Below are 47,492 nucleotides of genomic sequence, written 5' to 3' on the forward strand. Positions count from 1 at the left end.
GCCGAGCGCGGCCGCGGCCGTGCCGGGCAGCGCGGCCAGGGCGGCGGCCAGCAGCGTCGCGCGGGTGGCGGCGCCGCACTCGCGCGGCGGCGCCGGGCGGGGCGCGGGCGGGCGGCGGGGCACCCGGGCGTACAGCTCCTCGGCGAGCGAGAACAGGTCGGCGTGCCGGCAGCGGGCGGCGGCGTCCGGGCCGAGCCCGGCCTCCTCCAGCCCGGCGGCGATCTCCAGCGGGTCGACGGCGTGCTCGCACAGCTCCCGGTGCTCGGCCATCAGCTCGCGCACCGGGTCCGCGCTGACCGCCGGGTCGGAGCCGGTGCCGGGGCCGGCCCCGGTCGTGGCCCCGGTCGTGGCCCCGGTGGCGGCGCCCGCCCCGGCCGCCGCGCCGCCGGACATCAGCGGGCCTCCGCGAGTTCGCCCGCGTGCTCCCGGGCGGCCCGGTCGCCGCCCTCCTCGGGGTCGTCCTCGCCGCCCCGGCCCGCGCGCGGCCCGTCCGCGAGCCAGTACTCGGCGGGCCGGGCGAACGGCCGCGGCGCCCGGCCTCCCCCGCCGCCCCCGCCACCGGGGAAGGCCGGGTACTGCGAGACCAGCTCCAGGTAGATCTCCCGGAAGGCGCCGACCACCGGCTCGACGGCGAAGCGTTCCTGCGCCCTCAGCCGCCCGGCCAGCCCGAGCCGGGCCCGCCGTTCCTCGTCGCGCAGCAGCGCCAGGCAGGCGCCGGCCAGCGCGCCCGGGTCGCGGGCGGGCACCAGCAGTCCGGTCGGGCCGACGACCTCGCGGGCCACCCCGACGTCGGTGGACACCACGGCCCGGCCGCTGAGCATGGCGTCCGCGAGCAGGCGGGGGCCGCGCTGGGAGAGCGCGGAGAACACCGTCACCGTGCCGCCCTCCCAGGCCTCGGCGAGCGGGCCGGGCCGCCCGGCGAAGTCCACCGCGTCCGCCACCCCCAGGCGCTCGGCGACGGCCCGGCAGTGCGCCAGGTAGCCGGGCGCCGCCTCCTCGCCGTACAGCCTCAGGCGGGTGTCGGGCAGTTCGGCGCGCACCCGGGCGAAGGCGTGCAGCGCCAGCTCCGGGTCCCGCCCGGGCTCCAGGGCGCCGGCCCAGACCAGGGTCGGGTGCGCCGGCTCGGGCCCGGCGGCCGGGCGGTCGACGGCCGGGGTGCCCTCGTACACCACCCGGGTGCGGGCCGGGTCGGCGCCGCAGCGCAGCTGCCACTGCTGGTCGTGGGCGCTGCCGGGGGTGAGCACCGCGGCCTGCCGGTAGGTCTCCTCGGCGAGCGCCCGGAAGAAGGCCAGCAGCAGCGCGCGGACCGGCCAGCGGTAGGGCGCCTCGCGGTAGCCCAGGTACTGCTCGCGCAGGTGCAGGCCGTGCTCGGTGACCACGAACGGCACCCCGTGCAGGTGCCGGGCGACCAGGGCGGGCAGCACGGCCGGCCCGCCGCCGACCACGTGGCACAGGTCCACGCCGCCGAGGCCGCCGGGCCCGGTGCCGTACCAGGGGGCGGACAGCGGCCGCAGGCACTGCTCCAGCAGGTCCCCGGCGACCAGCACGTCGCACACCAGCGGGCTCCCGGCCGAGGTGTCCGCGCCGGGCAGCCGCCAGACCCGCTCCAGGACCCGCCGGGCGTGCGCGGAGGCGAGGAAGGCGGACAGCCTGCCGTCCTCCCGGGCGAGCTCGGCCAGCCGGTACAGCCCGGCGCCGAACCCGGCCCGCTCGCGGGGCAGCACCAGGGCGCGCACCAGGTCCTCGTACGCCCCGGCGTACTGGCGTCTGCGCAGGGCGCCCGGGCGGCGGCCGCGCGGGGGGCGCCCCCACAGCGCCAGGTCGTGCGCCCCCCGCCAGACCGGCGAGAGGTGTTCGAGGGCGGGCAGGCCCCCGGGGCCGGTGAGCAGGTACAGCTCGAACTCGTGCTCCGGCAGGCCCTCGGCCAGCCGGTCGCACCAGCCGCCGGCGCCACGCCGGGCATGCGGACGGGCACCCTCGGTGAGCAGGGCAACGCGCACGGGAGACCTCCTGTTTGCCACCGTTGAATTCGCCCCTGGGCGGGGTCACGGGAGTCGCGGGGCCGTGCACCGGGACCCGGCCGCCGGCCGACTGCTCCGGCGTCGGCGGCCCTCCCCCACACCTGTTCGGTCCGGCAGCAGAAAGGTAGGACCGGCCCACGGCCCGCGATCGGTCACCTGCCTGGTTGCCACCTGAACGAGTGAACCGGCGTGACTTCGCGCCGAACCGGGCCGTTACCGGGCGGTATCCGGGCCCGCACGGTCGGCGGGGCGGGCGGCGGGGCGGGCGGCGGGGCGGGCGGGGTCAGCGCGCGGTGTGCGCGATCAGCTCCCGCACCGCGCGGGCGACCTCGTCCGGGTGCTCCATCATCGCCACGTGCCCCGAATCCGGCAGCACCAGCAGCCGGGCGTCCGCGAAGGCCGCGCAGGCCCGCCGGGCCGAGCGGTAGCCGACCAGCTTGTCGCGCAGCCCGTACACCAGCAGCACCGGCGCCGCCACCTGCTCGGCCTGCCGCCACAGCGCCTGCTCGCCGCGCTCGGTGTACGCGGAGACGATGCCGCGCGCCGAGCCGACCAGGGCCCGCATCGCGTGCGGCGCCTCCAGCCGGAGCCGGTACTGGTCGACCGCCTCGGCCCGGGCGGCCGGGCTCAGCCGGCCCGGGTCGCCGTAGACCAGCCGCAGCAGCTCCTCGGTCGCCGCCTCGGCGTCGAGCCGGCCCGCCTGCAGCCGGCGCAGCAGGGCGGGCACCCCCGGGACGGCGAGCACGGCGGTGGGCCAGGCGGTGCGCTGCGGCGGCAGCTCGGGCAGGGCCGGCGAGACCAGGGTGAGGCTGCGGACGAGGTCCGGGCGCAGCGCGGCGAGCCGGACGGCGACGGCGCCGCCGAGCGAGTTGCCGAACAGGTGGACGGGCCCGCGCCCGGCGGCCTCCAGGTAGCCGATGACGGCGCGGACGTGGCCGGAGAGGCTGAGGTTGCCGTCGCTGGGCGGGGCGGAGCGGCCGAAGCCGGGCAGGTCCACGGCCTCGCCGTCGAGCAGGCCGGCCAGGCGGTCCATGAGCGCCGTCCAGTTGGCGGCCGAGCCGCCGAGGCCGTGCACGAAGAGGGCGGGCTCGCGCCCGTCCGCGCCCTGGTCGGCGAGGCCGCGGTGCACCGCGAGCACCGCCCCGGGGACCTCGACGGTTCGGACCTGCTGCTCCGTGCTGCTCATGATGGACGATGGTAGTGAGCGCGGGCCGGGGGCGCCCGGGGCGGGCGGCGGTCCGATCCCTCGTCCCGGGCACTGCCGACGCCGAGGTCAGCGCCGTATTGTGGGCACCTGACAAGCGGGGCGCTCGGCTTTTCTCGCCTTCGCCGAACACGAACGCGGTTACCGAAAAGTAGAATCAGCCATCTTGTCGGCCCCGAAGAACCCCGAAGTGAGGAGCGCCGTGACGGCCATCCAGGAGGCGCAGGAGCGCCCGCGCGGTGCCCGCCTGCCGCGAAGCGCCCGCCGTGAACAACTGCTCGGTGCCGCCCAGGAGGTGTTCGTCGCGCAGGGTTACCACGCGGCCGCCATGGACGACATCGCCGACCGTGCCGGGGTGAGCAAGCCGGTGCTGTACCAGCACTTCCCCGGGAAGCTGGAGCTGTACCTGGCGCTGCTGGACAAGCACTGCGACGCCCTGGTCGAGTCGACCCGCGAGGCGCTGTCGACGACCAGCGACAACAAGCAGCGCGTGGCCAACACCATGGAGGCGTACTTCAACTACGTCTCCAGCGAGTCCGGCGCGTTCCGCCTGGTCTTCGAGTCGGACCTGACCAACGAGCCGGCCGTGCGCGAGCGGGTCGAGCGGGCCTCCGAGGCGAGCGCGACGCTGGTCAGCAAGGTGATCCAGGAGGACACCGACCTGCCGGAGGCGGAGTCGAAGCTGCTCGCCGCCGGGGTGTGCGGGCTGGCCCAGATCACCGCCCGGTACTGGCTGTCGCAGGGCCTGGAGATCCCGCGGGACGAGGCGGTCCGGCTGGTGGCCAGCCTGTCCTGGCGCGGCCTGAAGGGCTTCCCGATGCACGCCGGCGAGCCGGGCTCCGAGGGCTCTGCCCAGGACTGACGATCCGCTGGGGTTCGCCTGGGCGGTGATCCCGTGCTCTATGGTGAAGCCGTACGGCGCGGTCGCCGTGGACGCTTGTCCCAGGCGGTCCGGTGTCCGCGCGTGGAGGCTGCAACCCCGGAGGGACGGAAGCCGTGGAGGTCAAGATCGGCGTGCAGAACGCGCCGCGCGAGATCGTGATCGAGAGCTCGCAGACTGCCGATGAGGTCGAGAGCGCGGTCGCGAAGGCGCTGGAGGGCTCCTCGAAGCTCTTCTCGCTGACCGACGAGCACGGCCGCCGGATCCTCGTTCCGGCCGAGCGCCTGGCGTACGTGGAGATCGGCGAGCAGGCCGTCCGCAAGGTCGGCTTCGGCGCTCTCTGAGACGCCGCCCGAGCAGCTCGGCCCGGTGCCCCGTTCCCGTGAGGGAGCGGGGCACCGGCGCGTGTACGACCGGGTGGGTCGGGGTACGGCGAGAGGAGCGGCAGCGTTGCCGCACACCCGTTCCCCGGGGAGGCAGCCTTGCTGGTCGAGTCGATCGCCTTCGTCCTCGTCGGCCTGGTCACGGGCGGCGCCGCGCTGCTGGCCCTGCCCTCGTACTTCCGGGCGGCCCGGGCGCTGACGCTCGGCACGGCCCTGGCGGGGGCGCTGCTCGGCGGGGCGGTCGCGCACTTCTGTGCGGACGGGCGCTACCCGGCGGTGGCGGTCGCGGCCTCGGCGCTGGCCTCGGGGGTACTCACCTCGCTGCTGGCCCGGCCGGACCTCGCGGCCGGGCGGGCCCCGGCGCACCGGCACCACCCGCACCGGGCGGGCGCCCACCGGCGGCACCGGCCGGCGTGACGCCCGTCAGGAGGCGAGGCCGAGGGCGGCCATCCGCTTGGTGTGCGCCTCGGTGATCCGGTTGAACATCTTGCCGACCTCGACCAGGTCGAAGCCCTGCACCTGGACGCCGCCGACCAGCAGGTTGGACAGCGCGTCGCGCTCGGCGACCACGCGCTGGGCCTGGCTGAGCGCCTCGCCCATCAGGCGCCGGCCCCACAGGGCGAGGCGGCCGCCGGCCCGCGGGTCGGCCTCGATGGCCTGGCGGACCTTGTCGACGGCGAACTGGGCGTGGCCGGTGTCGGACATGACGCCGAGCACGAGGTCCCGGGTGTCGTCGTCGAGCCGGACGGCCACCTCGCGGTAGAAGTCCGTCGCGATGGCGTCGCCGACGTAGGCCTTGACCAGGCCCTCCAGCCAGTCCGAGGGGGCCGTCATCCGGTGGAACAGCTCCAGCGGCTCGACGAACGGCCGCATCGCCTCCTGCGGGTCGGCGCCGATCTCGGCGAGCCGGTCGTGCAGCCGCTGGTAGTGCTGGAACTCGGCGGAGGCCATCCGGGCCAGCGCGGCCTTGTCGGCGAGGTCGGGCGCCAGCTTGGCGTCCTCGGCGAGCCGCTCGAAGGCGCTCAGCTCGCCGTACGCGAGCGCGCCGAGCAGGTCCAGCACCGCCGCCCGGTAGCCGGGGTCCGCCGAGCGCTCCGCCCAGTCGCCGATCGAGCCGGCCGCGCCGTCCTGCGTCTCACCAGAGGTCTCCATGACCCGCCACCTTAGTCCCGCCCGGCCGCCCGCCCCACCACCCGGGCGCACCCGGGTGACCGGCCGGATCGCCCGGTCGCGGGCCGGTCACCGGGGGCGATGTCAGACGCATCACGTGTTCGAGTCGTCGCCTGACTGTATGGTGGTACGGAGCCCCGTCGTGCTCGCACGGTGTCACCGCCTTCCCGGTGCCCCGCGTGAGCCGCCCCGTACCGGCACCGTCCCCTCGGACGTGTCCGCACCGGAGGCACGGGTACTCACGTACGCGGATGCCCGGTCGGAGAGCCGATCGGCTCCGACCATGGCTTGGACTTCAAGCCTTGGCACCGCATCAGTGGCCGAGCGAGGGCCGCCGAGACCACGCCCCCTGGCGGAGGTCCCGCGCAGGTCCCTCACGGGAATCCTCCCCGACGCCGCCGGCGACGCGCCCCGCAACAGGGCCGCGCGCACCGGCCGGCCGCAGGGACCGGCGCGGTTGTGCGTCCGCGCAGCTGTTATCGGGGCCGCACAGGCCCGTACGCAGCCGCGCGGCTGCCCGCCCGCCGCTCGCTCTCGGCCCCTCCGAAAACGGAAGAGGCAGCACCCTGTCCACCACCGCTGAACCCATCAAGACGACGTTCCGGGACCTCGGGATCCTCCCGGAGACCGCCGAGGCCCTGGAGTCCGTCGGCATCGTCCATCCCTTCCCCATCCAGGAGATGACCCTCCCGGTCGCGCTGACCGGCCACGACGTCATCGGCCAGGCCAAGACCGGCACCGGCAAGACCCTCGGCTTCGGCCTCCCGCTGATCGAGCGGGCCGTCGTGCGCGCCGACGTGGACGCCGGCCGCGCCACCGAGGAGCAGCTCTCCGACTTCCCGCAGGCGCTCATCGTCGTCCCGACGCGCGAGCTGTGCACCCAGGTCACCAACGACCTGCAGACCGCCGGCAAGGTCCGCAACGTGCGGGTCCTGGCCGTCTACGGCGGCCGGGCGTACGAGCCGCAGGTCGAGGCGCTGACCAAGGGCGTCGACATCGTGGTCGGCACCCCGGGCCGTCTGCTGGACCTCGCCGGGCAGAAGAAGCTGAACCTGTCCAAGGTCCGCGCGCTCGTCCTGGACGAGGCGGACGAGATGCTCGACCTGGGCTTCCTGCCCGACGTCGAGAAGATCATCACCATGCTGCCCGCCAAGCGGCAGACGCTGCTGTTCTCGGCCACCATGCCGGGCCAGGTCATCAGCCTCGCCCGCCGGTACATGAGCCAGCCGACGCACATCCGGGCCGCCGCCCCGGACGACACCGGCGCGACCGTCGCCAACATCGAGCAGCACATCTTCCGCGCGCACTCGCTGGACAAGGTCGAGATGGTCTCGCGCATCCTGCAGGCCGAGGGCCGCGGGCTGGCGATGATCTTCTGCCGCACCAAGCGCACCGCCGCCGACGTCTCCGACCAGCTGACCCAGCGCGGCTTCGCGGCCGGCGCCGTCCACGGCGACCTCGGCCAGGGCGCCCGCGAGCAGGCCCTGCGGGCCTTCCGCAACGGCAAGGTCGACGTGCTGGTCTGCACCGACGTCGCGGCCCGCGGCATCGACGTCGAGGGCGTCACGCACGTCATCAACTACCAGTGCCCCGAGGACGAGAAGACCTACCTGCACCGGATCGGCCGCACCGGCCGCGCCGGCGCCTCCGGTACGGCCGTCACCCTGGTCGACTGGGACGACATCCCGCGCTGGCAGCTGATCAACAAGGCGCTGGACCTGCCGTTCAACGAGCCGGAGGAGACCTACTCCACCTCGCCGCACCTCTACGAGCTGCTGAAGATCGCGCCGGGCACCAAGGGCGTCCTGCCGCGCTCCGAGCGCACCCGGGCCGGGCTCGGCGCCGAGGAGATCGAGGACCTCGGCGAGACCGGCGGGCGGGGCGCGCGCTCCGGCCGCGGCGGCCGCGGCGGGCAGGGCGGCTCGGGCCGTCCCGGCGCCGCCGCCGAGACGCCGGCCGAGGAGAAGCCGCGCCGCACCCGCGAGCGCCGCCGCACCCGCCGCGGCACGGCGGTCGACGGCGAGGCCGTCGAGACGGCCGCCGCGACGGTGACGGCCGCTCCGGCCGTCGAGGGCGCCGAGGGCGAGGCCGCGCCGCGCCGCCGTCGCCGCCGTTCGCGCGGTGGCGCCGCGGGCGAGGCCGCGGTGGTCGAGACCGCCGTCGTCGAGGCCGCCGTCGTCGAGGCTCCGGCCGCCGTGGACGCTCCGGTCGAGGAGAAGCCCGCCGCCCGGACCCGTACGCGGACCCGCAAGCCGAAGGCGGAGACCGTGGTGGAGGCCGTCGAGGCCGCCGCCGTGGTCGAGGCCCCGGCCGAGGCGAAGCCGGCCACCCGGACCCGCACCCGCAAGCCCAAGGCGGAGACCGTGGTGGAGGCCGTCGAGGCCGCCGCCGCGGTGGAGGCCCCGGCCGAGGCGAAGCCGGCCACCCGCACGCGGACCCGCAAGCCGAAGGCGGAGACCGTGGTGGAGGCCGTCGAGGCCGCCGCCGCGGTGGAGGCCCCGGCCGAGGCGAAGCCGGCCACCCGCACGCGCACCCGCAAGCCGAAGGCCACGGCCGAGGCCGCCCCGGAGGCTCCGGCCACCGAGGCCCCCGCCGCCGAGGTCCCGGCCCCGCGCAAGCGCACCCGCACCCGCAAGGCGGCGGCCACCCCGGAGACCACCCCGGAGAGCTGACGCAGCACCGTCCCCGAGGGGGCGGGTCGGGCCCCAGCGGCCCGGCCCGCCCCCTCGGGCGTTCCGGCACCACCGGCCCGGGCGGCAACCGGCCCCCAGCGGGCCGGGCCGGCGCGCGCCGCGGGCGCGGGGCAATAGGCTCGGGGGTTGGTGGCCGGGTGGGCCGAGGAGAGCGGGAGGCAGCTCGTGAGCGCGTGGTGCGGGGTCGTCGTCGGGGGGCACCTGTGAGTACGCCGCCGTTCCTGACGCTGCCCGGGTGCGCGCGGGCCGAGCGGGTCGCCACCGCGCGCGGGGCCTTCGCGGCGCTGCGGGCGGAGCCGGACGGACCGGTGCGCGGGTCGGCGCTGCTGGTGCCGGGGTTCACCGGCAGCAAGGAGGACTTCATCGGGCTGCTGGAGCCGTTGGCGGCGGCCGGGTACCGGGTGACCTGCGTCGACCAGCGCGGGCAGTTCGAGACCGGCGGGCCGGACGATCCGGCCGCGTACGGCGTCGCGGAGCTGGGCGCGGACGTCCGGGCGCTGACGGCGGCGGTGGCGGCGGAGAGCGGCGGCCCGGTGCACCTGCTGGGGCACTCCTTCGGCGGGCAGGTCGTCCGCGAGGCGGTGCTCGCGGCGGCCGCGCGGGGCCCGCTGCCGTGGCGCTCGCTGAGCCTGGTGTCGACCGGGCCGGGCCCGATCGACCCGGCCGAGGCGGCCCGCACCAAGCTGCTGCTGGACGCGCTCCCGGTGATGGGCCTGGAGGAGATCTGGCAGGTGATGCGGCAGCTGGAGGCGCGGAGCGGGCAGCCGGCGCGGGTGCCGGAGCCGGCCGTCGCGGAGTTCCTGCACCGCCGCTGGCTGGCCAACGTGCCGACCGCGCTGGGCGTCACCGGCGCCCACCTGGTGGCCGCGCCGGACCGGGTGGACGAGCTGGCCGCGGCCACCGCCGGGGTGCTGCCGGTGCTGGTGCTGTCCGGGGTGCGGGACTACGCGTGGCCGGTGCCGGAGCAGAGCCTGATGGCCGAGCGGCTGGGTGCCCGGCGGGTGGTGGTCGAGGACGCCGGCCACTCCCCCGCCGCCGAGTTCCCGGCCGAGACGGCCGCGGCGCTGGCCTCGTTCTGGGGCTGACCCGACCGGGCCGCGTGCCGCCCCGTCCGTAGTGGTCTGAACCACTTTTCCGGTTCGACCGTTATCGGCACGCGACAAAAGTCGTTAGTTACGGTAATCTTTGATTCTGTCCGGGAATCATCGCCGGCCCCCACGAGGGCGCCGATCAGCCGAAACCTGGACTTCACGGAGGGGCAACGGCCCGGTAGCACCGCCACGCCACCGTGGTTCACGAGGCAGTAGACGCACCAGGCAAGCCCAGGGGGAGCCCTTGCCGCAGCAGACCGCCGCACGCACGACCCGCCCGGCCCGGCCGTTCCGCCGGACCCGCAGCATCCCGAGAGGGCTGACCACGACTCAGCCGCCGACGCCCCGCCCGACCGGGGCAGAGAAGGAGACGCCCATGACCAAGGCCATGCGCTTCGAGATCGTCCGCCTGGACGACACAGACGGCTCCGCCACCGACCGCGTGATCGCCGACGCCGACACCGTCCGCGAGCTCGTCCAGGCCGCCGCCCGCACCGGCGAGCGCCTGCTCATCCGCCCGTGCCCGACCGTCTGAACCGGCGCGGCGCCCCCGACCGCGAGGTCGCACCCGCCGCCGACGAGCCGGGATCGTCCGATCCGGACGTTCCGATACCCGACTGACGCCCCGTCACCGCGATCGCCGATGACGGGGCGTCAGTGCGTCCGGCCCCGGAACCCGGAACGTTTGCCGCCGTCCGCGACGGGACATCCACCAACGGGAACCGCCCGCGCCACGCCCAACCCGCGCCGGCCGGGCGTCCGCCACCGACAGGTGCCGCCGAGCCCTCCGTACGGGTGACCGTCCTTGACGCGGCGGTCCGGAGGGAGGAGCGTTGTCGGCTATGAGGGGCGAGCCCAGCTGCCCGAGGTGCGCCGGTCGGGTCCGCGCCCCCGGTCTGTTCTCAGACACCTGGCAGTGCGACCGGCACGGAGCCGTGCACCCGATGCAGCCCGTGCTGCCCCCGAGCGTGGAGGCCCTCGGCGTCGCCGTGGCCCGCTCACAGGTCCCCGTCTGGCTGCCCTGGCCGCTCCCGGTCGGCTGGCTCTACACCGGCATCGCGCACGCCGGGGACGACGTCTCCGGCGCCCGGGCGACCGCCGTGGCCTGCTCCGGGCCGGCGCCGCTGGGCGGCTTCGGCGAACTGGTGCTGGTCGCGGAGGAGTTGGGCGTCGGGCTCGGCGCCCGCTACGCCGGGCTTCCGGGGCCGGACCCGGGCGACTCGGTCGGCCTGTACAAGCCGGCCGACGCCAAGCTGATGGCCGCCGGGCGGCCCACCCCGATGTTCCACGTCGCGGACGCCCCGGCCGACCGCGCGGTGTTCGTCGGCGAGGCCCGCGGGCTGTGGCTGTGGGCGATCGCCTGGCCCGAGCAGTCCGCCCTGGTGATGTACGACGAACTGGTGCTCACCGACCTGCGCGAGGCCGGCGCCGAGCTGGGTCTGCTGCCCTGCGGGGCGCTCTCCCCCCGGCTGCTGGGCTGACCTCCACCAGGCCTGACGGCCTATCCTGGGCGGCACCGCGGCACCCCCGAGCCTCCCAGGAGCCCGCCCCGTGCGCATCGACCTGCACGCCCACAGCAACGCCTCCGACGGCACCGACACCCCGGCCGAGCTGGTCGCGGCCGCGGTCGCCGCGGGCCTCGACGTCGTCGCGCTGACCGACCACGACACCGTGGCCGGGCACGCCGGGGCCGCCGAGGCGGTGCGCGCGCTGCCGGACGGCACCCGGCTGACGGTCGTCCCGGGCGCCGAACTGTCCTGCGTGGTGGACGGCGTCAGCATGCACCTGCTGGCGTACCTGTTCGACCCGGCGGAGCCGGCCTTCGCGGCCGAGCGGGAGCTGGTGCGCACCGACCGGTTCCGGCGCGGGCGGGCGATCGTCGAGCGCTGCCGCGAACTCGGCGCGGACATCAGCTGGGAGCAGGTGCGGCGGATCGCCGGCGACGGCTCGGTCGGGCGGCCGCACATCGCGAGCGCGCTGGTGGAGGCCGGCGTGGTGGCCACCGTCTCGGACGCTTTCACCCCGCGGTGGCTGGCCAATGGCGGCCGGGCGGACGTCCGCAAGCACGAGACCGACCCGGTCGAGGCGGTCCGGCTGGTCCGGGCGGCCGGCGGCGTGCCGGTCTTCGCCCACCCCGGCGCGGTCAAGCGCGGCCGGACGGTGTCGGACCGGGTGATCGCCGACCTCGCGGCGGCCGGGCTGGCCGGCCTGGAGGTCGACCACACGGACCACGACGAGCAGACCCGGCTGCGGCTGCGCGGCCTGGCCGCCGACCTCGGGCTGCTGGCCACCGGCTCCAGCGACTACCACGGCCACCGCAAGACCGTCCGGCTCGGCGAGCACACCACCGACCCGGAGGTGTACCAGGCGCTGCTGGCGCAGGCGACCGGCGCGCCGGTCATCGACGCCGTGACGGTCGGGCGCTGACCACGCCGGGACGCCGCACACCGGCGCGCGGGGGCGCGGTACGGGCGTGCGGTCGGCCCGCGCGCCCGGTCCGGGAGCCGGCCGCGCCCCGACCGCCCGTCAGTCGAGCGTGACGCCCCGGCGGTCCGGGTCGCGCAGGTCGGTGCCCCGGTCCAGCCAGCGCTCCTGGAGCGCGGCCGCGCCGTGCACCCGCTTCCAGCCGGCCTCGTTGGGGGTCATCGGCAGCAGCGGCAGGAAGCGCACCGGCTCGGCCGGCTCGGCCAGTTCCAGGTCCTCGACCAGTCCGCCCGGCTCGGCGGCCAGCACCGAGGTGAACGGCGCGCCCTCCCAGAGCGGGGCGCCGAGGTCCAGCGAGCCGCCGGGGGCCAGCACCAGGCCCTCGACCTGCGGGGTCGCGGCGAAGGTGGCCAGGCTGCGCAGCACGCCGTCGCGTCCGCCGCGCACCGTCAGCACCAACTCGACGCGCGGACCGCGCACCTGGTCGACCACCGGGGAGGTCGGGTCGGCCATCGGCGCGGCGGACATCCCGAGGGTCGTGTAGCGGACCAGGCCGTCGGCGTCCGGGCCGAAGCGCAGCACCTCGATCCGGTCGGCGCCGAGGAAGGTGACGGCGGCGCGGCCGCTCGGTTCGCCGAAGGTGGCGATCAGCCGGGCCTCGACGGCGGCCAGCACCGCCTCCCGGGAGAGTTCCGGGGAGTCGCCGTGGGGGCCGTGGGAATCGCCGAAGAGCGGGAATTCGTGCGCCATGCCGGTGAGCGTAACCCCCGCCCGGATCGGGGCCGAGGGCGGGCCGGTGGCCGTCCGCGCCAAGCTTGCGTCAAGGCTCGGGCAAGGCCGGGAAACCCCGGAGCGGTGGTGGCCGGTCGGGTGTTAGGGTGAGCGACTGGCCACCGGGATGCGATGCCTCGCCCCGGGGCGGCGGCGCGAAGGAGGTGGTTGCGGTGGATACCGGCCGACCATGCAGTACCGGCAGCTCTGCCCGGCCGCGCCTTCCCCGAACCCCTCGCCCCACGGGCTGAACCGACCGCAACGGTCTCGGTAGCCCAGGGCCGCGGCGGCGAACGGACCGGCCGGGAGAGCACCTTCGTCCCCCCGTCACCGGTGTTCCTCGCCGTCGCACCACGGTCCCGCCCTTCTTCGCGCCGCCGTGCGACGGCCCCTGCCCCAGGGAGCCTGCCTTGTCGATGATCAACAGCCTGCGCGCCGCCGTCCGCCCCCACCGCCGCCGCGCCGTCGACGGCTCCTACGACACCCTCCCCGAGGGCGCCGGCACGGCGGTCGTCGACTGCGCGGTCTACCAGCACGGCCGGCGCAGCGGCGAGGCCTGCAGCCCGCGCGAGGCCGCCCGCCGGGTCCGCGCCGAGCACCAACTCCCGGACGGCACGGGCTCGTTCAGCTGGATCGGGCTGCACGAGCCGACCGGGGAGGAGTTCGAGGGCATCGCCCAGCGGTTCGGCCTGCACCCACTCGCGGTGGAGGACGCGGTGCACGCGCACCAGCGGCCCAAGGTGGAGCGCTACGACGACGTCCTGTTCGCCGTCTTCAAGACCATCCGCTACGTCGAGCACGACCAGCTCACGCCCACCAGCGAGGTGGTGGAGACCGGCGAGCTGATGGTCTTCGCCGGGCGGGACTTCGTGATCACCGTCCGGCACGGCGGGCACGGCTCGCTGCAGGAGCTGCGGCACCGGCTGGAGGCGGACGCGGACGAGGCCGGGCTGCTCGCCAAGGGCCCGTCCGCGGTGCTGCACGCGATCGCCGACCACGTGGTGGACAACTACCTGCTGGTCGCCGAGCGGCTGCAGAACGACGTGGACGAGATCGAGTACGGCGTGTTCTCGGCCAAGGGCGCGCGCAGCGCCGACGTCGGCCGGGTCTACCAACTCAAGCGCGAGGTGCTGGAGTTCAAGCGCGCCGTGGTGCCGCTGCTGCGCCCGATGCAGCAGCTGTCCGAGCCGCAGCAAGGCCTGGTCGGCCCGGACATCCAGAAGTACTTCCGGGACGTCGCGGACCACCTGGCCCGGGTGACCGAGCAGGTGCACGGCTTCGACGAGCTGCTGAACTCACTGCTCCAGGCGAACCTGGCGCAGGTCTCGGTGGCGCAGAACGAGGACATGCGCAAGATCACCGCCTGGGCGGCGATCTTCGCGGTGCCCACCATGATCACCGGCGTGTACGGGATGAACTTCGACTACATGCCGGAGCTGCACCAGCCGTGGGGCTACCCCGCGGTGCTCGGCGGGATCGCGGTGATCTGCGTCGGGATGTACCGGGGCTTCCGCCGCAACGGCTGGCTGTAGGGCCTGCCGGCCGGCCTGCCTCAGCGCCGCCCGCCGCGGACGACCAGGACCAGGCCGAGCAGGATCAGCAGCACCGCCGGGACGGCGGCCACCGGCGGCCACTGGCCGAGCCAGAGCGCGGCGATCGCGGCCGCGCCCGGGGTCTCCAGCAGGATCGCGGTGGAGGTGATCGACGGGCCGAGGCTGCGCACCACCCGGTTGCTGAGCGAGTGGCCGAGCAGCTGGGCGGTGACCATCAGCAGCGCGATCTGCCACCACGCCCCGGCCGGCCAGCCGGACAGCCGCGTCCCGGTGGCCAGGCAGATCGCCAGCAGGCCGACCGACGTGGTGGCGTAGCAGACCAGGGTGTACGCGGTGGTGCTGACGGTCCTGCGGACCTCGGCGCCCAGCAGCATGTACCCGGCCGCGGCCAGGCCGGCGGCGAGGGCGAGCGCGTCGCCGAGCAGCGCGCGCGGGGAGAGCGAGAGGTCGACGCCGGTCAGCACCAGCACCCCGCTGAAGGAGACGGCCGTGCCGAGCCAGACCATCCGCGGCGCGCGGGCGCCGAACAGCCGCATCAGCAGGATGGTCCACAGCGGGGTGGTGGTGACCAGCGCGGTGGCCGAGGCGACCGAGGTCATCCGCAGGCTGGGCATCCAGAGCGCGAAGTGCACGGCCAGCAGCGCCCCGGCGGCGACGGCCAGCAACAGGGCCCGGCGGCCGATCCCGCGCAGCTCGGCGCGGTGGCGCAGCAGCGCGTAGGGGCCGAGGACGCCGACCGACATGACGTTGCGCCAGAGGGCGATGGCCAGTGCGGGCGCGGCGGTGGCGGAGATCAGCGGGCCGGAGAGGGAGATCCCGGCGATGGAGACGGCGAGCAGCAGCAGGTCGACGGCGGGCAGCGGGTGCGCCGGTCGCGCGGCGGTGGCGGTGGCGGTGTCGGTCGCGGGGGCGGTCGCGGGCCGGGCGGCGGGCACGGCGCTCCTTCGCTGGTCACGGAGTCGGGGCGGTCTTACCGTAAGGCCCGTGGCGCGCTGATGGAACTGTCTCTCGCCGAGTGAGACCGGTCGCGAGACCGGAGGCCGTACGCTGTCGGCCATGGACCGTACGCCCGCCGCCGCGACCGCCGACGCCTTCCTCGACCAGGCCCTGCTGGAGGAGGCCGCGAAGAAGTCCGGCCTGCTGTGGGTCCGCGCGGACGGCGAGGCCCATTCCCGGGCCCTGTGGCACGCCTGGCACGACGGCGCGGTCGTGGTGGTCGGTGGGGGCGGCGAGCAGCCGCTGCACGGCCTGGCCGCGGGCGGCGGGGCCGAGGTCACCGTGCGCAGCAAGGACAAGGGCGGCCGGCTGACCGGCTGGAGCGCCCGGGTGTCCGAGCTGGCGCCGAACACCGAGGCCTGGCTGGGCGCGGTCGAGGAGCTGAAGGGCAAGCGGCTGAACGCGCCGGACACCGACGCGATCGCCGAGCGCTGGGCCCGCGAGTGCCGGGTGCTGCGGCTGGAGCCGGTCGGGGCGCTGGTCGAGCGCCCGGGCGCGATGCCGGACGGCTCGCACGCGGCCGCGCCGATGCCCACGCCGGCCACCACCCGCCGCCCGATCCCGGCGGGCCTGCCCAAACTGCTGTTCAAGCGCCGATAAAGGTTCACGCCGGGGACTCCGCAGGCGGCTACCGTGCCGGGTACCCGACAGGTGGGTAGCCTTGGCCGCGGGTGTGCTCGGCGCACCCTTCGTCACGGCGTCGAGCGAGTCGAGGGAGTTCATGGCAGGGCCAGGCACCCGGGTCTTCATCTCCCATCTGTCCGCCCTCGCGGTCTTCGACCCGAACGGCGACCAGGTGGGCCGGGTCCGGGACGTGGTCGTCTCGCTGCGGCTGGGCGGCCGTCCGCCGCGCGTGCTGGGCCTGGTGGTCGAGGTGGTCGGCCGGCGCCGGATCTTCCTGCCGATGACCCGGGTGACCAGCCTGGAGTCCGGCCAGGTGCTGACCACCGGTGTGATCAACCTGCGCCGCTTCGAGCAGCGCCCGTCCGAGACGCTGGTACTCGCCGAGCTGCTGGACCGCACCGTCACCTGGTCCAAGACGGGTGAGGCCGTCACCGTGCTGGACGTCGGCATGGTGCAGACCCGGCTGCGCGAGTGGGAGATCAGCAAGGTCTTCGTGCAGGTCGGCCGGGCCGGCCGGCTGCGCAAGGGCAAGGGCGAGCGGCTGACCCTGGACTGGCAGGACGTCACCGGCTTCGCGCTGCCCGAGCAGGACCAGGGCGCCGCCAACCTGCTCGCCACCTTCGAGCAGCTGCGCCCCGCCGACCTGGCCGGGGTGATGCACCACCTGTCCGCCAAGCGCCGGGCCGAGGTGGCCGCCGCGCTGGACGACGAGCGGCTGGCCGACGTCCTGGAGGAGCTGCCCGAGGACGACCAGGTCGAGATCATCGGCAAGCTGAAGGACGAGCGCGCCGCCGACGTCCTGGAGGCGATGGACCCGGACGACGCCGCCGACCTGCTCTCCGAACTGCCCGGCGACGAGGCGGAGCGGCTGCTCCAGCTGATGGAGCCGGACGAGGCCGCGCCGGTGCGCCGCCTGCTCTCGTACGAGGAGGACACCGCCGGCGGTCTGATGACCACCGAGCCGATCGTGCTGGAGCCGGACGCGACGGTCGCCGAGGCGCTGGCCCGCGTCCGGGTGCGCGACCACAAGCCCGCGCTGGCCGCCCAGGTGTTCGTCTGCCGGCCGCCGAGCGAGACCCCGACCGGCCGCTACCTGGGCACCGTGCACTTCCAGCGGCTGCTGCGCGAGCCGCCGTACGTGCTGGTCGGCTCGCTGGTCGACGACGACCTGGACCCGCTGCCGCCGGACACCCCGCTGCCGCTGATCACCAGCTACCTGGCGACCTACAACCTGGTCGCCGCTCCGGTGGTCGACGAGGCGGACCACCTGCTCGGCGCGGTGACCGTCGACGACGTCCTGGACCACCTGCTGCCGGAGGACTGGCGCGACGCCGCGCTGCACGCCCACGACGACGCGCACCACGACACCCGCCACGACGACTCGGAAGGGGTGACCGGTGGACGGTGACCGCAACGGACGGCCGGACGAATCCGCGCGCCGGCGGCTGCAGGGCGAACTGCGCTCGCTGCGCCAGCTGCGCGAACTGCGCACCCGCGAGGGCGCCCGGGAGCGGCGGGCGGAGACCGCCCCGATCACCGGGTCGAGCCGGGCCCGGCTCGACCAGCCGCGCACCGCGCGCCCGGGCCTGATCTCGCTGCCGACCTACGACCCGGAGGCCTTCGGCGTCCTGTCCGAGCGGATCGCCCGCTTCCTGGGCACCGGGCGGTTCATCGTCTGGATGACGGTGTTCGTCGTGGTCTGGATAGGGTGGAACACCCTGCTGCCGGCCGCCGCGCGCTTCGACGAGTACCCGTTCATCTTCCTGACCCTGGCGCTGTCGCTGCAGGCCTCCTACGCGGCTCCGCTGATCCTGCTGGCGCAGAACCGGCAGGACAACCGGGACCGGGTCAACATGGAGCAGGACCGGGCGCGCAGCGACCGCAGCATCGCCGACACCGAGTACCTGACCCGCGAGGTCGCGGCGCTGCGGCAGGGGCTCGGCGAGGTCGCCACCCGGGACTTCGTCCGCTCCGAGCTGCAGTCGCTGCTCAGGGAAATGGACGAACGGCGGGGCGCCCCCGAGGCGTTGTGACCGGCGGCACGCTACCGGCCGGTTAACGAGTTCGCCCGGAGCCGTACCATCAAGGCATGGCCAACGAGACAGAGGTCGCGGCCGGCGTCACGGAGGAGTCCGTGCGCGAGGCACTCGCGACCGTCAACGATCCGGAGATCAACCGCCCGATCACCGAGATCGGGATGGTGAAATCGGTCGAGATCGGCGAGGGCGGCGCGGTGCGCGTCGCGGTCTACCTGACCGTCTCCGGCTGTCCGATGCGCGAGACCATCGTCACCCGGGTGACCGAGGCGGTCGGCAGGGTCGCCGGCGTGACCGGCGTCGAGGTCGAACTCGACGTGATGAGCGACGAGCAGCGCAAGGAGCTGTCGCAGCTGCTGCGCGGCGGCGCCCCCGAGCGGGAGATCCCGTTCGCCAAGCCGGGCACGCTGACCCGCGTCTACGCGGTGGCCTCCGGCAAGGGCGGCGTCGGCAAGTCCTCGGTAACGGTCAACCTGGCGGCGGCGATGGCCGCGGACGGCCTGAAGGTCGCCGTGGTGGACGCCGACATCTACGGCCACAGCGTGCCGCGCATGCTGGGCGTCGACGGCCGGCCCACCCAGGTCCAGGACATGATCATGCCGCCGCAGGCGAACGGCGTGAAGGTCATCTCGATCGGCATGTTCACCCCGGGCAACGCCCCGGTCGTCTGGCGCGGCCCGATGCTGCACCGGGCGCTGCAGCAGTTCCTCGCCGACGTGTACTGGGGCGACCTGGACGTGCTGCTGCTGGACCTGCCGCCCGGCACCGGTGACATCGCGATCTCGGTGGCGCAGCTCGTCCCGAACGCGGAGATCCTGATCGTCACCACCCCGCAGATGGCCGCCGCCGAGGTGGCCGAGCGGGCCGGCACGATCGCCGTGCAGACCCACCAGAAGATCGTCGGCGTGATCGAGAACATGTCGGGCATGCCGTGCCCGCACTGCGACGAGATGATCGACGTCTTCGGCACCGGCGGCGGCCAGACCGTCGCGGACGCGCTGACCCGCACGGTCGGCGCGACCGTCCCGGTGCTCGGCTCGATCCCGATCGACGTGCGGCTGCGCGAGGGCGGCGACGACGGCCGCCCGGTCGTGCTCGCCGCGCCCGACTCCCCGGCCGGCGCCGCCCTGCGCGCCGTGGCCGGCAAGCTCGGCGGCCGCCAGCGCGGCCTGTCGGGGCTGTCCCTCGGGCTGACGCCGAAGAACAAGTTCTGATCCGGGTGTGACCGAGGGCCGGGCGGTCGTACCGCCCGGCCCTCGTCGTGCCCGCAGGCCTTACGGCCGGGTGTAGGCGGCCAGGTCGGGGACGGTGGCGAAGCCCGCGCCGTAGGCGCTGACGCCGCGCCCGTACGCGCCGAGCAGGACGCCGGGGGCCTCGCCGGCCAGCACCCAGCCGTACTCGGACTCCCGGTAGCGGAACGGCTGCGGCAGGCCGTTGACCGGCAGGCTGAGGGTGGACCAGCCGGGGCCGTCCAGGTCGTCGGCGAGGTCCCACGCGAGGGCGCTCTGCTGGTCCATCCAGTCCTGGCGAAGCGCCCGGTCCAGCTGCCCCGGCCAGGTGGCGCCGAGCAGGCCGGAGCCGGCCAGCCAGGCGGCGGAGGAGGCGGAGGTGGCCTCCAGCGTGCCGGTGTTGTCGGCGCTGCGGCGGCTGTCCCGGCGGGCGACGGTGACCACGACCGCGAACCGGCGCATGTCGCGCGGCTCGTACTGTCGGGCCGGCTCCTCGCCGTGGCCGAGCGAGCCGTAGTCGACGCTGCCGGCCGCTCCGGCGCGCGGGCCGCCGGCGCCGGCCTGCATCAGGTAGCGGCGGCCGGTCCAGCCGTCGTCCAGGCCGTACCAGGGGAAGTCGGCGGACAGGTAGGGCACCAGCGGGTCCGCCGGCCCGGCCTGCCCGCCGACCACCGGGGCGCCGGCCGTGGCCGTCGCCCCTCCCGCCTGACTCGTCGCGTCCATCCCCGGGCCTCCTCAACCGCGCGTGTGCCTGCCGCTGCCGCGCTCCCATGGTGGCGTACCGCGGCGCCCCCGGGGGCCTTCCGGGCCCGCTGCGGGCGGACTGTGACGGACGGCTCGGCGGGAGCAATCAGCACAATAGCCCCGGACGTGCCGCCGCCCCGCTCAGCCGGGCGGCCGGGCGGGGCGGTTCGCGTGTCGGAGCGGGGCGGAGCCGGGGCTCGGGTGGCGTCGCGGCTCAGGTGGCGTCGGGGTCGAAGGGCGGGCGCTCGCCGGGCTGCAGCGGCGCGCCGGTCGAGGCGGCGGCCGGGGCGGCCTTGTCGAAACTCACGCCGCCCGTCCGCCCGTTCACCGGCGCCGCGGGCTTGTCGTCCAGGACGGAGCGGATGTCGATGGTGTCCTTCATCCCCTTGAGGCCCAGCGGGTCCTCGCCGTCGCCCATGAGCTGCTTGCGGACGAAGGTCTTGGGGTGCAGGTCCTCGAACTCGAAGTCCTTGAACTCCGGGCCCAGCTCGCTGCGGATGTCCTCCTTCGCGTTGTCGGCGAAGGAGCGGACCTTGCGGATGAAGCCCATGGTGTCCTGGATCAGCTTGGGCAGCTTGTCCGGACCGAAGACGATGATCGCCAGCACGGCGAGGGTCAGGAGCTTCAGCCCGCCAACATCGGTGAACACCCAGGCTCCCTAGCGAATCGGACGACGTCCCTACAGCGTAATGGCCACCGGCGGGTCCCCGACCATCGAGGCGATGAAGCCGTGGTAAAGACCAGCCGGTGGCCGAATCGTCCAGCGTCAGCGGATCTGCTGGCGAAGCGCGGCCAGGCCGCCCGGGAGGCGTTCCGGGGTCGGCGGCGGGGTCGCCTCGCGGGTGGCGGCGACCGCGCGGGCCGGGAAGTCCACCGGCACCTGGGCGTTCATCGGGACGAGCCCGCCGCGGCCGCCCCGGTCGACCGGGCTGACCGAGGTGCCGGTCGGCTCCTCGCCCTGCAGGCTGAGCCCGCCGACGCCGCCGAGCGTCACCGCGGCGACCGAGAAGGCGCCCGCGGCGGCGAAGACCAGGCGGCGCCCGCGCGGCGCCGGGGTGCGGACGGCGGGCGAGCCGGCGCGCGGCCGGCCGGCGACGGCCGGGCGGGCGGCCGGCTCCGGACGGGCGACCGCCTCGGGGGTGTCGGAGCGCCGGCCGATCAGCGGCCGCAGCACCGAGCCGCCGCGCCCGAAGGCGCGCGGGTCGACCCCGGGCACGGGGCTGTCGGCGCCGAGCGCGCCCGCGCCGAAGGAGGAGCCGGCGCCGCGGCCGAAGGAGCCGCCGGTGAGCCGGCTGCCGCCGAGCGTGCCGGTGGCGGCGACCCCGCCACCGGGCAGGTCGTCGTCATCGTCGCGGCGGCCCCGGCCGGTCGGCCGGTCGACGCCCGCCGGGCCGTCCTCGGGCAGCTCGGCGACGGCCATCAGCCGGGCCATCAGCCCGGCGGACGGGCCGGGCGTGCCGGTGCGGGTCAGCAGGTGCTTGACGGCGCGGCCCTCGTCGGCCTCGGCCAGGCACTGCGGGCAGGTCGCCAGGTGGGCCTGGACGCGCTCGCGCGAGTCGTGCCCGAGTTCGCCGTCCACGAAGGCGGACAGCCGCTCGCCGAGGTGGTGCTCCTCGGCGGCGGGCTCGGTGGGGCGCACCGGGACGGGGCGCAGTGCGGTCTCGGCGGGCAGCGCGAGCGCGGGCGGTGCGGGCTCGCCCTGGTCCTCGCCGCCGCGGCGGCCCGGAAGGGCCCAGCCCCGCCTTCCGGCGGACCGGCCGGACGCGTCCGACTGGCCCGGCCCGGACCGGCCGGTTGCGCTCACGATCGCCTCCGTCCGCGCCCGCTCGGCGCGGCCTCGACGGCACCGACCGCCACCGGCTCGGGCTCCTCCGAGCCGCCGCGGCGCTCGCGGCCGGGCGCCTGCCCGGGGGCGCGGTGCTTGAGCGCGGCGCGCAGGTGGGAGCGGCCGCGGTGGATGCGGCTGCGGACGGTGCCGAGCTTGACGCCCAGGGTGGCGGCGATCTCCTCGTAGGACAGGCCCTCGATGTCGCAGAGCACCACGGCGGCGCGGAACTCCGGGGCGAGGGTGTCCAGGGCCTGCTGCACGTCGGCGTCGAAGTGGGTGTCGCTGAAGTGCTGGGCCGGGCTGGGCTCGCGGGAGGCCAGCCGCTCGGCCGCGTCCTCGCCGAGCGCGTCGAAGCGGATGCGCTGGCGGCGGCGGACCATGTCCAGGAACAGGTTGGTGGTGATCCGGTGCAGCCAGCCCTCGAACGTGCCGGGGGTGTAGGTGGACAGCGAGCGGAACACCCGGACGAAGACCTCCTGGGTGAGGTCCTCGGCGTCGTGCTGGTTGCCCGTCAGACGGTAGGCGAGGCGGTAGACGCGGGCGCTGTGCGCCTCGACGATCTCCTCCCAGGTGGGCGGAGTCCAGCCCTGCGCGTCGGGGCCCTCGGCGAAGCCGGCGAGGGCGGGGGCCGCGGTGGTACCGGCGGCCGGCGTCCCGGCGGTGACGGGCTGGTCCAGGGGGGAGTGCGCGGGCTGGTTCATCACGGGCTTCGGCGTACGGGCCGACGTGGTGCCGCGGGAGTGCCGCCGCACGGGGACGTCGCCCTCGGCCACACCTCCTCGGTCGGCTCTTCTGCCCAGCAGGGCCACCACCATATCCACCTCACCCGTCAAGCCCGGATAAAAGTGTCCGGGAGGGGTCTCCCCCACCCGGTCCGCACTGACAACGGCCCGCCGCCGTACGCGGTTCCCGTCCGGCCAGTAATCTGTGGCAGGAAATATCGACATCCCCCGGCACCGGGCCGCGACCCGGGGCTCCGAAAGAGGCAGCCATCAGCGAGTTCGGGCCCGCGCGCGCGGCCCTCGCCGACACCTACGTGGGCGAGGACGCGGTGCTGACCTACGCCCGGGCGCAGTCCGCGCGGACCGGGATACGGGCGATCGGGCCGAGCGGCGGGGCGTGCCTGCGGCTGCTGGCGGCCGCGCTGGACGCCAAGGCGGTGGCCGAGATCGGCACCGGGACGGGCGTCTCCGGGGTCTACCTGCTGCGCGGGATGCGGCCGGACGGCGTGCTGACCACGGTGGACTCGGAGCCGGTGAGACAGCAGCTGGCCCGCGAGGCGTACCAGGCGGCCGGGTTCGCGGCCAACCGGTCGCGGTTCATACCGGGCCGGGCGCTGGAGGTGCTGCCGCGGCTCGCGGACGGCCAGTACGACCTGGTGTTCTGCGACGGCGATCCGGCCGAGTCGCGGGAGTACCTGCTGGAGGCGCTGCGGCTGCTGCGGCCGGGCGGGATGGTCTGCTTCGAGGGGGTCTTCCAGGAGGGCCGGCTCGCCGAGCCGGAGCTGCAGGACCCGCAGACCGGCGCGGTGCGCGACCTGGTCCGGGACGTACGGGAGAGCGACGCGCTGCTGCCCGCGCTGCTGCCGGTCTCTGACGGGCTGCTCTGCGCCGTCAAGCGCTGAGCGGCGCGGGGCGCGGCACGCGGCCGGGCCCGGGAGAACACGCGGGCCCGGGCCGACTCGTCGTCGCACCCGGGCCCGACGGCACGTCTCCAGGAGACGGCGAGCACCCGCTGGGTCAGCCGGTGACCTGCTTCAGGGCATCGCCCAGGGCTTCGGCCTCGTCAGGCGTGAGCTCCACCACAAGGCGTCCGCCGCCTTCGAGCGGAACGCGCATGATGATGCCCCGCCCCTCTTTGGTGACTTCGAGCGGGCCGTCACCCGTCCGCGGCTTCATGGCCGCCATGCTCGTTCCCCTTCCTGCAACCGCTCAGCTACGCACCGGCAGTCCGTCCACCGCCGGTATCGAACGCATTGATCGGAAGCCATTATCCCGCATGCCAAGGCCTGATGACCAACATCACTCTCGGTGCATCCACGGCCGGACCGGCCCCAACCATCGCAATTCGCGTCATAAGCCCCGGCGTGGCGGCGGTTCGGACACCACCGGAGGGTGCGATACCTCACACTCCCCATGCGGCCCCGCGCTCCGGCATCCTGACTCCCGACCGATCATCGCGGCTCACGCGCCGTCTCGCCCGAGGGAGCCCTCGTCCATGTCCGATTCCGTGCTGTACGAGCTGGACGGCGGCCTCGCCGTCGTCACCATCAACCGTCCGGAGGCGATGAACGCCCTGGACGTCGCGACCAAGGTCGCATTGCGCGACACCATGATCGAGGCGGCCGCCGACCCGGCCGTGCGGGCGGTGCTGCTGACCGGGGCGGGCGAGCGCGCCTTCTGCGTCGGGCAGGACCTGAACGAGCACCTGACGCTGCTCAAGCGGGCCGAGGAGACCGGCGAAGGCGCGCTGCGCACCGTCGCCGAGCACTACAACCCGCTCGTGCGGGCACTGGCCGGAATGCGCAAGCCGACCGTGGCGGCGGTCGGCGGCGTGGCGGCCGGCGCGGGCGCCTCGCTCGCCTTCGCCTGCGACTTCCGCATCCTGTCCGAGCGGGCCGGCTTCAACACCGCGTTCGCCGGGATCGGCCTGACCGCCGACTCGGGCGCGTCGTGGACGCTGCCGCGGCTGGTCGGGCACGCGAAGGCCACCGAGCTGCTGATGCTGCCGCGGACGGTCAAGGCCGCCGAGGCGATGGAGCTGGGGCTGGCCACCAAGGTGGTCGCGCCCGAGGAACTCGCCGCCACCGCCCGGGTGTTCGCCCGCGAGCTGGCCGAGGGCCCGACCGTCGCGTTCGGCGCCATCAAGGCGTCGCTGGCCTACGGCGCCTCCCACTCGCTGGACGAACTCCTCGACAAGGAGGACGAGTTGCAGACGCTGGCCGGGGAGAGCGAGGACCACCGGATCGCGGTCCGCGCCTTCATCGCCAAGGAGAAGCCGAAGTACCTGGGGCGCTAACGCCGTTGCGGGCCGGTGCGGACGTGGCAGTCCGCCAGGTGGTCGTCGACCAGGCCGCAGGCCTGCATCAGGGCGTAGGCGGTGGTCGGGCCGACGAACCGGAAGCCGGCCTTCTTCAGCGCCTTCGCCAGCGCCGTCGACTCGGGCGTGACGGCCGGCACCTCGCCGAGCGTGCGGGGGGCCGGCCGGTCCGGTGCCGGGGCGAAGCCCCAGATCAGCGCGTCCAGGCCGCCGTCCAGCTCGCGGGCGACCTTCGCGTTGGCGATCGCCGCCTCGATCTTGGCCCGGTTGCGGATGATGCCGGGGTCGGCGAGCAGCCGCTCCCGGTCGGCCTCGCCGAACTCGGCGACCCGGGCGATCTCGAAGCCGGCGAAGGCGGCCCGGAAACCCTCGCGCCGGCGCAGGATGGTCAGCCAGGACAGGCCGGACTGGAAGGCCTCCAGGCAGACCCGCTCGAACAGCGCGTCGTCGCCGTGCACCGGGCGGCCCCACTCGGTGTCGTGGTAGGCCCGGTAGTCGTCGGTGGACTCGCCCCAGCCGCAGCGGAGCAGGCCGTCCGCGCCGAGCACCGCGCCGCCGGCGGGCTCGCTCACTGGTCGGCCGCCGGCTTCGCGTCCTCGGTGCGGTCCGCGGGCGCCTTGGTGAGGGCGACGGCCGGCTCGACGACCTTCGCGAACGCCTCCAGGCCGGGAAGCGGTTCGGTGAGGGTGTCCGGGTGGCCGGTCGCCTCGACCGCGCCGCGCAGGTGGGCGGCGGCCTCCAGCTCGGCGATCCGCGCGTCGCGGTAGGCGAGTTCGGCGCCGAGGCGGTCGAGCACGTCGTCCACCTCGTCCATCCGGTAGCCGCGCAGCGCCATCGGCAGGCGCAGCTCGTCGACGTCCGTCTTGCTCAGCGGACGGTCCTGCGGCAGCCGCGCGGCGATGCGGTCGGGCACCGCCTCCGGCATCGAGCCGCCCCCGCCGAGCGCCACCAGCGCGGCGCCGCCGACCACCACGGCCATGGCGACCACGATCACCCAGAACACGAGCTTTCCTCCCGAACTCCCGGTCGGCCCTCTCCGTGGGGCCCGGGCGCAGTGGTGCCCGGGATCGAACCGATCATGACAGCATGGTTCCCAGTGAGGCCGGGGGCCATCATCGCACCCGCAGCAGCTGTGGAGGAGACATCGGTGGCACTGCGCCTGGGACCGCGCGAATTCGGTGACGACGAGCTGGTGATCATGGCGATCGTCAACCGGACCCCGGACTCGTTCTTCGACAAGGGCGCCACCTTCGCCGACGAGGCCGCGTTCGCCGCCGCCGACCGGGCGGTGGCCGAGGGCGCCGCGATCCTGGACATCGGCGGGGTCAAGGCCGGGCCGGGCGACGAGGTGACGGTCGAGGAGGAGCTGCGGCGCACCGTGCCGTTCGTGGCGGAGCTGCGCAAGCGCCACCCCGAGGCGGTGATCAGCGTGGACACCTGGCGGCACGAGGTCGGCGAGGCGGTCTGCGAGGTGGGCGCGGACCTGCTGAACGACGCCTGGGGCGGGGTGGACCCGAAGCTCGCGGAGGTGGCCGCCCGGCACGACGTCGGCCTGGTGTGCACCCACGCGGGCGGCGCCGAGCCGCGCACCCGCCCGCACCGGGTCGGGTACGAGGACGTGATGGCGGACATCCTGCGGGTGACGGTCGGGCTGGCCGAGCGGGCGGTGGAGCTCGGCGTGCGGCGGGACGCGGTGGTCATCGACCCGGGGCACGACTTCGGCAAGAACACCCGGCACTCGCTGGAGGCCACCCGGCGGCTGCCGGAGATGACCGCGACGGGCTTCCCGGTGCTGGTCTCGCTCTCCAACAAGGACTTCGTCGGCGAGACCCTGGACCGGCCGGTGAACGAGCGGCTGCTCGGCACGCTGGCCACCACGGCGGTTTCGGCCTGGCTGGGCGCGCAGGTGTACCGGGTGCACCAGGTCGCGGAGACCCGCCAGGTGCTGGACATGGTCGCCTCGATCCGGGGCACCCGCCCCCCGGCGGTCGCCCGCCGGGGGCTGGCCTAGCGAGCGGTCAGATCTCGTTCGCGGGCCGGCGGGCGTCGGCGAGGATCTTCATGACCTCGTCGATCTCGTCGGTGATGTGGAAGAGCTCCAGGTCGTGCGGGGCCGCCTTGCCCTGCGCGACCAGGGTGTCCTTCAGCCACTCGTAGAGGCCGCCCCAGTAGGCGCTGCCGAAGAGGATCACCGGGAAGCGGGTGACCTTCTTCGTCTGGACCAGGGTGAGCGCCTCGAACAGCTCGTCCAGCGTGCCGAGCCCGCCGGGCAGGACCACGAAGCCCTGCGCGTACTTCACGAACATCGTCTTGCGGACGAAGAAGTAACGGAAGTTCAGCCCGAGGTCGACGAACTCGTTGAGGCCCTGCTCGAAGGGCAGCTCGATGCCGAGCCCGACGCTGAGGCCGCCGGCCTCGGTGGCGCCGCGGTTGGCGGCCTCCATCGCGCCGGGGCCGCCGCCGGTGATCACCGCGTAGCCGGCTTCGGCGAGGGCCCGGCCGATGGCCACGCCGGCCTCGTACTCGGGCGAGTCGGCCGGGGTCCGTGCGGAGCCGAAGACGCTGATCGCGGGCGGGAGTTCGGCGAGGGCGCCGAAGCCCTCGACGAACTCGGAGGTGATCCGCAGCACCCGCCACGGATCGGTGTGCAGCCAGTCGGTCGGGCCGGTGGTGTCCAGCAGGCGCTGGTCCGTGGTGCTCGTGCCGACCTGGTCCCGGCGCACCAGCACCGGGCCCTTCTGCTTCTCGGGCCAGGCCTTCTTCGTCCGGGGCGCGCCGACCTGCTCGGGCCCGTGTCCGTAGTGCTTCTCGTCTCCTGTGCCTGTCATGACGAAACCCTACGCCGACCTTCCCCCGTTTTCAGGCAACGGGGGAAGGTCGGTTGGACGACCGGAAGGTGGCGTTCACCAGCCGATCGGATCAGCTGCTGACGGCCGTCCGGGTCAGCCGGCCAGCCAGCCCCGCAGCCGCTCCTCGGTCTCGGCGATGGCGCTCAGCGAGCACCACTCGTCCCGCTTGTGCGCGAGGTCCGGCTCGCCGGGGCCGTAGTTGACGGCCGGGACGCCGAGCGCGCTGAACCGGGCGACGTCCGTCCAGCCGAACTTGGCCCGGGCGCGGCCGCCGGTGGCCTCCAGGAAGGTCCGGGCGGCGGGCTGGGCGAGGCCGGGCAGGGCGCCCGCGGCGAAGTCCGTCACGGTCAGCTCGAAGCCGTCGAAGACCTCGCGCACGTGCTTCTCCGCCTCGGCCTCGCTGCGGTCCGGCGCGTAGCGGAAGTTGATGGTGATCACGCACTCGTCGGGGATCACGTTGCCGGCCACGCCGCCGTCGATCCGCACCGCGTTCAGGCCCTCGTGGTACTCCAGGCCGTCGATCTCCACCCGCCGCGCCTCGTACGTCTCCAGCCGGGTCAGCACCTCGGCGGCGTGGTGGATGGCGTTGTCGCCGAGCCAGCTGCGGGCCGCGTGGGCGCGCACGCCGGTGAGCCGGATCTGCGCCCGCAGGGTGCCCTGGCAGCCGCCCTCGACCATCGCGCCGGTGGGCTCCATCAGCACCGCGAAGTCGGCGGCCAGCCAGTCCGGGTGGTCCTTGACGAGGTGGCCGAGGCCGTTGCGGTGGGCCTCCACCTCCTCGCAGTCGTAGAACACGTAGGTGAGGTCGCGGTTGGGCTCGGTCAGCGAGGCGGCCAGGCGCAGCGCGACGGCCACGCCGGACTTCATGTCCGAGGTGCCGCAGCCGTAGAGCCGGTCGCCGTCGACGTAGGAGGGCAGGTTGTCGGCGATCGGCACGGTGTCCAGGTGGCCGGCGAGCACGACCCGCTCGGCGCGGCCGAGGTTCGTCCGGGCGACCACGTTGTTGCCGTGGCGGTCCACGGTGAGGTGCGGGTAGCCGCGCAGGGCGGCCTCGACGGCGTCGGCGAGCGCCTGCTCGTCGCCGCTCACCGAGGGGAAGTCGACGAGCCGGGCGGTCAGCGCGCCGCCGTCGAGGGTGAGGTCCAGGGGCGTCGGGTTGAGGTCGCTCATGGCGGTCAGCCTAGTGCTCCCGCCGGGCGCCCTCCGTGGTCGCGCTGTGACACAGGTCGGGCACGGAACGGCAACCGGCGGCGCCGTACACCCGTCCGAGTGGGTACGGTGTCGGATCAAGGACAAGGCGCGAGAGGGGCGACGGTGGCCAGGAAGAGGAGCAGCGAGGAGCTGGGCGAGGACGGCGAGGAGTTCGAGCCCGTCGTCCGCCGCGGTCCGCTGCGCGCCCTGCTGTCCGTACTGGTCGGCCTGATCGGCCTCGCGCTGATCGCGGGGCTGGCGGTGGCCAGCATCTGGTGGTTCGGCTTCAAGCAGGGCGAGGACGAGGGCTGCCGGGTGAAGACCGCCACCGGCGAGGGCACCCTGGAGCTGCCGCAGGCGGCCAACGCCGCGACCATCGCGGCGGTGGCGCACGCCCGCAACCTGCCGGACCGGGCGACGGCGATCTCGCTGGCCACGGCCATGCAGGAGTCGAAGCTGCGCAACCTCGCGGGCGGCGACCGGGACTCGCTCGGCCTGTTCCAGCAGCGCCCGTCGATGGGCTGGGGCACCGCGGCGCAGATCGCCGACCCGGTGTACGCGACCAACAAGTTCCTGGACGGCCTGGTCAAGGTGCCCGGCTACACCCGGCTGCCGCTGACCGACGCCGCGCAGGCGGTGCAGAAGAGCGGCTACCCGCAGGCGTACGCCAAGCACGAGACCAAGGCGACGCTGCTGACCAGCGCGCTGGCCGGGCGGGAGCCCGCCTCCTTCTCCTGCGTGGTGCACGACTACGCCAAGCCGGATCCGGAGGACTCCCCCTCGGCCACCGCGGGCGCGCCGAGCGCCGGGGCCTCGGCCCCCGCGGCCGCGCCGCCGGACCGGGCGCAGGTGCTCTCGGACCGGGTGCGCCGGGAGTTCGGCCGCACGGTGACCCCGGCGACGGGTTACACCTCGACGATCAAGGGTGCGGAGAACGCCGTCTCGCTGACCCCGGATCCGGCCGCGGCCGCGCTGACCTCGGCGACGGACGGCGCCGCCGGCGGCGGGGTGGACGCCGAGCGGGCGGGCGGCTGGCAGGTCGCGCACTGGGCGGTCGCGCAGGCGCAGCAGCTGGGCATCGCGACGGTCGCCTACGACGGGAAGATCTGGCGCAAGGACGAGTCGGAGGACGGCTGGCAGTCGCAGTCCTCGGGGACGTCGACCAAGCTCGTCCAGGTCACCCTGGCCCCGTCCGGGAAGAGCTGACGCACTGGCGTTCGGGTTGCCGCCGGACGGGTGATTTCGGTCAACCCCGGTGGACCGGGCACTCGGCCCGGCCGACCGGGTGGAGAACCGTCACTCCCCTTGGCCGGGGCGCGCTCCGGGGTGTCACGGGAGCCCCGGAACGGCCCCACGCGGCGGTCATACGATCTGACGGTAGGTCCGACACTTTCCTTGCTCCGGCCGAAACCTTCTGGCTTCTCAAGCGGTAACAACTCGTCCGCCCGGTCGTCCACGCCCGGTCGTCCTCCCGGCGGACGGGACGGACCCAGACCCCTTCGAGGAGCCCCATGTCTCACCCCCTCACGCGCCGGATCGCCCAGGCCGCGCTCGTCGTGGCGGCCGGAGCCACCCCGCTGATCGCGGCCGGCTCAGCGTCCGCCCTGGGCGGGGACGCCCTGCTGCCCAAGAGCGACCTCGCGGCGCCGCTGGGCCAGCTGACCAACACCGACACCGGTTCCACCCTGCAGCACACCACCCACCAGCTGGGCCAGGCCGCCGGCACCACCGGCGCGGCCACCGTCGCCGCGGGCGTGCCCGCCTCCGCCGACGCCGCGGGCAACATCGTCGCCCACCAGCTGCCCGAGGCCAACGAGAAGGCCAGCTCGTTCACCGCCCCGGTCGACCAGACGGCCGCGACCACCGGCCAGCTCGCCCACGTCGCCCCGAAGGTCGCCTCCGCCCTGGCCGGCAAGCTCGGCGAGGCCGTCACCGGCAAGGCCATGGGCACCCGCAGCGCCGCCGCCAGCCCGGTCGGCGGGCTCGCCCAGACCGGCAGCGTCGCGCAGGGCCTGCCCGGCGCCGACAAGCTCTCCGGCGCCGTCCCGAGCACCAACGCCGTCACCGACGCGCTGCCGCTGGGCTCGGTGGAGCGCGCGCTGCCGCTCGGCTCGGTCGAGCACGCCGTGCCCGGCGGCCTGCCCGGCACCGACGTCCTGGGCCTGGCGGAGCACGGCTCGGCCAACCGCCTCGGCGGCGCCGACCTCGGCCCGAACAACCCGCTCTCCGGCCTCACCGGCGCGCTCGGCCCGGTCGGCGGCCTGCTGCACGGCGTGAACGGCGGCAGCATCAGCGGCCTGCCGCTGTAGCCCGCGGGTCGTTCCCGACCAAGGGCGAGGGGCCGGTGTTCGGACGCGAACACCGGCCCCTCGTCGCGTTTCGCTACGCCGGGCGCGCCGCGTTCAGCCGCGCCACGGCCGAGGCGACCCGCTCGTCGGTCGCGGTGAACGCGACCCGCACGAACCGCTCGCCGGCCGGCCCGTAGAAGTCACCGGGCGCCACCAGGATGCCCAGCGCGGCCAGTTCGGCCACCGTCTCCCAGCACGGCCGGTCCTGGGTCGCCCACAGGTACAGGCTCGCCTCGGAGTGCTCGATCCGGAAGCCGTACGCCTCCAGCGCGGAGCGCAGCGCCGAGCGCCGGGCCGCGTACCGCCCGCGCTGCTCGGCGACGTGCGCGTCGTCCGCCAGCGCGGCGACCGTCGCCGCCTGGACGGGCGCCGGCACGATCATGCCGCCGTGCTTGCGCACCTCCAGCAGCTCCTTGACCACCACCGGGTCGCCCGCCACGAAGGAGGCGCGGTAGCCGGCCAGGTTGGAGCGCTTGGAGAGCGAGTGGACGGCCAGCAGGCCCTCGTGGTCGCCGCCGCAGACGTCCGGGTGCAGGACGGAGACCGGGTCGGCCTCCCAGCCCAGCTCCAGGTAGCACTCGTCGCTGACCAGCAGCGCGCCGTGCTCCCGGGCCCACGCGACGGCGCGGCGCAGCTCGTCCGCGCCGAGCACCCGGCCGGTCGGGTTGGACGGCGAGTTCACCCAGAGCAGGCGCACCCGGGAGCCGTCCAGCTCGTCCACCGAGTCGTACTCGACCGGCTCGGCGCCGCACAGCCGTGCGCCCACCTCGTAGGTCGGGTAGGCCAGCCGCGGGTAGGCGACCTGGTCGCCGGGGCCGAGGCCGAGCTGGGTCGGCAGCCAGGCCACCAGCTCCTTGGAGCCGACCGTCGGGAGGACGGCCTGCGGGCCGATCCCGGCGCCGACCCGGCGGTGCAGCCAGCCGGCGATCGCCTCGCGCAGCTCCAGCGGGCCCCACACGGTCGGGTAGCCGGGGGTGTCGGTGTGCGCGGCCAGCGCCTTCTGGATCACCTCGGGGACCGGGTCCACCGGGGTGCCCACGGAGAAGTCGCACAGGCCCTCGGGGTGGGCGAGTGCGGTGGCCTTGTACGGCTCCAGCTTGTCCCAGGGGAACACGGGGAGCTTGTCCGAAACGCGGCGCGCCGCCCCCGGGTGGCCCGGGAACGGCGCGCGCGTGCTGTTCTCTGTGCTCACAGCTCGATTGCCACCGATCGTCAGTGGTCGGCGTTCTGCGGCGGCAGAGCGGCGATGAAGGGGTGGTCCCGCTCGATCAGGCCCAGCTTCGAGGCGCCACCGGGCGAACCCAGGTCGTCGAAGAACTCGACGTTCGCCTTGTAGTAGTCCTTCCACTCCTCCGGAGTGTCGTCCTCGTAGAAGATCGCCTCGACCGGGCAGACCGGCTCGCACGCGCCACAGTCGACACACTCATCCGGGTGGATGTAGAGCGATCGCTCGCCCTCGTAGATGCAGTCAACCGGGCACTCTTCGATGCACGCCTTGTCCTTGACGTCGACACAAGGCTGCGCGATGACGTAGGTCACGCTGTCGTTCCTCCTCGGAAGGGCCGTGGCGGCCCGTTCTGTTCTACTCGCGTGCGCGGTGAGCGCGGCGTCGTCGATGCCCGCCCCTAGTATCGCGGGTCGGAGACCGCAAATGCACAGGAGGTGGCCAGATGATCGTGGACGGGCCGGTCGAGCGGCGTCCAGAGGTCCGGATAGACCGCTCTGACGTGGGCCGACGGGTGTCCGTCCGGCGGATCTCGGAATTCGTGGACGAACGTCCGGTGTTCCGGGATTCGATCGGTGTGCTCACATGGTGGGACGACCACGGGCTGACCGTCGTCCCCCGGACCGGTGAGCCGGTCTCCTTCCCCGAACGGCTGCTGGTCGCCGGCAAGACCGTCCCGCTGTTCCCCGCGCGACGCGCCCCGCTGCCCGCCGCCACGCCCGTCGAACTCCAGCGGACCGCCGGGCGCGGCTGGCCCGCCGTCGAGAACGAGGCGCTCGGCGCATGGACGCTGCGCGCCTCCGCCGGCTTCACCCGGCGGGCCAACTCCGTCCAGGCGCTCGGCGACCCCGGGCTGCCGCTGCCGCGGGCCCTGGACGCCGTCCGCGCCTGGTACGCGGCGCGCGGGCTGCCCGCCTACGTCGAGGTCCTCACGCCCGGCTCGCCCGACGACCTGCGCGCCGAACTCGACCGGCTGGGCGCCCGGTACGCGCCCACCCTCGTGCGCACCGCCCCGCTGGCCGGCCTCACCCGGATCGGCGGCGGGCACGACCGCGTCCGGCTGGCGCGCACCGCCGGGCCCGACTGGATGTCCGTGTACCGCCGGGTCGGCGCGGACCCGGCGGTCGAGGAGGCCGCCCGGCAGGTGCTGCACGGCGGGCCGTCCGTCTGGTTCGCCCACGTGCCCGGCGCCCCCGGGCAGCCGCCGCTGGCCATCGGACGCTGCGTCATCGACGGGCCCTGGGCCTGCTTCGGCGCCATCGAGGTCCAGCCGCACGCCCGGCGGGCCGGGCTGGCCACCGCGGTCATGGCGGTGCTCGCGGCGCGCGCCGCCGAGGAGGGGGCGACCGGGGCGTACCTGCAGGTCGAGGCGGAGAACGCGGGCGCGATCGCGCTCTACGACGAGCTGGGCTTCACGACCAGTCACACTTACCACTACGCGCTCCTCCCGCAGGCGTAGCGCGCCCGTCCGCCCGCCCCGCCGCCAGCCCGCCAGCCCGCCAGCCCGCCGTACGAAAGCCGTCGCCGTCACCGTGACCGAGCAGAGCAGAGACCGCTTCCGGACCGCCGCCCGCGCCGAGCAGCCCGATCCGGTGCTGCTCTGTCTGCTCGCCGCCGCCGAACACCCGCCGGCGCCCGAACCGGGTGGGCTCGGCGCGCCGGACCCCGGCGTCGGCCCGGACGCCCTGCTGGCCGCCTGCGAGGCCGCGCTCGACCGGCACGCGGCCGCCGTGCGGCGCGCCGTCGCCGAGCGGCGCCCGACCGGGCCCGAGGAGACCGCCGCCCTGCTCGCCGCCGTCCTCGGCGGCCGGGAGGGCTTCCACGGACGGCAGTCCGACTACCGGCGACTGGAGTCCTCGCTGCTGCCCGAGGTGCTGCGGCGCCGGCGCGGTCTGCCGATCATGCTCTCCCTGGTGTGGACGGCGGTCGGGCGGCGGGCCGGGCTGACCGTCCACGGCATCGCGCTGCCCGGGCACTTCATCGTCGCGGTCGGCGGCGGCGCGGGCGGCGCGGCGGGCGGCGGCGAGGAGTACGTGCTCGCCGACCCCTTCCACGGCGGACGGCTGCTCGACCCGGCCGACGTCGAACGCCTGGTCGCCGCCGGGCACGAGTTCACCCCCGCCCTGCTCACCCCGGCCGCACCGCTCGACATCGTGCTGCGGGTGCTCGGCAACATCCGCGCCTGGGCCGCCGACCGGCCCGAGCACGCCCGCACCCAGCTCTGGGCCACCGAACTCGCCCTGCTGCTCCCCCGCCACCCCGCCCAGCTGCGCCTCGAACGCGCCGAACTCCTCGTCCGGATGGGCGACTTCCTCGGCGGATCGGCCGAGATGGACGACTACGCGCAGATCCTCGACACCTTCGACCCGGACGCGGCGGCGAAGGTCCGGCAGGAGGCCCGGGCCGCCCGGCACCGGCTCAACTGATGCTCTACAGCCAGCCCTTCTCCCGGGCGATCCGGACCGCCTCGGTACGGTTGCGGGCCTCGGTCTTCTGGATCGCCATCGACAGGTAGTTGCGGACCGTCCCCTCCGACAGGTGCAGCCGCTTGGCGATGTCGGCGTTCACCGCGCCGTCCGCCGCCGCGCCCAGCACGTCCCGCTCGCGCTGCGTCAGCGGGTTCGCGCCCTCCGCCAGCGCGGCCGCCGCCAGCGCCGGGTCGATCACCCGCTCCCCGCGCAGCACCCGGCGGATCGCCTCCGCCAGTTCGGACGCGGGCGCGTCCTTCACCAGGAACGCGTCCGCCCCCGACTCCATCGCGCGGCGCAGGTACCCCGGGCGGCCGAAGGTGGTCGCGATCACCACCTTGGTGCGCGGCGCGCTGCGGTGCAGCTCGGCCGCCGCCTCGATGCCCGTCATCCCCGGCATCTCGATGTCCAGCACCGCGACCTGCACGTCGTTCGCGAGCACCGCCGCCACCACCTCGTCCCCCCGCCCGACCTGCGCGACGACGTCGATGTCCCCCTCCAGCCCGAGCAGCGCGGCCAACGCCTCCCGGACCATCCCCTGGTCCTCGGCCAGCAGCACGCGGATCAGGGAACCGTTCTCGTTCTCGCTCATGGCCACGACCTTAGAGGGCCGCGGGGTTGAGTCTCCCGTAGGGGGAGACGCCAAGGTGGAGCCATGGACGGCACCGACCCCCTCTACACGATCGGCGACCTGGCCCGGCGCACCGGACTCACCGTCAAGGCCATCCGGTTCTACGCCGACACCGGCCTCGTGCCGCCCACCGACCGCAGCCCGGCCGGCTACCGGCTCTACGACGTCCGCGCGCTCGCCCGGCTCGACCTCGTCCGCACCCTGCGCGACCTCGGCCTCGACCTGCCCGCCGTCCGGCGGGTGCTGGAGCGCGAGGCCCCGCTGCACGAGGTCGCGGCGGCACACGCCGAGGCGCTGGCGGTGCAGATCCGCACCCTGCGGCTGCGCCGGGCCGTCCTGCTCGCAGTCGCCCAACGTTCGTCCACCCCCGAGGAGATGAGACTCATGCACAAGCTCGCCAAACTGTCGGACGCCGAACGCCGGCGCCTGATCGAGGACTTCATCGACGAGGCCTTCGGCGGCCTCGACGCCAACCCCGAGTTCGTCGCCATGATGCGCGGCGCCATGCCCGAACTGCCGGACGAGCCACGGGCGGAGCAGGTCGAGGCGTGGGTGGAGCTCGGCGAACTCGTCCAGGACCCGGACTTCCGGGCGGCGGTGCGGAGGATGGCCGAGCACCAGGCCGCCGAACGGGCCTCGGGGGACACCAGCGGCCTGCACCACGCGCTCACCGCGACCGTCCGGACGGTCATCGGCGACGCCCTGGCCACCGGCATCACCCCCTCCTCGCCCTCTGCCGCCCCCGTCCTCGACACCCTCACCGCCGCCTACGCGGAAACCTTCGGCCGCCCCGACGACGCCGAGCTGCGCCACTGGCTCCTCGGCCGCCTCGAAACGGCGAACGACCCGCGCGCCGAGCGCTACTGGCAGCTGCTCGCCGTCATCAACGGCTGGCCGGCGCCCGAGAGCCTGGCCGAGGTATTCCAGTGGTTCACGGCCGCCCTGCGGGCCAGACTGACGGCGTGCTGACCCTCGAACCCCTCCGCCCCGACCACGCCGACGCCCTGCTCGCCTTCGAGCTCGCCAACCGGGCGTACTTCACCCGCACCGTCCCCGACCGGGGCGACGCCTACTTCGCCGACTTCCCGGCCCGCCACGCCGCCCTGCTGGCCGAACAGGCGGCGGGCATCTGCCACTTCCACGCCATCGTCTCGGAGGGCACCCTCGTCGGCCGCGTCAACCTGATCGACGTCGAGGACGGCAGCGCCGAACTCGGCTACCGCATTGCCGAATCCGCCGCCGGCCGAGGCCTCGCCAAGGCCGCCGTGGCCGAGGTCCTGCACCTCGCCACCACCACCTACGCCCTGACCGCCCTCACCGCCAGGACCACCCTGGACAACCCGGCCTCGATGGCGGTCCTCACCCACCACGCCTTCACGCCCGTCGAGGAGTTCCTCCTCGACGGGCGCCCAGCCCTCCGCTACCGCCGCGCCCTGACATAGGAAGTCGGCCCCGCCGACTTCCTATGCAGCTCCCACCGGGACAACGTGGCGGAGATCAGCGACCCACTCGACACCGCCGTTGGGCGGGCGGAGGTAGAGCCGGCCGCCCACAACATCCATGAGGACACCGATCCGATTCGCCCGGCGGTCTTGAACCAACTCGCCGCACTCGGGGAAGTACGCCTTCGCCTCGCCCGTCCACGGCTCGATCTGGTGCAGGCGCCGGAGCCGGAGGTTCCCGTCAACAGTGAGCGTCACCAGGTTGTCGGCCACCTCCACCACCTCCGCCGGAATCCGAGGCGCCCACGGCGTACTGATCTCCCAGTCCGGCGGCACGATGGCCACGGTCTCCCCCACCTCGGGCACCCACCCGCTCACGCCCGGGCCCCCTTCCGCAGCACCTCGACCAGCCCGGCCACCTCGCGCGGCGCCGCCGCCCCCAACTGGATGACCACCACCCCCGTGGTCTTCACCGACGCCCAATCCACCCGCAGCGACGGCAACTTCACCCCCACCGCCGCCAACACGGCCTGAAGGTCGTCGAACACCATCGCCGCCTCCCGCCGGATCTCCTCGGTCTCCCGAACCAGCCTCGACCCCATGGCCACCACCTCGATCGCTTCGCCAACCGGTGGGCCAAATCGTCCCCTTCCGAACCGCCCCGTCGCGACGGCGAGAAGAGGACTCTTCGGCGGCATAACAAGACGTCATTTCGGCGTCATTGAGGGGTGATTCGCCCTAGGCTGGGAGACATGACGACTCCGAATGAGACCCTTCGGGCCGTGCGGGTCAGCCTGCGCCTCAGCCAGGACGAGTTCGCCAAGCGCCTTCGGACAGCGGGAGATGATCAGGGGGAGCCCAACGATGCCAGCAAGCGGCTGGTCCAACGCTGGGAGTCCGGAGAAGTGCGGTCGCCTCGTCCGGTGTACGTTCGCGCTCTCGAAGCCGTCACAAGAATTCCAGTGGAACACCTCGGCTTCGAGGTTCCATTGTTGCCACCACGAGTCAGCGCCGACGGTAGAGGAGGTCACGACATGAGCAGTGTCGAGCGAGACGTCGATCCGAGCCGCGCTCCCGGACCGAGCGGCGAGAACTTCTCCGGGATCTGGCTCAGCCACTACGAGTTCTTCAGCAGCAGCCGCGAGGGCACCTTCACCGGGCTGCACCACGTCCTGTTCACCCAGCGCGGGAATCGCATCACTGCGCGGTCGCTCCCGGGCGCGTCCTCGAACCCCGACTCGCCGCTCTCGATCGATCTCACGGTCGACCGGAACGTCGTCACCGGCACCTGGACCGAGCAGACCGCGCAGGACGGCTACTACCAGGGCGCGCGCTACCACGGCGCCATACAGCTCCTGATCGACCCGACCGGCCGCTGCATGACCGGCAAGTGGGTCGGCTTCGGCAAGGAGTTCGAAGTGAACACCGGCCCCTGGGAGTTCCGCCTGCTCGACCGGTCCACGAACGCCACGACCGTCAGTCGGTTCAGCACTCCTCCGCAGATCTGACCGGAGTGGGAAGTCGGCCTGGCCGACTTCCCACTCCTCGCACCGCGCTCCGCGGGGCTAGCCTGCCCTCACTGCCCCTCGGAAGCGAGAGCGTGAGCCAGCCATGCCCGTTGGAGCGCCGCCGACGTACACCGTCCTCGCCGACCACTACCGCCAGCAGGTGCTCTCCGGCGCGTTGCCACCGGGCGCGAAGCTGCCCGATGCCGCTGAGATCTGCGGGCAGTGGGGGGTGGCCGTCGCCACTGCCTCGCTCGCGCTCCAGCACCTCCAGGTGGAGGGCTACCTGCGCACCGGCCCGCGCGGCACCTTCGTGGCGGACGATCCGCGCGTCACCGCCAGCAGCCAGGAGCGGCTGGCCCGGGTCAGCCGCCGCGGGTCGTGGCTGATGGACGGCGAGACCAGCCGGGTCACGGCCGCCGAACTGGTCGTCCCGCCGCTGTACGTCGCGGACCTCTTCGACCTCGACACCGGCGACCAGATCATCCGCCGCGAGTACATCGTCGGCCGGGGCAAGGCCCGGACGATGTTCGCCGTCTCCTGGTACCCCGCCCAGTTCGCGGCCGTGTGCCCGGACCTCCTCAACACCAACCCCGCCCGCAACGACGGCGTGACCGCCCGCATCCTCGAAGCAACCGGCCGCACCATCACCACCGGCCGCGACGACCTGCACGCCCGCGAGGCCGCCGCCCTCGCGCTCGCCCCCGGCGCCCCGATCCTCGCGCTGGTCCACCGTTGGTCGGACGACCAGGGCATCATCGAGTACACCGAGTCCTGCCTGCCGACCCGCTTCACCATCGGCTACGACTACGCGCCCTGATCTCCTCGGCCGCTCAGCCCTGCGGGTGGGGCTCCGAGGCGACGGCGGCCGGGCGCAGCGGCACCGAGGCGCGGAGGCGGAAGCCCTTGCCGCGGTCGCCGGGGCCCGTCCACAGGCGGCCGTCGACCAGGGCGAGGCGTTCGCGGAGGCCGGAGAGGCCGTTGCCGGGCTGGGACTTGCCGGGGCCGGGGCCGTCGTCGGCGATCTCCAGGACGGCGTAGCGCTCGCCGGTCGCCTCCCAGGTCTCGTCGGCCGTCACGGTGCAGACGGTGGCGCCCTCGCCGTGGCGGACGATGTTGGTGACGGCCTCGCGCAGGGCCCAGGCGAGGGCGCCGGCCTCCTCGTTGGCGAGGGCGGGCCAGGTGTCCGCCAGGTCGGGCGCGACCTCCAGGCGGACCTGGGCGGCGGCCAGGGCGGTACGGGCGGCGGCGAGTTCGACCGGCAGGGTGGGGCGGCGGAAGCCGGTGACCGCCTCCCGGACGTCGATCAGCGACTGCCGGGCGACCTGTTCGATGTCGGCGACCTGCGCCCGCGCCGCCTCGTCCTTGCCGGCGTCCATGAACCGCCCGGCCAGCTCGCTCTTCAGGGTGATCAGCGACAGCGAGTGCCCGAGCAGGTCGTGCAGGTCCCGGGCCAGCCGCAGCCGTTCCTCGGAGGCGGCGAGGTGGGCGACGGCCGCCCGGGCCTCGCGCAGTTCCTGCATGGTGGCGACCAGCCGCTGCAGGCCGGTCATCGCGACGCCGGACAGGAAGGCGCTGAGCGCGAAGGTGGAGGTGTTGTCGTTCCCGGCGTGGATCAGCAGGCCGGTCACGGCGGTGAGCGCGGCCATGCCCGCGAGCCCGCGCAGCGCGTAGCGCGCCGGCGCGATGATCGCCAGGCACACGGCCGCGTAGATGAACAGGGTCAGGAACGCGCCGCCGAGGACGAAGGAGGCGGCGACCGCGAGCACGGTCATGGTCGCGACGATCACCCGGCAGAGCCGTGGCTTCATCCCCGCCTGCGAGCGGAAGATCACCAGCAGGACGTAGGCGGCCACGAACCCCACCAGGCAGCACCAGCCGAACACCTGGCCGGCCGTGCTGTGGTCCCCGTTCAGCAGGTTGCCCGCCGGGTAGGCCAGGTAGAGCATCCACAGCAGCATCCAGGCGACCTTGACCAGCAGCTGCCGCCGGGTCTCCACCGGGGAGCCGGGGACGTTCATGAACGACGCACGCGCCAGGCCCACCTGCATGTGGTCGTCGGTGCGGTGGGTCCGGCGCGTGTCACTCATGTCGATCATCATGCCTGGCGGGTGTCGCGGCGGTACAGGGCCGCCGCCGCGGCCACGAAGACCGCGAGGAAGCCGGCCAGCCCGGCCACCGCGGCCAGGTCCAGGGAGTGCCCCGGCTGGGTGAAGGTGGCCAGCTGGTTGTACAGGTGCACCGGGTTGATCCGGGCGTACGTCTCCAGGGTGCCCGTCAGCGGGAACCAGGTGCCACCGAACAGCGACATCACCATGTAGGTGATCATCACGATGGTCTGCACCGAGTCCGGCGCCGCCGCGTAGCCGAGCGCGACCCCGAGCGCGGCGAAGACGAAGCTGCCCAGCCACAGCGCGGCCGTCAGCCCGAGCCACTGCGCCGCGCCCAGCGAGACGCCCTGGCTGGCGCCGACCGCGAAGACCACCAGGATCGCCGGCAGCGTGGTCACCGAGCTCGCGGCGATCTTGGCGAGGGTGTACGCCCGGCCGGGCAGCGCGGTCAGCCGCAGCTGGCGCACCCAGCCACTCTTGCGCTCCAGCGAGATCCGCTGCGCGCTGCCGGTCAGCACCGCGCCGACCGAGCCGAAGGTGGCCATCGAGACCATGAAGTACGTCTTCACGGGCAGGCCGCCGGCCAGCTTGTCGGTGCCGTAGGCGTGGATGAAGAAGAAGTACATCAGCGCCGGGTAGGCGACGCTGAACATCAGGTAGCGCCGGTTGCGCAGGGTCCGCAGGATCTCCAGCTTGATCAGGGTGGTCATCGCACGTTCTCCTTCGCGGCCTCGTCCAGTTCGCCGGTGATGGTCAGGAAGGCCTGCTCCAGGCCCAGCCCGGCTACCTCCAGCCCGCGCGGGTACAGCCCGGAGCGGTAGAGCGCGGCGACGCTCGCGTCGGCATCCGCCGTCCGGATCCGGACCGTCCGCACCCCGGGGACCCGGGCGGTGACGTCCAGCGACTGCACGCCGGGCAGCGTGCGCAGCACCCCCTCGTCGAAGAACTGGCCGGCGGCCGTGGGGAAGTCCGCGTCGTGGAGTTCGAAGGAGACCCGGCGGGCGCCGGCCCGCGCCTTGATCTCCGCGGAGCTGCCGTCCGCGATCAGCCGGCCCCGGTGCAGCACGAGCACCCGGTCGGCGATCGAGTCGGCCTCCTCCAGGTAGTGGGTGGCGAACAGCACCGTGCGCCCGGCGTCGGCCTGGGCCCGCATGCTCGCCCAGAACGCCTGCCGGACGCTGACGTCCATGCCGGTGGTGGGCTCGTCCAGCACGATCAGGTCGTTGTCGCCGGCGATGGCCAGGGCGAAGCGCACCCGCTGCTCCTGGCCACCGGACAGCTTGTCGACCCGCCGCTCCGCCAGCTCGGTGATCCCGGCGTCGGTCAGCACCCCCGTGACCGACCGACCGCGCGGGTGCACGTCGCAGGCGAGCCGGACCAGCTCGCGGACCTTGACGTCGGCCATCAGCCCGCCGCTCTGCAGCATCGCGCCGACCCGGCCGGCCTCGATGGCGGAGCGCGGCGTGCCGCCGAACAGGGTGACGCTGCCCTGGTCGGGCTCGCGCAGGCCGAGGAGCAGGTCCAGGCTGGTGGACTTGCCGGCGCCGTTGGGGCCGAGCAGGGCGACGGTCTCGCCCGGCCTCAGCACGAGGTCCAGCCCGTCCACCGCGCGCACCCGCCCGTAGTTCTTCCCCACGCCGCGGAAGGCGGCCACTTCGGCAACCATCGCTCCGCTCCTCTCCCCTGTCGGTGATGCGTCCGGTGCTGTTCGCACCACCTCAGAGTCCCGCGCGGGCGGGTGCTGGCGGCAGTGCCGGCCGTCGTGGCTTCCGCATGACGGATGTCATGCCGGCGGCCGGTACCCCCGTCACAGGAGTACCGGCCGCCGAAGGGGCTGGTCAGGGGCGATTGTCAGGCGCGGGGGTTAGCTTGTCCCCGCGAATGCGCCGGACTGGTCGCCCCCCCCGGGGGGGCACACGCGGCCCAGGGGGAGCGGGGCTGCACGGGCACCCCGGCACCGGACGCGAAGGGCCACGGGTGCGCGTCGTCACCGGCACCCGCTCCCCCTCCCTCAGATCCCCAGGGAGCGCTTCACGAAGTCGACCTGGAGCAGCAGCAGGTTCTCCGCGACCTCCTCCTGCGGGGTCATGTGGGTGACGCCGGACAGCGGCAGCACGGTGTGCGGGCGCCCGGCGGCGAGCAGCGCCGAGGACAGCCGCAGGGTGTGGGCGGCGACGACGTTGTCGTCGGCGAGCCCGTGGATGATCATCAGCGGGCGCTCCAGCCCGGCCGCGTACCCGCCCAGCGAGTTGGCGGCGTACACCTCGGGCCGCTCGGCCGGGTCGCCGAGGTAGCGCTCGGTGTAGTGGGTGTCGTACAGCTCCCAGTCGGTGACGGGCGCGCCGGCGATGCCGACGTGGAAGACGTCCGGGCGGCGCAGCACGGCGAGCGCGGAGAGGTAGCCGCCGTAGGACCAGCCGCGGATGGCGACCCGGCCGAGGTCGAGCGGGAACTCCTCGGCGAGCGCCTGCAGCGCCTCCACCTGGTCGTCCAGGGTGGCCCCGGCGAAGTCGAAGGCGATGGACTTCTCCCAGGCCGGCCCGCGCCCGGGGGTGCCGCGCCCGTCCGCGACGACGACGGCGAAGCCCTGGTCGGCGAACCACTGCGAGTTGAGGTGCGGGTTGTGCGCCTGGACGACGCGCTGGCCGTGCGGGCCGCCGTACGGGTCCATGAGGACGGGCAGCAGCCCGTCGCGCTCGCGGTCGTAGCCGGTGGGCAGGAAGACGGCCGCCGGGATGCGCCGCGCGCCGGCGAAGCGGAAGACCGGGCGGGCGGTGAGGACGGGAGTCTCGGCGTGCGAGGCGATGACGGCGACGTCGTCGACGACGACGCCCTCGGGCAGGTCGCGGGCGACCTGGACGAGGCTGCCGGGCAGGTCGGGCTCGGCGGTGGCCCGGACGGTGATCCCGCCGGCGTGCACGGCGCTGGTGACGGAGGTGAACGGGCGGCCGTTGGAGGACTCCCAGGCGAGCCGCTTGCCGTCGTGGCCGATCCGGCCGACCGCGATCCAGCCGGGCTCGGGGTCGGTCTCCTCGGTGCCGCCGGAGGCGGTGAAGAACACCTCCTCGTCGGTGACGGCGACGACGGACCGCAGGTGCAGGTCGGCCCCGGTGACGGTCTGGTCGCCGACGACCAGCGCCCGCGCCCCCGACTCGTCGGAGATCCGCACCAGCTTGCCGTCCGGCGTCCAGGCCGGGACGCCGTCGAAGACCTCCAGCCAGGCGTCGTCCCGCTCCTCGTGCAGCACCTCGGTGGCGCCGGTGGCCGGGTCCAGGCCGAGGATCCGCTGGGCGCGCTGGTCGCGGGACTGGACGAGCAGCAGCGGCGCGCCGCCGGCGGACCAGTGCACCCGGGCCAGGTACGGGAAGGCCGTACGGTCCCAGACCACCTCGGTGCGGCCGCCGTGCAGGTCGAGCACCCACAGGGTGACCTCGGCGTTGGGGGTGCCGGCCGCCGGGTAGGCGACCTCGGCGGGCGCGCTGCCCGGATTGGCCGGGTCGGCGATCCACCAGCGGCGCACCGGGCTGTCGTCGGCGCGCTCGGCGAGCAGCCGGTCGCCGTCCGGGGACCACCAGAAGCCGCGGGAGCGGCTCATCTCCTCCTGGGCGATGAACTCGGCCTGGCCCCAGGTGACGTTCGGCCCGTCCGGCTCGGCGAGCGCCCGGTCGCCGGTGCCGTCGGCGCGGCTGAGGCGCAGTTCGCCGGCGGTGTTGGCGTACGCGACGACGGAGCCGTCCGGGGCCGGGCGCGGGTCCAGCAGCGGGCCCTTCGCGGGCAGTTCGGCGGTGGCGCCGGTGACCAGGTCGGCGGTGAACAGCCGGCCGGAGAGCGCGAAGGCGGCGAGCCGGCCGGCGCCGTCCAGGGCGTAGCCGACGATGCCGGCGGAGCCCTCGCGGCTGCGCTCGCGGCGGGCCTTCTCGGCGGGCGAGAGGTCCTCCTCGCCGCCGCCGAGCAGCGCGGCCGGGTCGGCGGCGATCCGCTCCTCGCCGGTGGCGGTGTCGAGGGTCCAGAGCAGGTTGGCCCGGTCGCTGCCGGACTTCGAGCGGAGGAAGGCGACCCGCGAGCCGTCCGGTGCGACGGTGAAGGAGCGGGGCGCGCCGACGGTGTAGCGCAGGGTCCGCGCGTACTGCCGGGGGAAGGTGTCCGCAGGGGTGTGGGAGGTCATGGCACCAGACCCTACGATGCCGAACCACCGCCGCCACGGGTCTCCTGATCACTCGTTCGGAGCATCGCGGCCAAGTACGCCCCAAAGGGGTCCTTACCCCCTCCGACCGGCCCATGCGCCCCACCGGTGCGCCTGTACCCCGGCGCGCGCGGACTCACTGAATGTAATGCTCCCCTTACCCATCGGGTATGACTGGTCGCGCGGGTGATCGTCGGGCCCCGTCCCGTCCCCCGGTCACCCGGCCCCGGTTCCCGTACGGTCCCACCGCCGCCCTCCCCAGGGGGCGGCGCACCCGAGAGGGGTATGAGCCGACATGGCCATGAACATCTCCGCCGCCGTGCTGATGCTGGTCATCGTGGTGGTGCTGATCCGCCGCTCCGGCCTGAAGCTCGCGCACGCGATCGTCTGCGCGCTGCTCGGCTTCTACCTGGCGTCCAGCTCGATCGCTCCGTCGATCAGCCAGGTCACCAGCAATCTCGCCGGAATGATCAACGGCCTGAAGCTCTGACCGCCTCCGGCCGGTGGTTAGGCTTCCTCCCATGACCGCGACTACCGGCCGCCGCCTGCTCCTGGTGCACGCCCACCCCGACGACGAGTCGATCGGCAACGGCGCCACCATGGCCCGGTACGCCGCCGAGGGCGCCGGCGTCACCCTGGTGACCTGCACCCTCGGCGAGGGCGGCGAGGTGATCCCGCCCGAGCTGGCCCACCTGACGGCCGATCGGGAGGACACCCTCGGCGCGTACCGGATCGGCGAGCTCACCGAGGCGATGCGCGCCCTCGGCGTCACCGACTTCCGCTTCCTCGGCGGCCCGGGGCGCTACCGCGACTCCGGGATGATGGGCGTGCCCGACAACGACGTGCCCGGCTGCTTCTGGCAGGCCGACGTGGACGAGGCGGCCGACCACCTGGTCGCGGTGATCCGCGAGGTGCGGCCGCAGGTGCTGGTCACGTACGACCCGGACGGCGGCTACGGGCACCCGGACCACATCCAGGCGCACCGGGTCGCGATGCGCGCGTACGAGCTGGCCGCGGATCCGGCGCACCGCCCGGAGCTGGGCCCGGCCTGGCGGACCGCCAAGGTGTACTGGAACCGGATGCCCCGCTCGGTGCTCGACGCCGGGCTCGCCGCGACCGCCGCCGCGGCGCGCTTCCCGGGCGTGGCCGAACCCGCCGACGTCCCCGGGGTGGTGGCCGACGAGGTCGTCACCACCGCGGTGGACGGCTCCGCGTACGCCGGGCACAAGGCCGCCGCGCTGACCGCGCACGCCACCCAGATCACCGTGGACGGCGACTCCTTCGCGCTCTCCAACCACCTCGGCCAGCCGCTGTTCGCCACCGAGTACTACCAGCTGGTGCACGGCCAGGCCGGGCCCGGCGACGGCCCGGAGGACGACCTGTTCGCGGGCCTCGACACCGGGGCCGCCCGGGCGAGCGCCACCGCCTCCGAGGGGAGCGCCCGATGACCGCGCCCGCCGACCGGCCGCAGCGCGGCCCCCAGGACCGCCCGAAGGAGAGCCCGAAGGGCAACCCGAAGGACAGCCCGAAGGACCGCTCGTGGGCGGCGGCCGTGATCGGCACCCGCGAGGAGCGGCTGGCCGAGCCCCAACCGCCGCGCGCCGCCCGGATCGTCGTGTACGTCCTGTTCTTCCTGCTGGGCATCGCGGTGTCGGTGTGCGGAGCCTTTGTGCAGGCCTTGTGGCCGCCGGTGGGAGTCCTGCTGGCGCTCGCCGCGACCGGCGCGACCTTCTACGCCGGCCTGCGGATCACCGGCACCCGGCTCGGCGCCGGACTGCCCGCGGCCGGCTGGTTCCTGGCGATGCTGCTGCTGATCGTGCCGCGGCCGGAGGGCGACAACGTGCTCTGGTCCAACGCCACCTCGCTGGCCTGGCTGTTCGCCGGCTCGGTGCTGGGCGTGATCTGCGCCACCCTGCCGACCCGGACCAGCTGGTTCCCCGGGGTGCCCGGCCCGCCGCGCTGACCCCGGCGGGGCGCGGCGTACGGTACCGCACGCGACGCGCAGTCAGGAGCGTTCGGCCGTACTCTCATACCGGAGGAACCGGACGTATCAGGATCTGTCCGTGGCCGTTCCCCGCTCAGTTCTTCCCAGTATGGTGGTCCCGCAGTACGTCGTACCCGACCGCCGCCCGCCTGGAGCGAGGCCACAGACCCGGCCCCAGGCCCCGGCGACCACGAACCGCGGTCGCGCCGCACGGCCCGCCCGCGAACCCGGAGCAGAGCAGCATTGAGCAGCCGCGAATCTGACAACGCCAACCCGACGCCGCGGCGCACGGGTCCGGACGCCTACCCGTCGGGCACCCCGCCCTACGGCACCCCGGGGCTCCCCGGCGGCGACCGGGCCGCGGCCGGTGCCGCCCAGGGCGCCGCGTCGGGCGGCGAGGACGACGGTCCGAAGACCGAGACCACCCTGACCACCCGGGTCCGGATCAACATCCCCGGCTCGCGCCCGATCCCGCCGGTCGTCGTCCGCAGCACCGTCAAGAACGAGGACGGCCCCGGCAGGGGCGAGGACGGCCCGGCCGAGGAGGCCCCGGCGGCCCCCGAGCCCGGCGGCCGCCGGCACCGCACCGCGCCCGGCTCCCCCGTGCTCGGTGTGATGGAGGGCAACGACCGCAAGGGCACCCCGCCGAACCTGCCGCCGGAGTGGCAGATCCCGCCGATCCCGCCGGCGACCTCGGAGTCCGAGTCCACCGGTGCCTGGTTCCGGCCGCGGCAGAAGAAGAACCAGCCCGCCGAGCCCGCGCCGGCCACGGTGCCGGCCGGCGCCCCCGCCGCCGACCCGTTCGGCCCCGGCGGCGAGCCGCAGGCCGCTGCCGCCGCCGAGGCCCGGCCGCAGGCCGGTGCCGCCGC

Annotated in this window: 50 protein-coding genes and 2 pseudogenes; 28 read left to right on the forward strand and 24 right to left on the reverse strand. The window is 74.7% G+C overall.

Annotation, left to right across the window (positions count from 1 at the left end):
* The 3 genes and pseudogenes from VM95_RS42780 to VM95_RS26015 form a co-directional block, all read right to left on the reverse strand.
* A pseudogene (locus tag VM95_RS42780) lies at positions 1–393 on the reverse strand (hypothetical protein); the annotation flags it as partial.
* Positions 393–2,000 carry a DUF3492 domain-containing protein gene (locus VM95_RS26010; RefSeq protein ID WP_052707581.1) on the reverse strand — a complete coding sequence of 536 codons (1,608 nt, stop codon included), beginning with the start codon at positions 1,998–2,000 and terminating at the stop codon, positions 393–395. The gene VM95_RS26010 and the pseudogene VM95_RS42780, both read right to left, overlap by 1 nt.
* Before the next feature lie 304 nt (positions 2,001–2,304).
* A complete protein-coding gene (locus tag VM95_RS26015; protein WP_052706900.1) occupies positions 2,305–3,207 on the reverse strand; it encodes an alpha/beta fold hydrolase in 903 nt (300 codons plus the stop codon).
* Positions 3,208–3,427: 220 nt separating this feature from the next.
* On the opposite strand from VM95_RS26015, the gene VM95_RS26020 reads away from it, so the two are divergent.
* The 3 genes from VM95_RS26020 to VM95_RS26030 all read left to right on the forward strand — a co-directional run bounded on the left by VM95_RS26020 (position 3,428) and on the right by VM95_RS26030 (position 4,905).
* On the forward strand, positions 3,428–4,087 hold the full coding sequence (locus VM95_RS26020; protein WP_045700899.1) for a TetR/AcrR family transcriptional regulator: 660 nt from the start codon (positions 3,428–3,430) through the stop codon (positions 4,085–4,087).
* Between the two features lie 134 nt (positions 4,088–4,221).
* The gene (locus VM95_RS26025; protein WP_045700901.1) at positions 4,222–4,449 is read left to right on the forward strand and encodes a DUF3107 domain-containing protein; all 228 of its coding nucleotides are present in this window, start codon (positions 4,222–4,224) and stop codon (positions 4,447–4,449) included.
* A 138-nt stretch (positions 4,450–4,587) separates the two neighbouring features.
* Positions 4,588–4,905 (forward strand): hypothetical protein, encoded by a 318-nt coding sequence (locus VM95_RS26030; protein ID WP_045700903.1) that lies wholly within the window; start codon positions 4,588–4,590, stop codon positions 4,903–4,905.
* Between the two features lie 6 nt (positions 4,906–4,911).
* Here the strand turns inward: VM95_RS26030 and VM95_RS26035 are convergent, their stop codons facing one another.
* On the reverse strand, positions 4,912–5,640 hold the full coding sequence (locus VM95_RS26035; RefSeq protein ID WP_045700905.1) for a ferritin-like fold-containing protein: 729 nt from the start codon (positions 5,638–5,640) through the stop codon (positions 4,912–4,914).
* A gap of 698 nt (positions 5,641–6,338) precedes the next feature.
* On the opposite strand from VM95_RS26035, the gene VM95_RS26040 reads away from it, so the two are divergent.
* From VM95_RS26040 to VM95_RS26055, 5 genes are all read left to right on the forward strand, one after another.
* Complete coding sequence (locus VM95_RS26040) at positions 6,339–8,330, forward strand: DEAD/DEAH box helicase (RefSeq protein WP_045700907.1); 1,992 nt, start codon at positions 6,339–6,341, stop codon at positions 8,328–8,330.
* A gap of 224 nt (positions 8,331–8,554) precedes the next feature.
* The gene (locus VM95_RS26045) at positions 8,555–9,436 is read left to right on the forward strand and encodes an alpha/beta fold hydrolase (RefSeq protein WP_045700910.1); all 882 of its coding nucleotides are present in this window, start codon (positions 8,555–8,557) and stop codon (positions 9,434–9,436) included.
* Between the two features lie 382 nt (positions 9,437–9,818).
* The gene (locus VM95_RS42785) at positions 9,819–9,977 is read left to right on the forward strand and encodes a hypothetical protein (protein WP_157882214.1); all 159 of its coding nucleotides are present in this window, start codon (positions 9,819–9,821) and stop codon (positions 9,975–9,977) included.
* Positions 9,978–10,284: 307 nt separating this feature from the next.
* Positions 10,285–10,923, forward strand: coding sequence for a DUF6758 family protein (locus tag VM95_RS26050; RefSeq protein WP_078860533.1), 639 nt, complete (start codon positions 10,285–10,287; stop codon positions 10,921–10,923).
* 70 nt (positions 10,924–10,993) lie between these two features.
* Entirely contained in the window at positions 10,994–11,869 is an 876-nt protein-coding gene (locus VM95_RS26055; RefSeq protein WP_045700914.1) for a PHP domain-containing protein, read from the forward strand.
* A 99-nt stretch (positions 11,870–11,968) separates the two neighbouring features.
* Here the strand turns inward: VM95_RS26055 and VM95_RS26060 are convergent, their stop codons facing one another.
* Positions 11,969–12,616: a suppressor of fused domain protein gene (locus VM95_RS26060; RefSeq protein WP_078860535.1), complete on the reverse strand. Its 648-nt coding sequence runs from the start codon at positions 12,614–12,616 to the stop codon at positions 11,969–11,971.
* Positions 12,617–13,047: 431 nt separating this feature from the next.
* Between VM95_RS26060 and corA the strand changes: the two genes are divergently transcribed.
* Positions 13,048–14,169, forward strand: a complete 1,122-nt coding sequence (gene corA, locus VM95_RS26065) for a magnesium/cobalt transporter CorA (protein ID WP_045700916.1) — start codon at positions 13,048–13,050, stop codon at positions 14,167–14,169.
* Between the two features lie 20 nt (positions 14,170–14,189).
* On the opposite strand, the gene VM95_RS26070 is transcribed toward corA, so the two are convergent.
* A complete protein-coding gene (locus VM95_RS26070; protein ID WP_045700918.1) occupies positions 14,190–15,125 on the reverse strand; it encodes a DMT family transporter in 936 nt (311 codons plus the stop codon).
* A gap of 121 nt (positions 15,126–15,246) precedes the next feature.
* Here VM95_RS26070 and VM95_RS26075 point away from each other — a divergent pair, with 121 nt between their 5' ends.
* The 4 genes from VM95_RS26075 (at position 15,247) to VM95_RS26090 (ending at position 19,060) form a co-directional block, all read left to right on the forward strand.
* Entirely contained in the window at positions 15,247–15,786 is a 540-nt protein-coding gene (locus tag VM95_RS26075) for a hypothetical protein (protein ID WP_045700920.1), read from the forward strand.
* Between the two features lie 121 nt (positions 15,787–15,907).
* Complete coding sequence (locus tag VM95_RS26080) at positions 15,908–17,218, forward strand: magnesium transporter MgtE N-terminal domain-containing protein (RefSeq protein ID WP_045700981.1); 1,311 nt, start codon at positions 15,908–15,910, stop codon at positions 17,216–17,218.
* 76 nt (positions 17,219–17,294) lie between these two features.
* The gene (locus tag VM95_RS26085; RefSeq protein WP_045700983.1) at positions 17,295–17,843 is read left to right on the forward strand and encodes a DUF1003 domain-containing protein; all 549 of its coding nucleotides are present in this window, start codon (positions 17,295–17,297) and stop codon (positions 17,841–17,843) included.
* A 56-nt stretch (positions 17,844–17,899) separates the two neighbouring features.
* Entirely contained in the window at positions 17,900–19,060 is a 1,161-nt protein-coding gene (locus VM95_RS26090; RefSeq protein ID WP_045700922.1) for an Mrp/NBP35 family ATP-binding protein, read from the forward strand.
* Positions 19,061–19,120: 60 nt separating this feature from the next.
* Here the strand turns inward: VM95_RS26090 and VM95_RS26095 are convergent, their stop codons facing one another.
* The 4 genes from VM95_RS26095 to sigE form a co-directional block, all read right to left on the reverse strand.
* The gene (locus VM95_RS26095) at positions 19,121–19,798 is read right to left on the reverse strand and encodes a hypothetical protein (protein ID WP_045700925.1); all 678 of its coding nucleotides are present in this window, start codon (positions 19,796–19,798) and stop codon (positions 19,121–19,123) included.
* Positions 19,799–20,033: 235 nt separating this feature from the next.
* The gene (locus VM95_RS26100) at positions 20,034–20,468 is read right to left on the reverse strand and encodes a sec-independent translocase (protein WP_045700927.1); all 435 of its coding nucleotides are present in this window, start codon (positions 20,466–20,468) and stop codon (positions 20,034–20,036) included.
* 117 nt (positions 20,469–20,585) lie between these two features.
* Positions 20,586–21,623 (reverse strand): zf-HC2 domain-containing protein, encoded by a 1,038-nt coding sequence (locus VM95_RS44645; protein WP_052707582.1) that lies wholly within the window; start codon positions 21,621–21,623, stop codon positions 20,586–20,588.
* Entirely contained in the window at positions 21,620–22,348 is a 729-nt protein-coding gene (gene sigE, locus VM95_RS26110) for an RNA polymerase sigma factor SigE (RefSeq protein WP_045700988.1), read from the reverse strand. The genes VM95_RS44645 and sigE overlap by 4 nt, the downstream gene beginning before the upstream one ends.
* A gap of 290 nt (positions 22,349–22,638) precedes the next feature.
* Between sigE and VM95_RS26115 the strand changes: the two genes are divergently transcribed.
* Complete coding sequence (locus tag VM95_RS26115; RefSeq protein WP_045700929.1) at positions 22,639–23,271, forward strand: O-methyltransferase; 633 nt, start codon at positions 22,639–22,641, stop codon at positions 23,269–23,271.
* A 115-nt stretch (positions 23,272–23,386) separates the two neighbouring features.
* Here the strand turns inward: VM95_RS26115 and VM95_RS40665 are convergent, their stop codons facing one another.
* The gene (locus VM95_RS40665; protein ID WP_078860537.1) at positions 23,387–23,554 is read right to left on the reverse strand and encodes a DUF3117 domain-containing protein; all 168 of its coding nucleotides are present in this window, start codon (positions 23,552–23,554) and stop codon (positions 23,387–23,389) included.
* 310 nt (positions 23,555–23,864) lie between these two features.
* Between VM95_RS40665 and VM95_RS26120 the strand changes: the two genes are divergently transcribed.
* On the forward strand, positions 23,865–24,665 hold the full coding sequence (locus VM95_RS26120; RefSeq protein ID WP_045700931.1) for an enoyl-CoA hydratase-related protein: 801 nt from the start codon (positions 23,865–23,867) through the stop codon (positions 24,663–24,665).
* On the opposite strand, the gene VM95_RS26125 is transcribed toward VM95_RS26120, so the two are convergent.
* Both VM95_RS26125 and VM95_RS26130 read right to left on the reverse strand, forming a co-directional pair.
* On the reverse strand, positions 24,662–25,258 hold the full coding sequence (locus tag VM95_RS26125; protein ID WP_045700933.1) for a DNA-3-methyladenine glycosylase I: 597 nt from the start codon (positions 25,256–25,258) through the stop codon (positions 24,662–24,664). The genes VM95_RS26120 and VM95_RS26125 overlap by 4 nt on opposite strands.
* On the reverse strand, positions 25,255–25,689 hold the full coding sequence (locus VM95_RS26130; RefSeq protein WP_045700936.1) for a DivIVA domain-containing protein: 435 nt from the start codon (positions 25,687–25,689) through the stop codon (positions 25,255–25,257). The genes VM95_RS26125 and VM95_RS26130 overlap by 4 nt, the downstream gene beginning before the upstream one ends.
* Positions 25,690–25,884: 195 nt before the next feature.
* Between VM95_RS26130 and folP the strand changes: the two genes are divergently transcribed.
* Complete coding sequence (gene folP, locus VM95_RS26135; RefSeq protein WP_045700990.1) at positions 25,885–26,697, forward strand: dihydropteroate synthase; 813 nt, start codon at positions 25,885–25,887, stop codon at positions 26,695–26,697.
* 7 nt (positions 26,698–26,704) lie between these two features.
* Here folP and VM95_RS26140 read toward each other — a convergent pair whose 3' ends face one another.
* Positions 26,705–27,514: an LOG family protein gene (locus VM95_RS26140; RefSeq protein ID WP_045700938.1), complete on the reverse strand. Its 810-nt coding sequence runs from the start codon at positions 27,512–27,514 to the stop codon at positions 26,705–26,707.
* Between the two features lie 114 nt (positions 27,515–27,628).
* The gene (gene dapE / locus VM95_RS26145; protein ID WP_045700944.1) at positions 27,629–28,705 is read right to left on the reverse strand and encodes a succinyl-diaminopimelate desuccinylase; all 1,077 of its coding nucleotides are present in this window, start codon (positions 28,703–28,705) and stop codon (positions 27,629–27,631) included.
* Between the two features lie 219 nt (positions 28,706–28,924).
* On the opposite strand from dapE, the gene VM95_RS26150 reads away from it, so the two are divergent.
* Both VM95_RS26150 and VM95_RS44650 read left to right on the forward strand, forming a co-directional pair.
* Positions 28,925–29,932 (forward strand): VldE C-terminal domain-containing protein, encoded by a 1,008-nt coding sequence (locus tag VM95_RS26150; RefSeq protein ID WP_425265357.1) that lies wholly within the window; start codon positions 28,925–28,927, stop codon positions 29,930–29,932.
* Positions 29,933–30,237: 305 nt separating this feature from the next.
* The gene (locus VM95_RS44650; RefSeq protein WP_052706683.1) at positions 30,238–31,035 is read left to right on the forward strand and encodes a hypothetical protein; all 798 of its coding nucleotides are present in this window, start codon (positions 30,238–30,240) and stop codon (positions 31,033–31,035) included.
* 73 nt (positions 31,036–31,108) lie between these two features.
* On the opposite strand, the gene dapC is transcribed toward VM95_RS44650, so the two are convergent.
* Together dapC and fdxA are read right to left on the reverse strand one after the other, a co-directional pair.
* Positions 31,109–32,266 (reverse strand): succinyldiaminopimelate transaminase, encoded by a 1,158-nt coding sequence (gene dapC, locus VM95_RS26160; protein WP_045700946.1) that lies wholly within the window; start codon positions 32,264–32,266, stop codon positions 31,109–31,111.
* A gap of 20 nt (positions 32,267–32,286) precedes the next feature.
* Entirely contained in the window at positions 32,287–32,613 is a 327-nt protein-coding gene (gene fdxA, locus VM95_RS26165) for a ferredoxin (protein ID WP_030061559.1), read from the reverse strand.
* A gap of 131 nt (positions 32,614–32,744) precedes the next feature.
* Here fdxA and VM95_RS26170 point away from each other — a divergent pair, with 131 nt between their 5' ends.
* On the forward strand, positions 32,745–33,758 hold the full coding sequence (locus tag VM95_RS26170; RefSeq protein ID WP_078860539.1) for a GNAT family N-acetyltransferase: 1,014 nt from the start codon (positions 32,745–32,747) through the stop codon (positions 33,756–33,758).
* Between the two features lie 73 nt (positions 33,759–33,831).
* Complete coding sequence (locus tag VM95_RS26175; protein ID WP_045700951.1) at positions 33,832–34,725, forward strand: transglutaminase family protein; 894 nt, start codon at positions 33,832–33,834, stop codon at positions 34,723–34,725.
* A gap of 4 nt (positions 34,726–34,729) precedes the next feature.
* Here the strand turns inward: VM95_RS26175 and VM95_RS26180 are convergent, their stop codons facing one another.
* The gene (locus tag VM95_RS26180; RefSeq protein ID WP_045700953.1) at positions 34,730–35,359 is read right to left on the reverse strand and encodes a response regulator transcription factor; all 630 of its coding nucleotides are present in this window, start codon (positions 35,357–35,359) and stop codon (positions 34,730–34,732) included.
* A 63-nt stretch (positions 35,360–35,422) separates the two neighbouring features.
* Here VM95_RS26180 and VM95_RS26185 point away from each other — a divergent pair, with 63 nt between their 5' ends.
* Both VM95_RS26185 and VM95_RS26190 read left to right on the forward strand, forming a co-directional pair.
* Positions 35,423–36,367, forward strand: a complete 945-nt coding sequence (locus tag VM95_RS26185) for a MerR family transcriptional regulator (protein ID WP_045700955.1) — start codon at positions 35,423–35,425, stop codon at positions 36,365–36,367.
* Positions 36,361–36,840, forward strand: a complete 480-nt coding sequence (locus tag VM95_RS26190; protein WP_045700957.1) for a GNAT family N-acetyltransferase — start codon at positions 36,361–36,363, stop codon at positions 36,838–36,840. Before VM95_RS26185 ends, VM95_RS26190 begins: the two co-directional genes overlap by 7 nt.
* A gap of 21 nt (positions 36,841–36,861) precedes the next feature.
* Here the strand turns inward: VM95_RS26190 and VM95_RS44655 are convergent, their stop codons facing one another.
* Together VM95_RS44655 and VM95_RS26200 are read right to left on the reverse strand one after the other, a co-directional pair.
* The gene (locus VM95_RS44655; protein ID WP_157882215.1) at positions 36,862–37,185 is read right to left on the reverse strand and encodes a hypothetical protein; all 324 of its coding nucleotides are present in this window, start codon (positions 37,183–37,185) and stop codon (positions 36,862–36,864) included.
* A gap of 29 nt (positions 37,186–37,214) precedes the next feature.
* Positions 37,215–37,442 carry a hypothetical protein gene (locus VM95_RS26200; RefSeq protein WP_045700959.1) on the reverse strand — a complete coding sequence of 76 codons (228 nt, stop codon included), beginning with the start codon at positions 37,440–37,442 and terminating at the stop codon, positions 37,215–37,217.
* A 150-nt stretch (positions 37,443–37,592) separates the two neighbouring features.
* Between VM95_RS26200 and VM95_RS26205 the strand changes: the two genes are divergently transcribed.
* On the forward strand, positions 37,593–38,348 hold the full coding sequence (locus VM95_RS26205) for a helix-turn-helix domain-containing protein (protein WP_045700961.1): 756 nt from the start codon (positions 37,593–37,595) through the stop codon (positions 38,346–38,348).
* A gap of 103 nt (positions 38,349–38,451) precedes the next feature.
* Positions 38,452–39,165: a GntR family transcriptional regulator gene (locus VM95_RS26210; RefSeq protein ID WP_045700963.1), complete on the forward strand. Its 714-nt coding sequence runs from the start codon at positions 38,452–38,454 to the stop codon at positions 39,163–39,165.
* 13 nt (positions 39,166–39,178) lie between these two features.
* Here VM95_RS26210 and VM95_RS26215 read toward each other — a convergent pair whose 3' ends face one another.
* The 4 genes from VM95_RS26215 to VM95_RS26230 form a co-directional block, all read right to left on the reverse strand.
* A complete protein-coding gene (locus VM95_RS26215; protein WP_157882216.1) occupies positions 39,179–40,435 on the reverse strand; it encodes a sensor histidine kinase in 1,257 nt (418 codons plus the stop codon).
* 8 nt (positions 40,436–40,443) lie between these two features.
* Positions 40,444–41,166: an ABC transporter permease gene (locus VM95_RS26220; RefSeq protein ID WP_045700965.1), complete on the reverse strand. Its 723-nt coding sequence runs from the start codon at positions 41,164–41,166 to the stop codon at positions 40,444–40,446.
* The gene (locus VM95_RS26225; protein ID WP_045700967.1) at positions 41,163–42,122 is read right to left on the reverse strand and encodes an ABC transporter ATP-binding protein; all 960 of its coding nucleotides are present in this window, start codon (positions 42,120–42,122) and stop codon (positions 41,163–41,165) included. The genes VM95_RS26220 and VM95_RS26225 overlap by 4 nt, the downstream gene beginning before the upstream one ends.
* A gap of 345 nt (positions 42,123–42,467) precedes the next feature.
* Positions 42,468–44,621, reverse strand: a complete 2,154-nt coding sequence (locus tag VM95_RS26230) for a S9 family peptidase (RefSeq protein ID WP_045700969.1) — start codon at positions 44,619–44,621, stop codon at positions 42,468–42,470.
* Between the two features lie 313 nt (positions 44,622–44,934).
* Between VM95_RS26230 and VM95_RS26235 the strand changes: the two genes are divergently transcribed.
* From VM95_RS26235 to VM95_RS44660, 4 genes and pseudogenes are all read left to right on the forward strand, one after another.
* Positions 44,935–45,129: a DUF2304 family protein gene (locus VM95_RS26235; protein ID WP_030062563.1), complete on the forward strand. Its 195-nt coding sequence runs from the start codon at positions 44,935–44,937 to the stop codon at positions 45,127–45,129.
* Between the two features lie 31 nt (positions 45,130–45,160).
* Positions 45,161–46,087 (forward strand): N-acetyl-1-D-myo-inositol-2-amino-2-deoxy-alpha-D-glucopyranoside deacetylase, encoded by a 927-nt coding sequence (mshB, locus tag VM95_RS26240; RefSeq protein ID WP_045700973.1) that lies wholly within the window; start codon positions 45,161–45,163, stop codon positions 46,085–46,087.
* Positions 46,084–46,602: a DUF6113 family protein gene (locus VM95_RS26245; RefSeq protein WP_107073096.1), complete on the forward strand. Its 519-nt coding sequence runs from the start codon at positions 46,084–46,086 to the stop codon at positions 46,600–46,602. The genes mshB and VM95_RS26245 overlap by 4 nt, the downstream gene beginning before the upstream one ends.
* A gap of 264 nt (positions 46,603–46,866) precedes the next feature.
* Positions 46,867–47,492 (forward strand): annotated as a pseudogene (locus tag VM95_RS44660) (hypothetical protein); the annotation flags it as partial.

The organism is Streptomyces rubellomurinus (assembly GCF_000961885.1).
GTDB classification, from domain to species: Bacteria; Actinomycetota; Actinomycetes; order Streptomycetales; family Streptomycetaceae; genus Kitasatospora; species Kitasatospora rubellomurina.

Coding starts and splice junctions, on each gene's coding strand:
- VM95_RS26015 (WP_052706900.1), bottom strand. CDS start 3,207: ATGAGCAGCACGGAGCAGCAGGTCCGAACCGTCGAGGTCCCCGGGGCG.
- VM95_RS26080 (WP_045700981.1), top strand. CDS start 15,908: ATGGCAGGGCCAGGCACCCGGGTCTTCATCTCCCATCTGTCCGCCCTC.
- VM95_RS26215 (WP_157882216.1), bottom strand. CDS start 40,435: ATGAGTGACACGCGCCGGACCCACCGCACCGACGACCACATGCAGGTG.
- VM95_RS26200 (WP_045700959.1), bottom strand. CDS start 37,442: ATGGGGTCGAGGCTGGTTCGGGAGACCGAGGAGATCCGGCGGGAGGCG.
- folP (WP_045700990.1), top strand. CDS start 25,885: ATGGCGATCGTCAACCGGACCCCGGACTCGTTCTTCGACAAGGGCGCC.
- VM95_RS26060 (WP_078860535.1), bottom strand. CDS start 12,616: ATGGCGCACGAATTCCCGCTCTTCGGCGATTCCCACGGCCCCCACGGC.
- VM95_RS26210 (WP_045700963.1), top strand. CDS start 38,452: ATGCCCGTTGGAGCGCCGCCGACGTACACCGTCCTCGCCGACCACTAC.
- VM95_RS26120 (WP_045700931.1), top strand. CDS start 23,865: ATGTCCGATTCCGTGCTGTACGAGCTGGACGGCGGCCTCGCCGTCGTC.
- sigE (WP_045700988.1), bottom strand. CDS start 22,348: ATGAACCAGCCCGCGCACTCCCCCCTGGACCAGCCCGTCACCGCCGGG.
- VM95_RS44650 (WP_052706683.1), top strand. CDS start 30,238: ATGTCTCACCCCCTCACGCGCCGGATCGCCCAGGCCGCGCTCGTCGTG.
- VM95_RS26050 (WP_078860533.1), top strand. CDS start 10,285: ATGAGGGGCGAGCCCAGCTGCCCGAGGTGCGCCGGTCGGGTCCGCGCC.
- VM95_RS26095 (WP_045700925.1), bottom strand. CDS start 19,798: ATGGACGCGACGAGTCAGGCGGGAGGGGCGACGGCCACGGCCGGCGCC.
- VM95_RS26245 (WP_107073096.1), top strand. CDS start 46,084: ATGACCGCGCCCGCCGACCGGCCGCAGCGCGGCCCCCAGGACCGCCCG.
- VM95_RS26225 (WP_045700967.1), bottom strand. CDS start 42,122: ATGGTTGCCGAAGTGGCCGCCTTCCGCGGCGTGGGGAAGAACTACGGG.
- VM95_RS26035 (WP_045700905.1), bottom strand. CDS start 5,640: ATGGAGACCTCTGGTGAGACGCAGGACGGCGCGGCCGGCTCGATCGGC.
- VM95_RS40665 (WP_078860537.1), bottom strand. CDS start 23,554: ATGGCGGCCATGAAGCCGCGGACGGGTGACGGCCCGCTCGAAGTCACC.
- VM95_RS26235 (WP_030062563.1), top strand. CDS start 44,935: ATGGCCATGAACATCTCCGCCGCCGTGCTGATGCTGGTCATCGTGGTG.
- VM95_RS42785 (WP_157882214.1), top strand. CDS start 9,819: ATGACCAAGGCCATGCGCTTCGAGATCGTCCGCCTGGACGACACAGAC.
- VM95_RS26090 (WP_045700922.1), top strand. CDS start 17,900: ATGGCCAACGAGACAGAGGTCGCGGCCGGCGTCACGGAGGAGTCCGTG.
- VM95_RS26230 (WP_045700969.1), bottom strand. CDS start 44,621: ATGACCTCCCACACCCCTGCGGACACCTTCCCCCGGCAGTACGCGCGG.
- dapE (WP_045700944.1), bottom strand. CDS start 28,705: ATGAGCGACCTCAACCCGACGCCCCTGGACCTCACCCTCGACGGCGGC.
- VM95_RS26185 (WP_045700955.1), top strand. CDS start 35,423: ATGGACGGCACCGACCCCCTCTACACGATCGGCGACCTGGCCCGGCGC.
- mshB (WP_045700973.1), top strand. CDS start 45,161: ATGACCGCGACTACCGGCCGCCGCCTGCTCCTGGTGCACGCCCACCCC.
- VM95_RS26040 (WP_045700907.1), top strand. CDS start 6,339: ATGACCCTCCCGGTCGCGCTGACCGGCCACGACGTCATCGGCCAGGCC.
- VM95_RS26205 (WP_045700961.1), top strand. CDS start 37,593: ATGACGACTCCGAATGAGACCCTTCGGGCCGTGCGGGTCAGCCTGCGC.
- VM95_RS26075 (WP_045700920.1), top strand. CDS start 15,247: ATGGACCGTACGCCCGCCGCCGCGACCGCCGACGCCTTCCTCGACCAG.
- VM95_RS26170 (WP_078860539.1), top strand. CDS start 32,745: ATGATCGTGGACGGGCCGGTCGAGCGGCGTCCAGAGGTCCGGATAGAC.
- VM95_RS26220 (WP_045700965.1), bottom strand. CDS start 41,166: ATGACCACCCTGATCAAGCTGGAGATCCTGCGGACCCTGCGCAACCGG.
- VM95_RS26140 (WP_045700938.1), bottom strand. CDS start 27,514: ATGACAGGCACAGGAGACGAGAAGCACTACGGACACGGGCCCGAGCAG.
- VM95_RS26180 (WP_045700953.1), bottom strand. CDS start 35,359: ATGAGCGAGAACGAGAACGGTTCCCTGATCCGCGTGCTGCTGGCCGAG.